The 57,671-nt window shown below is 71.1% G+C and carries 37 protein-coding genes and 1 pseudogene (1 of these 38 only partly in view); 16 read left to right on the top strand and 22 right to left on the bottom strand.

Going from position 1 to position 57,671, the window contains the following annotated elements; translation table 11 throughout:
* From ACZ6I3_RS26450 to ACZ6I3_RS26430, 5 genes are all read right to left on the bottom strand, one after another.
* Positions 1 to 962, bottom strand: partial view of an SWIM zinc finger family protein gene (locus tag ACZ6I3_RS26450; protein ID WP_469417911.1) — the 5' portion only. Its footprint begins 1,234 nt before the window's first position; the window shows 962 of its 2,196 coding nt (coding positions 1-962); its start codon is at positions 960 to 962; its stop codon lies beyond the left edge, outside the window.
* Complete coding sequence (locus ACZ6I3_RS26445; protein WP_469417909.1) at positions 959 to 3,826, bottom strand: DEAD/DEAH box helicase; 2,868 nt, start codon at positions 3,824 to 3,826, stop codon at positions 959 to 961. The genes ACZ6I3_RS26450 and ACZ6I3_RS26445 overlap by 4 nt, the downstream gene beginning before the upstream one ends.
* A gap of 98 nt (positions 3,827 to 3,924) precedes the next feature.
* Positions 3,925 to 4,506, bottom strand: coding sequence for a sugar kinase (locus ACZ6I3_RS26440; protein WP_469417907.1), 582 nt, complete (start codon positions 4,504 to 4,506; stop codon positions 3,925 to 3,927).
* Positions 4,503 to 5,651 carry an ROK family glucokinase gene (locus tag ACZ6I3_RS26435; protein WP_469417905.1) on the bottom strand — a complete coding sequence of 383 codons (1,149 nt, stop codon included), beginning with the start codon at positions 5,649 to 5,651 and terminating at the stop codon, positions 4,503 to 4,505. Before ACZ6I3_RS26435 ends, ACZ6I3_RS26440 begins: the two co-directional genes overlap by 4 nt.
* A 148-nt stretch (positions 5,652 to 5,799) precedes the next feature.
* On the bottom strand, positions 5,800 to 6,537 hold the full coding sequence (locus ACZ6I3_RS26430; protein ID WP_469418049.1) for a GntR family transcriptional regulator: 738 nt from the start codon (positions 6,535 to 6,537) through the stop codon (positions 5,800 to 5,802).
* Between the two features lie 128 nt (positions 6,538 to 6,665).
* Here ACZ6I3_RS26430 and ACZ6I3_RS26425 point away from each other — a divergent pair, with 128 nt between their 5' ends.
* Positions 6,666 to 7,688 (top strand): Gfo/Idh/MocA family protein, encoded by a 1,023-nt coding sequence (locus ACZ6I3_RS26425; protein WP_469417904.1) that lies wholly within the window; start codon positions 6,666 to 6,668, stop codon positions 7,686 to 7,688.
* Positions 7,689 to 7,724: 36 nt separating this feature from the next.
* On the opposite strand, the gene ACZ6I3_RS26420 is transcribed toward ACZ6I3_RS26425, so the two are convergent.
* The 3 genes from ACZ6I3_RS26420 to ACZ6I3_RS26410 all read right to left on the bottom strand — a co-directional run bounded on the left by ACZ6I3_RS26420 (position 7,725) and on the right by ACZ6I3_RS26410 (position 10,907).
* On the bottom strand, positions 7,725 to 8,411 hold the full coding sequence (locus ACZ6I3_RS26420; protein WP_469417903.1) for a response regulator transcription factor: 687 nt from the start codon (positions 8,409 to 8,411) through the stop codon (positions 7,725 to 7,727).
* Positions 8,412 to 8,436: 25 nt separating this feature from the next.
* Positions 8,437 to 9,519: a hypothetical protein gene (locus ACZ6I3_RS26415; protein WP_469417901.1), complete on the bottom strand. Its 1,083-nt coding sequence runs from the start codon at positions 9,517 to 9,519 to the stop codon at positions 8,437 to 8,439.
* Positions 9,520 to 9,632: 113 nt separating this feature from the next.
* Positions 9,633 to 10,907, bottom strand: coding sequence for a sensor histidine kinase (locus tag ACZ6I3_RS26410; RefSeq protein WP_469417900.1), 1,275 nt, complete (start codon positions 10,905 to 10,907; stop codon positions 9,633 to 9,635).
* Between the two features lie 179 nt (positions 10,908 to 11,086).
* On the opposite strand from ACZ6I3_RS26410, the gene ACZ6I3_RS26405 reads away from it, so the two are divergent.
* On the top strand, positions 11,087 to 11,287 hold the full coding sequence (locus ACZ6I3_RS26405; protein WP_215117650.1) for a hypothetical protein: 201 nt from the start codon (positions 11,087 to 11,089) through the stop codon (positions 11,285 to 11,287).
* A 48-nt stretch (positions 11,288 to 11,335) separates the two neighbouring features.
* Here ACZ6I3_RS26405 and ACZ6I3_RS26400 read toward each other — a convergent pair whose 3' ends face one another.
* The gene (locus tag ACZ6I3_RS26400) at positions 11,336 to 11,731 is read right to left on the bottom strand and encodes a guanyl-specific ribonuclease (RefSeq protein WP_469417898.1); all 396 of its coding nucleotides are present in this window, start codon (positions 11,729 to 11,731) and stop codon (positions 11,336 to 11,338) included.
* An 85-nt stretch (positions 11,732 to 11,816) separates the two neighbouring features.
* Positions 11,817 to 12,443, bottom strand: a complete 627-nt coding sequence (locus ACZ6I3_RS26395; RefSeq protein ID WP_469417896.1) for a dihydrofolate reductase family protein — start codon at positions 12,441 to 12,443, stop codon at positions 11,817 to 11,819.
* 167 nt (positions 12,444 to 12,610) lie between these two features.
* On the opposite strand from ACZ6I3_RS26395, the gene ACZ6I3_RS26390 reads away from it, so the two are divergent.
* A complete protein-coding gene (locus ACZ6I3_RS26390) occupies positions 12,611 to 13,390 on the top strand; it encodes an SDR family oxidoreductase (protein ID WP_469417894.1) in 780 nt (259 codons plus the stop codon).
* A gap of 58 nt (positions 13,391 to 13,448) precedes the next feature.
* On the opposite strand, the gene alc is transcribed toward ACZ6I3_RS26390, so the two are convergent.
* Positions 13,449 to 14,564: an allantoicase gene (gene alc / locus ACZ6I3_RS26385; protein WP_469417892.1), complete on the bottom strand. Its 1,116-nt coding sequence runs from the start codon at positions 14,562 to 14,564 to the stop codon at positions 13,449 to 13,451.
* A gap of 49 nt (positions 14,565 to 14,613) precedes the next feature.
* The gene (allB, locus tag ACZ6I3_RS26380; RefSeq protein WP_469417891.1) at positions 14,614 to 15,954 is read right to left on the bottom strand and encodes an allantoinase AllB; all 1,341 of its coding nucleotides are present in this window, start codon (positions 15,952 to 15,954) and stop codon (positions 14,614 to 14,616) included.
* A gap of 240 nt (positions 15,955 to 16,194) precedes the next feature.
* On the opposite strand from allB, the gene allR reads away from it, so the two are divergent.
* The gene (gene allR, locus ACZ6I3_RS26375) at positions 16,195 to 16,995 is read left to right on the top strand and encodes an allantoin degradation transcriptional regulator AllR (protein ID WP_469417889.1); all 801 of its coding nucleotides are present in this window, start codon (positions 16,195 to 16,197) and stop codon (positions 16,993 to 16,995) included.
* Between the two features lie 212 nt (positions 16,996 to 17,207).
* Here allR and ACZ6I3_RS26370 read toward each other — a convergent pair whose 3' ends face one another.
* A complete protein-coding gene (locus ACZ6I3_RS26370; RefSeq protein ID WP_454360584.1) occupies positions 17,208 to 17,501 on the bottom strand; it encodes a DUF5955 family protein in 294 nt (97 codons plus the stop codon).
* Positions 17,502 to 17,732: 231 nt separating this feature from the next.
* Here ACZ6I3_RS26370 and ACZ6I3_RS26365 point away from each other — a divergent pair, with 231 nt between their 5' ends.
* Together ACZ6I3_RS26365 and aceB are read left to right on the top strand one after the other, a co-directional pair.
* On the top strand, positions 17,733 to 18,347 hold the full coding sequence (locus tag ACZ6I3_RS26365; protein ID WP_469417887.1) for a nucleotidyltransferase family protein: 615 nt from the start codon (positions 17,733 to 17,735) through the stop codon (positions 18,345 to 18,347).
* A gap of 207 nt (positions 18,348 to 18,554) precedes the next feature.
* Positions 18,555 to 20,180, top strand: a complete 1,626-nt coding sequence (gene aceB, locus ACZ6I3_RS26360) for a malate synthase A (RefSeq protein ID WP_469417885.1) — start codon at positions 18,555 to 18,557, stop codon at positions 20,178 to 20,180.
* A gap of 16 nt (positions 20,181 to 20,196) precedes the next feature.
* Here the strand turns inward: aceB and ACZ6I3_RS26355 are convergent, their stop codons facing one another.
* From ACZ6I3_RS26355 to ACZ6I3_RS26335, 5 genes are all read right to left on the bottom strand, one after another.
* Complete coding sequence (locus tag ACZ6I3_RS26355) at positions 20,197 to 20,466, bottom strand: Rdx family protein (RefSeq protein WP_468183565.1); 270 nt, start codon at positions 20,464 to 20,466, stop codon at positions 20,197 to 20,199.
* Positions 20,463 to 21,377, bottom strand: a complete 915-nt coding sequence (locus tag ACZ6I3_RS26350; RefSeq protein ID WP_469417883.1) for a HipA family kinase — start codon at positions 21,375 to 21,377, stop codon at positions 20,463 to 20,465. Before ACZ6I3_RS26350 ends, ACZ6I3_RS26355 begins: the two co-directional genes overlap by 4 nt.
* A gap of 115 nt (positions 21,378 to 21,492) precedes the next feature.
* On the bottom strand, positions 21,493 to 22,584 hold the full coding sequence (locus tag ACZ6I3_RS26345) for a transcriptional regulator (protein WP_469417881.1): 1,092 nt from the start codon (positions 22,582 to 22,584) through the stop codon (positions 21,493 to 21,495).
* 232 nt (positions 22,585 to 22,816) lie between these two features.
* Positions 22,817 to 23,503: a response regulator gene (locus tag ACZ6I3_RS26340; protein ID WP_469417879.1), complete on the bottom strand. Its 687-nt coding sequence runs from the start codon at positions 23,501 to 23,503 to the stop codon at positions 22,817 to 22,819.
* On the bottom strand, positions 23,500 to 24,801 hold the full coding sequence (locus ACZ6I3_RS26335) for a sensor histidine kinase (protein ID WP_469417877.1): 1,302 nt from the start codon (positions 24,799 to 24,801) through the stop codon (positions 23,500 to 23,502). Before ACZ6I3_RS26335 ends, ACZ6I3_RS26340 begins: the two co-directional genes overlap by 4 nt.
* 221 nt (positions 24,802 to 25,022) lie before the next feature.
* Here ACZ6I3_RS26335 and ACZ6I3_RS26330 point away from each other — a divergent pair, with 221 nt between their 5' ends.
* Together ACZ6I3_RS26330 and ACZ6I3_RS26325 are read left to right on the top strand one after the other, a co-directional pair.
* The gene (locus ACZ6I3_RS26330; protein ID WP_469417875.1) at positions 25,023 to 25,715 is read left to right on the top strand and encodes an ABC transporter ATP-binding protein; all 693 of its coding nucleotides are present in this window, start codon (positions 25,023 to 25,025) and stop codon (positions 25,713 to 25,715) included.
* Positions 25,712 to 28,132 (top strand): ABC transporter permease, encoded by a 2,421-nt coding sequence (locus tag ACZ6I3_RS26325; RefSeq protein WP_469417874.1) that lies wholly within the window; start codon positions 25,712 to 25,714, stop codon positions 28,130 to 28,132. Before ACZ6I3_RS26330 ends, ACZ6I3_RS26325 begins: the two co-directional genes overlap by 4 nt.
* 133 nt (positions 28,133 to 28,265) lie before the next feature.
* On the opposite strand, the gene ACZ6I3_RS26320 is transcribed toward ACZ6I3_RS26325, so the two are convergent.
* The gene (locus tag ACZ6I3_RS26320; RefSeq protein ID WP_469417872.1) at positions 28,266 to 44,012 is read right to left on the bottom strand and encodes a non-ribosomal peptide synthetase; all 15,747 of its coding nucleotides are present in this window, start codon (positions 44,010 to 44,012) and stop codon (positions 28,266 to 28,268) included.
* 453 nt (positions 44,013 to 44,465) lie between these two features.
* Between ACZ6I3_RS26320 and ACZ6I3_RS26315 the strand changes: the two are divergent.
* A pseudogene (locus ACZ6I3_RS26315) lies at positions 44,466 to 44,648 on the top strand (helix-turn-helix domain-containing protein); the annotation flags it as partial.
* Between the two features lie 1,107 nt (positions 44,649 to 45,755).
* Here the strand turns inward: ACZ6I3_RS26315 and ACZ6I3_RS26310 are convergent.
* The gene (locus ACZ6I3_RS26310; RefSeq protein WP_469417870.1) at positions 45,756 to 48,458 is read right to left on the bottom strand and encodes a non-ribosomal peptide synthetase; all 2,703 of its coding nucleotides are present in this window, start codon (positions 48,456 to 48,458) and stop codon (positions 45,756 to 45,758) included.
* Between the two features lie 216 nt (positions 48,459 to 48,674).
* Here ACZ6I3_RS26310 and ACZ6I3_RS26305 point away from each other — a divergent pair, with 216 nt between their 5' ends.
* Both ACZ6I3_RS26305 and ACZ6I3_RS26300 read left to right on the top strand, forming a co-directional pair.
* Complete coding sequence (locus ACZ6I3_RS26305) at positions 48,675 to 49,442, top strand: FkbM family methyltransferase (RefSeq protein WP_469417869.1); 768 nt, start codon at positions 48,675 to 48,677, stop codon at positions 49,440 to 49,442.
* A 1-nt stretch (position 49,443) separates the two neighbouring features.
* Entirely contained in the window at positions 49,444 to 50,256 is an 813-nt protein-coding gene (locus tag ACZ6I3_RS26300) for a thioesterase II family protein (protein WP_469417867.1), read from the top strand.
* A gap of 90 nt (positions 50,257 to 50,346) precedes the next feature.
* Here the strand turns inward: ACZ6I3_RS26300 and ACZ6I3_RS26295 are convergent, their stop codons facing one another.
* The gene (locus ACZ6I3_RS26295) at positions 50,347 to 50,559 is read right to left on the bottom strand and encodes an MbtH family protein (RefSeq protein WP_469417865.1); all 213 of its coding nucleotides are present in this window, start codon (positions 50,557 to 50,559) and stop codon (positions 50,347 to 50,349) included.
* Positions 50,560 to 50,913: 354 nt separating this feature from the next.
* Here ACZ6I3_RS26295 and ACZ6I3_RS26290 point away from each other — a divergent pair, with 354 nt between their 5' ends.
* The 3 genes from ACZ6I3_RS26290 to ACZ6I3_RS26280 are packed head-to-tail and all read left to right on the top strand — an operon-like array spanning position 50,914 to position 53,375.
* Positions 50,914 to 51,888: a beta-ketoacyl-ACP synthase III gene (locus ACZ6I3_RS26290; protein ID WP_469417863.1), complete on the top strand. Its 975-nt coding sequence runs from the start codon at positions 50,914 to 50,916 to the stop codon at positions 51,886 to 51,888.
* Between the two features lie 15 nt (positions 51,889 to 51,903).
* Entirely contained in the window at positions 51,904 to 52,140 is a 237-nt protein-coding gene (locus ACZ6I3_RS26285) for an acyl carrier protein (protein WP_469417862.1), read from the top strand.
* A complete protein-coding gene (locus tag ACZ6I3_RS26280) occupies positions 52,137 to 53,375 on the top strand; it encodes a beta-ketoacyl-[acyl-carrier-protein] synthase family protein (RefSeq protein ID WP_469417861.1) in 1,239 nt (412 codons plus the stop codon). The genes ACZ6I3_RS26285 and ACZ6I3_RS26280 overlap by 4 nt, the downstream gene beginning before the upstream one ends.
* A gap of 26 nt (positions 53,376 to 53,401) precedes the next feature.
* Here the strand turns inward: ACZ6I3_RS26280 and ACZ6I3_RS26275 are convergent, their stop codons facing one another.
* Entirely contained in the window at positions 53,402 to 54,244 is an 843-nt protein-coding gene (locus tag ACZ6I3_RS26275) for a transcriptional regulator (RefSeq protein ID WP_469417859.1), read from the bottom strand.
* A gap of 636 nt (positions 54,245 to 54,880) precedes the next feature.
* Here ACZ6I3_RS26275 and ACZ6I3_RS26270 point away from each other — a divergent pair.
* A complete protein-coding gene (locus tag ACZ6I3_RS26270; RefSeq protein WP_469417857.1) occupies positions 54,881 to 55,327 on the top strand; it encodes a cold-shock protein in 447 nt (148 codons plus the stop codon).
* 230 nt (positions 55,328 to 55,557) lie between these two features.
* Positions 55,558 to 57,549: an ABC transporter ATP-binding protein gene (locus ACZ6I3_RS26265; protein ID WP_469417855.1), complete on the top strand. Its 1,992-nt coding sequence runs from the start codon at positions 55,558 to 55,560 to the stop codon at positions 57,547 to 57,549.
* The last annotated feature ends 122 nt before the right edge of the window (positions 57,550 to 57,671 follow it).

Here is a 57,671-nt window from a genome sequence, read left to right as displayed (position 1 = left end):
AGTTCGCTGTCGCGGCTGGGGGCGGCCATGGAGCGGGGCTGGTGGGGGGTGGTGTGAGGGGGTACTGCGTTTCGGGGGGTCGGGGGCAGGGCGGACCAGGGGTTGGAGGTCGCGGGGTGGCCGGGAGTCGGCGGGTCAGGGGGCGAGGTGCCAGGGGTCGGCGGGCCGGGGGTCGGCGGGCTGCGCGGCGCGTCGGCCCTGGGGTGAGGCGAGCGCCCGGGGCCCGTTTCGTCGGAGTCCTCGGGCTCCGCGTCCGGCTCGTCCGCGTCCGTGGGCATCCGGAAGAGGTCGCCCAGCAACTGCCGTACGTCACGGGCTCCCCCGCCGACGGTGTGCTCGCGCGTCCGCCGCTCAGGCTCCGGCCTCTCGTGCGCGGCGCCCTGCCGGGCAGCCCGGCGCCTGCGCCCGATCCCTTCGCGGGCGGTCTCCTCCCTGGCCCGCCGCGCGTCGTCCCGAGCCGCGCGCAGTGCCTCGCGCGCGACGTCCCCCGCTCGCGGACCGGGCTGCTCGGTGGCGCCGCCGGGAGCATCGTCAAGGGTGTCCCGGCGCGGCACGTCGGTGGGCACGCTCCTGCCCTCGCCCTCGGACGGCCCACCGGACGGAGCCGCGGTCGGGCCACTGCCGCCGTCGTCGCCCTCGGTGCTTCCGCTGTGGTCCCCGCTGCTGTCACCGTGGCCCGACGAGCCACCCGGCACCTCGGTCACCGCGTCATCGGCGTCATCGGCCCGATGCACGTCGCCCGGGGAGCCCGTCTCGCCCCCGTCGGCCCCGCGACGCTCGGACACCGCCCTGCGCAGTGCCGCGCGGGCCGCGTCTCCCGGCCGGGCGGTCTCCTGGTCGGCGGGTGACGGGGCGGGGGAAGGTGCCGGATGGGGAGACGATGCCGGGTCCGGGTCCCGGGTCGCCTTCTCCCGGGCTGCCCGCAGGGCCCGGCGGGCCTCCTCGGCCCCGCTGTGGGTCATGGCGTCCTCCGCAGGGAGACCAGGTCGGACAGCTCGCGGTCCGTCAGTTCGGTGAGGGCCGACTCGCCGGAGCCGAGGATGGCGTCGGCCAGGGCGCGCTTGGCCTGGAGCATCTCGGCGATGCGGTCCTCGACCGTGCCCTCGGTGATGAGGCGGTGGACCTGGACGGGCTGGGTCTGGCCGATGCGGTAGGCCCGGTCGGTGGCCTGTTCCTCGACGGCCGGGTTCCACCAGCGGTCGAAGTGGACGACATGGCCCGCGCGGGTGAGGTTGAGGCCGGTGCCCGCGGCCTTCAGGGACAGCACCAGGACGGGGGTCGAGCCGGCCTGGAACCGGTCCACCATGCGCTCCCGCTCCGGGACCGGTGTGCCGCCGTGGAGGAGGTCGACGGGGACCGCCCGGGTGGCCAGGTGAGTCGTGATCAGACGGGCCATTCCCACGTACTGGGTGAAGACGAGCGCGGAGCCGTCCTCGGCGAGCAGGGTGTCCAACAGCTCGTCCAGCAGGGCGAGTTTGCCGGAGCGGTTGGCGAACCGGTCGCCGCCGGGCCGGGCGTGCTCCGGCGCGTGGTCCTCCTTCAGGTACAGCGCGGGGTGGTTGCAGATCTGCTTCAGGGAGGTCAGGAGCTTCAGCACCAGGCCTCGGCGGGCCATGCCCTCGGAGGTCTCGATGGCGAGCATCGACTCGCGGACCACCGCCTCGTACAGCGCGGCCTGTTCGCGGGTGAGCGGGACCGGGTGGTCGGTCTCCGTCTTGGGCGGCAGCTCGGGGACGATGCCCGGGTCGGACTTCTTCCGGCGCAGGAGGAAGGGGCGGACCAGGCGGGCCAGGCGCTCCACGGCCTGCTCGTCCTCGCCGGTCTCCACGGCCCGTGCGTGCCGGGCGCGGAAGGACTTCAGCGGGCCGAGGAGGCCCGGGGTCGTCCAGTCGAGCAGCGCCCACAGCTCCGACAGGTTGTTCTCGACGGGCGTGCCGGTCAGGGCGACCCGCGCGGGGGACGGGATCGTGCGCAGCGCCTTGGCCGTGGCCGAGTAGGGGTTCTTGACGTGCTGCGCCTCGTCGGCGACGACCATGCCCCAGGCCCGCTCGGCCAGGGCGGGGGCCGCCGAGCGCATGGTGCCGTAGGTGGTGAGGACGAAGCCGCCGTCCAGGCCGGTCAGGCTGCGGTCCGGGCCGTGGAAGCGGCGCACGGGGACGCCGGGCGCGAACCGGGTGATCTCCCGCTGCCAGTTGCCCAGCAGCGAGGCCGGGCAGACCACCAGGGTCGCCTCGCTGCGGGCCCGCTTGAGGTGCAGGGCGATGAGGGTGACGGTCTTGCCGAGGCCCATGTCGTCGGCGAGGCAGCCGCCGAGGCCCAGGGAGGTCACCAGCTCGAGCCAGGCCAGGCCCCGGAGCTGGTAGTCGCGGAGGGTGGCGTGCAGGCCCGGCGGCGGTTCGGCCGGGTGGATCCCCCTGGTCAGGCGGTCGCGCAGGGCGGCCAGCGCGCCGACCGGGACGGCCTCGACCGTCTCGCCGTCCACGTCGGCGGTGCCGGTGAGGGCGACGGACAGCGCGTCGACCGGGTCGAGCAGGCCCAGGTCCCGTTTGCGGGCCTTGCGGACCAGGGCGGGGTCGACCAGCACCCACTGGTCGCGCAGCCGCACGACCGGGCGGTGGGCCTCGGCGAGGGCGTCCATCTCGGCGTCGGTGAGCGGGTCGCCGCCGATCGCCAGCTGCCAGCTGAACCGGAGCAGGTCCTCGCTCTCGAAGAAGCCGGTGCCGTCCTTCGCCGAGCCGGGGGCCGCGTGGACCACCGCCGTGGCGGACAGGTCCTGCGCGAGGTCCCTCGGCCAGTGCACGGCGACCCCGGCCGCGGCGAGCCGGGTGGCCGCTACCCCGAGGAGGTCGTTCAGCTCGTCCTCGGTCAGCGCCAGTACGTCGGGCACGTCCTGGTCGGAGAGCCGGTCGAGCGGGGGCCAGACCCGGGCCGCCCGGCGGACCGCGAGGGCCGCGTCCACGCGAGCGCGGGGACCGAAGGCGTCGTCGGCCCCGCCCGCCCACAGGGCCGCGGCGTCGGCCACGAGGGTGGGGTCGGCGAGGCTGTGCACCTGGACGATCGCGGCACCGGCGCTGCGCAGGCCGCCGGAGGAGTCGTCGAAGAGGTCGTACGCCGACAGGTCCAGGCGGAGCGAGATCCGCACTCCGGCGTCCATGCCGGCGGCGACCTCGGCGGCCCAGTCGTGGGCGTCGGGCAGGCGCTGGGCCTCGCGGGCGGCGAAGGGCCTGCCGGAGGTGTGGGGCGCGGCCGGGGTGCGGGGCAGGGTGTCGGCGACCGCGTCCAGGAAGGCGCGCACCAGCGCTTCCGGTTCGGGGAGGCGGACCGGGCCGGGGCCGGGCAGCGGGACGGCGTGCCCCTCGTACGGCAGGGCGGCGGCCACCGCGCGCAGGTGCGCGATGTCGTCCGGGTCGAGGGGGCCGGCACGCCACGCGTCGTGCCCCGCGGCGGTCAGGCCGGGCAGCAGCCGGCCGCGCGCGGTCAGCCGCAGGGCGTGCAGGGCGGCCGCGCCCCAGCAGGCGGTGGCGGGGTGGGCCGCTGGGTCGTGCCGGGCGCGCACCAGGAGCGGCAGGGCCGCGTCCAGCGGGAGGGACAGCGCCGGGGTGGTCCGCCGCCGGACTCCGGCGCCGTGCCGTCGTACGACGGTCAGCTCGGTGGGCGCGGCCTCCTCGGTGTCCTCCGCGTCCCCCGTGCGCAGGGGCTCACCCTCGGGGTCCCAGAAGGCGATCCGCCCGTCGCGCGGGAGGGGCGCGGGCAGGAAGACGGCCGGGAGCCGGACCGGGACCGTCGGCTCCCCCGCCCGCTCGGCCACCGCGGCCGTGTCGCCCATACGTCCTGCCACCTCCCGTCCCGCGTGTCGGATCAGTCGTCTCCGACTCTACGGGCGGGGTCTGACAATCGGCTCCGGCGACCGTACCGGCCCTCGGGTCAGGGCACGGTCCGGGAGACCACGAACACCCAGGGGTAGGCCGGGTTGGACAGGTCGACGACCACGTCGTGCGTGGGGGCCGGGTTCTTCTGCCGGTGGACGACACCCGACCACAGGCCGTCGTCGGCGAACTTCCAGCCGGTGACCTTCCGGTCGCGGGCGCCGATGGTGACGTGGCCCTTCTTCAGGTCGTCCCGGGTCAGGCCGAGGCCCGTCAGACAGGCGTCCAGACCGGCCGCGTTGGTCTCGAACTGGGCGTACAGGCGGCTGGTCTTCCAGTTGTTGGTCTCGTAGTACGCCACGTGCCAGGCCGGGTGCGGGACGGGCACCTGGTAGATCCGGCGCTGGAGCTTGGAGGGCCAGCCCTCGGTGAGGCCGGTCGCCGAGTACTTCGCCTCCTTGTCCTTGCCGCTGTCCCGGCTCTGGTTCGCGGAGATCACCAGGTAGCCGGCCGGGATGCCGATGAGCAGCACGATGATCAGCAGGGTGAGCGCCCTGCGGCGGATCATGTGGCGGCGGTCCTCGACCGGGCGTTCCGGTTCGTCGGGCCAGGGGCCCTGGTGGGGCAGCGAAGCGGTCACGGCGTCTCCTGGGTACTGCGGAGGGACTGCGCGTACCGCTCGTAGCGCTCGTACCGCTCCACGCGGCGGCGCTTGGCGCGGCGGAAGCGGCGGGCGACCAGCCGGGCCAGGTCGGCGGCGCCGACCATGCCGGCCTCGGGACCGAGCTGGGCCCGGGTGATGCGGGCCTCGGGGCGGTAGCCGCGGCCCGTCAGATGCCGGCGGAACGCGTCCCGCGCGGGGCCGATCAGCAGGTCGTCGGCGGCCGAGACACCGCCGCCGATCACGAAGCAGGAGGGGTCGAGGGCGGCCGCGAGGTTGGCGATGCCGACGCCGAGCCACTGGCCGATGTCCTGGAGCAGCTCGATGCACATGGCGTCGCCCTCGCGGGCCAGCTCGGTGATCATCGGGCCGCTGATCTCGGAGATGTTGCCCTTGACGTGCTCGATGATCCCGTACGCCACCGGCGAGTCGGCGGCGGCCAGCTCGCGCGCCTCACGGACCAGGGCGTTCCCCGAGCTGTACTGCTCCCAGCAGCCGCGGTTGCCGCACGGGCAGCGGTGGCCGCCGGGCACGACCTGCATATGGCCGAACTCTCCGGCGACGCCGTACTTGCCGCGCTTGACCTGGCCGTCCTCCAGGATCGCGCCGCCGATGCCGGTGCCCAGCGTGATCATGACGAGGTGGTCCTCGCCGCGGCCGGCGCCGAAGCGCCACTCGGCCCAGGCGGCGCTGTTGGCGTCGTTGTCGACCAGGACGGGCACGGCGAGCCGCTCGGCCAGGCGGTCGCGCAGCGGTTCGTTGCGCCAGGACAGGTGGGGGGCGAACAGCACGCGGTTGCGGTCGGCGTCGACCCAGCCGGCCGCGCCGATGCCGACGGCGTGCACGTCGTGCCGGTCGGAGAGGTCCAGGACCAGTTCGGCGATGGTGTCCTCGACGACCTTGGGGCTCTTGGACTTGTCCGGGGTCTCCGTGCGGAGCTTCTCCAGGATGTTGCCGTCGGCGTCGACGACGCCCGCCATCACCTTCGTACCGCCGATGTCGATGCCGACCGTCGGCACGCGGGGTGCGGTCAGGTGTGAGCGGCGCTCCCGGGTGCCGACGGTGCGCAGGGCCGTGGCACGGCGGGAGCCGATGGGGGCGGTGAAGTCGCGGTAGGTGCTCATCGCGCCCGATTCTGCCTCACCGTGGGGGTGTGCGCGGAGCGGGGCAGGGGCGGGGTGGTGCGGGTCATCGCCGGGTGCGGGTGGGTGGGGGCTGAGCGCGCCCACGCGGCGGAGCCGCACATCGGCACAGCCCCGCGCCCCCAGGAACCTAGGTCCGCACCAAAAGCTGGAACTCGAACGAATAGCGCGTCGGGCGGTACGTGTGTGTGCCGTATTCCACTGCTCGGCCCGTGTCGTCGAACGTGACGCGTTGCATGGTGAGCAGGGGCGCGCCGGTCTCCTCCGCCAGGCGGTCCGCCTCCTCCTTCGTCGCCGCCCGGGCGCCGATGGACTGGCGGGCGCTGTGGAGGGTGATGCCGGCCGCTCGCATCAGGCGGTAGAGGCCGGTGGCCTCCAGCTGGCCGGTGTCGAGGTCGATGAGACCGGGGGGCAGGAAGTTGCAGAGGTAGGCCATGGGCTCGCCGTGAGCGAGGCGGAGGCGTTCCACGCGGTGCACGTCGCTGTCCTCGGCGACACCGAGTGCGGCGGCGACCTCGGCGGAGGCGGGCTCGAGCGTGTTGACCAGGACCTTCGTGGCCGGGCGCTGGCCCGCCGCCTCCAGGTCGTCGTAGAGGCTGCTGAGCTCCAGCGGGCGCTTGACCTGGCTGTGCACGACCTGAGTGCCCACGCCGCGGCGGCGGACGAGGAGGCCCTTGTCGACGAGCGACTGGATGGCCTGGCGGACGGTCGGCCGGGACAGGCCGAGCCGGGCCGCGAGTTCGATCTCGTTGCCCAGCAGGCTGCCGGGGGTCAGCGTGCCGTGCTCGATCGCTGCCTCCAACTGCTGGGACAGCTGGAAGTACAACGGCACGGGCGAGCTGCGGTCCACGCTCAGCTCCAGCTGCACGGTCGGGTCCACTCCTGGTTTCGGCACGGGCCGAGCGTAGCTCCGTGCGTTGTTGACGGGAAGTTGTGTAGTCAGATTGTCCGGACAAACAGATTGACAGGGGCGGGCTGTGGACGCACTTTGTTTCCATGCGCATCGGGGTCATCGGGACGGGCCGTATCGGCACCATCCACGCGAACACGCTCAGCCGGCACCGCGACGTCGGGTCCTTGATCCTCACGGACGCGGACCCCACACGGGCCCAGGATCTGGCGCACCGGCTGGGTGAGACCGCGGCGCCGGGCGTGGAGGAGATCTTCCGCTGGGGGGTCGACGCCGTGGTGATCACGACCAACACGTCCGCCCACGCCGAACTGATCGGTCGGGCAGCACGCTCGGGCCTGCCGGTGTTCTGCGAGAAACCCATCGCGCTGGACCTGCCGGGGACCCTGAGCGCGATCGCCGAGGTCGAGACGGTCGGGACGGTCCTCCAGATGGGCTTCCAGCGCCGCTTCGACACGGGCTACACGGGCGCCCGCGAGGCCGTGCGGTCCGGCAGGCTGGGGCGGCTGCACACCGTCCGGGCGCTGACCAGTGACCAGTCGCCGCCGTCCGCCGCGTGGCTGCCGCTGTCCGGCGGGCTGTACCGGGACACCCTGATCCATGACTTCGACGTGCTGCGCTGGGTGACGGGCCGGGAGGTGGCCGATGTGTACGCGGCCGGGTCCGACGCGGGGCCGGCGATGTTCCGCGAGGCCGGCGACGTCGACACCGCCGCCGTGCTCCTCACCCTCGACGACGGCATGCTCGCCACGATCACCGGCTCGCGGATGAACGGGGCCGGGTACGACGTGCGCATGGAGCTCGCCGGGGAGCTCGACCAGATCGTGGTCGGCCTGGACGACCGCACGCCGATCGCGTCCACCGAACCGACCGGGCCGCCGGCCGCCGACAAGCCCTGGACGGGCTTCCTTGAGCGCTTCGGACCGGCCTACGAGGCGGAGCTGAACGCGTTCGTCGAGGTGGTCCGGGGCGAGCGGGCCAATCCCTGCGACGGGCGCGAGGCGCTGCAGGCCCTGCGTATCGCCGAGGCGTGCGAGCTGTCGCGCCGGGAGCGCAGGGCGGTGCGTCTGGCGGAGATCCCCGGCGGGGCCGCCCAGACGTTCGCGTGACGGCGGACCCGTACGACGACGACCGGGCGCCGGGGGTCAGTGCCCCTCGCGTTCCTCCGCCTCGCCCTCCAGAAGCCCCGCGTCGTACGCCAGCAGCGCGATCTGCACCCGGTTGTTGAGGTCGAGCTTGGCCAGGATGCGGGAGACGTGCGTCTTGACGGTGGCGACGCTCATGAAGAGGCCGGTGGCGATCTCGGCGTTGGCCAGGCCCCGGCCGACCGCCACGGCGACCTCGCGCTCGCGGTCGTTGAGGACGGCCACGCGGGCACGCGCGCGTGCGCGGCGCGTGTCGGCGGCGGTGCCGGCCGCGTGCCGCATCAGCTGACGGGTGACGCCGGGCGACAGGACCGGGTCGCCGGCCGCGACCCGGCGCACCGCCGCGACGATCTCGGTGGGCGGGGTGTCCTTGAGGACGAAACCGGCGGCGCCCACGCGCAGCGCCCGCAGCACCTGTTCGTCGGCGTGGAAGGTGGTGAGCACCACCACCTGCGGGGCGTCCTCGCGGGCGCGCAGCCGCTCCGTGGCCGTGAGACCGTCCACCGTCGGCATCCGGATGTCCATGAGCACGACGTCCGGGCGGGTGCGGTCGACGAGCGCCTCCACCTCGCCGCCGTCGGCGGCCTCCCCGACGATCTCGATGTCGTCGGCGCCGCCCATCATGAAGGACAGCCCGGCCCGCACCAGCGGATCGTCGTCGACGAGGAGAACTCTGATCGCAGTCATGGGCGTTACGTAATCACGGCCGTGGTCAGGCGCGCAGGGTCACGCCGTACAGGGCGCGCAGGCGGCGGATCTCCCACCAGACCACCGCCGTCACCGAGGCGGGGCCGCCGAGGAAGGCGAGGGTCTGGATCACCGGCGGGCCGGGCGGCAGACCGCCCGCGACGATGCTGATGACCGCGAACTCCCACACCAGGGTGCCGGTCAGCAGGGCGGGGAGCGCCGCGTGCACGGACGAGGTGTTGAAACCGGTGCGGATGGCCGGGCCGGTGGCGAAGCCGATGAAGAACAGGAGCCAGACCAGGGGCAGGGCCGCCGCGAGGATCAGCCAGGGAGCGGGTTCCGACACCCCGGCGGAGGGCGCCCGGTCGCGGCCGAGCAGGATGATCGCCCCGCCGAGCAGCGGAAGGGCCGTCACGGCGCCGACGTACCACCCGGCCGACCGCAGGGCGGCCCGCACGCCGGCGCGCATCGCCGACCGCCGCTCCGCCGACGCCCAGCGGAAGAGCAGCGCGATCACCACGGGCGCGCTCAGCAGCAGCAGCGGCGGGGTGACCGCCAGCCGCATCATGTACTGCTCCTGGGCCTCGGCGACGTCCTCCGGTTTGCCGTAGACGGCGAGCAGCATCAGGGACATGGCGGCCGCGGTCCAGGCCCGTACCTTCTGCACGCGCGTGACGTGCCGGTCGTCGACGGCTCGGTGCCCGTGCCGCGGGAAGAGCCGGTGGGCCCGGTTGCGGGCCGAGCGCGCGAACGCGTAGCCGACCACGAGCGGCAGGAACGCGAACCAGGTGCACGGGGCGAGCAGCACCAGCCACAGGCAGCCGGAGGTGTTCGAGCGCCCCTGCCGCAACAACTGGCGCAGCGAGGGCCATTCGCCACCACGCGGACCACCCGGCGCCGGACCCGGCCCAGGCCCCGGATGGGGCTGCGGTGGATACGGATAGGGGTGGGGATGGGGATGGGGATACGGCTGTGGCTGCGGGTAGCCGTACGGTGCCGGGCCCGGCTGGGGCGGTACGTAGGGGCCCGCGGCCGGAGGCGGCGGGTACGGTCCCCCGGCCGGCGGGCCCGGCGGCTGGTACGGGTTGGCGGGTCCCCCGAAACTCACGTGGTGTTCCTTCCGTTACTCGCGGTGCTGAAGGCGGCACCAACATCAGCCATCTCCGCAGTCAAGTCAACTGACTGCGGCGCGAGGGGCGGGCGTTGGACACCGCCGGCCCGTCACGCCCACGGCAGCCAGGCCCGCACCTCGAAGCCGCCCTGCGGCGTGTGCCCGTGCTCCAGGCGGCCGCCCGCCAGGGTCGCCCGTTCCGTCAGGCCGATCAAGCCCTGGCCGGAGCCGGGTACGGGAGGCACCTCGCCCTCGGGGGGCGGATTGCGCACGGAGACGGTGAGGCCGTCGCCCGGTGCGCCGGTGACGGACACCGTGACCTCCGTGCCGGGCGCGTGCTTACGGGCGTTGGTCAGGCCCTCCTGGACGATGCGGTACGCGGTGCGGCCGACGGAGGAGGGGACGGCGGCGGGGTCGCCGACGCACTGGTCCGAGGAGACCTTCATACCGGCCTGGCGGGACTCGGCGACCAGCGCGTCCAGCGCCCCGAGGGTCGGCTGCGGCCTGCCCGTGTCGTCGGGCTCGTCCGCCCGCAGCACGCCGATGATCTCCCGGAGGTCCTGGAGGGCCTCGCGCGCGCTCTCCCGGATCACGCCCGCCGCCCGCGCGGTCTGCGCCGGGGGCGCGTCGGGCCGGAACTCCAGGGCCCCCGCGTGCACACTGAGCAGTGTCAGCCGGTGGGCGAGCACGTCGTGCATCTCCCGCGCGATGGCCTCGCGGGCGAGCCGCTGCGCCTGCTCGGCCCGCAGCCGCGCCTCCGTCTCGGCCCGCCGGGCACGGTCCCTGAGGCTCAGCATCAACTGCCGCTTGGCCCGTACGAACATGCCCCAGCCGACGATCGCCACCGTGAGCAGCACGGCGAAGACCACGCTCACCGGGTAGGAGACGTCCGCGTCGGGGCGCAGCCAGTAGAACAGCGGGACCAGCGCCACGTTGACGCCGCCCACCCAGGCCACGTACCGGAAGGGGCGGTGCACGGCGAGCGTGAACAGGGCGATCACGCCCGCACCGCCCGCGGTGTCCGAGACGAAGGTGACGGGAGTCAGCGCCACGGCGAGCCCCAGCGGCCAACGGCGGCGCAGCCAGACCGCCGCGCAGGCCAGCGCGCCGATCACCTGGTCGACGACGGCCAGTCCCTCCGGGACATGGGGGTTCTCGGTGAGCGCCTCCAGAGCGACCACCCCCACCACCACGGCGAGCAGGAAGCAGCAGAAGTCGACGAGCCAGTCGCGCGCGGTGCGCCGGGGCCGCCGCCCGCCCCGTTCGGTGTCGGGGTCGAGTTCGTGCAGCAGGGCGGAGGGGATGAACCATCTGCGCCCGGTGAACAGCGAGGGCGTCTCCCCCGGCGGCACCGGGGCGGCCTGCCTCGCGTTGTCACCTCTCACGGTCGACGAATCTACGCAGTCCGGTTCCGTTCCACCGCTTCCCGGGCGGGATCGTCGACCAAAGTCGTCACACCGGAGACTTTCGACGGGGCCGTCCGGGCCCGGACGGGGACTTCGGTTCCCGGATGTCCGCCCCGCGGCCGACGCGGGTGGGGGGTCCGCGGGGCGAGGCTCGTGGCATGAAGCAGGTACTGGAGATTCTCGGCTTCCTCGCCCTGGTCCAGGGCGTGGCGGGCCTGGTGCACGAGTTCACCGACTGGGACTGGGGGCTCGTGCAACGCCTGGGGTTCCTCGACGGCTACGAGATCTACGCGAGCGTCACTCTGCTCGTGCTGGGCGTCGCCCTGTTCGCGGCGGCCGGGAGCCGGAAGTCCGTCTGAGCGTCCGGGCGGACTTCCGGCCCGCGTTCACCGAAGGGGCCGTCCGGCTCAGCAGCCGTAGTCGACCAGGTCGAACGACTCGTAGTGGTCGGCCGTGTAGTAGTCCTCCTGGTTGTCCTCACCGGTGACGATGCGCCGCGCACCGCGGTTGGAGGAGCCCGGGGTGATGACCGTGTACTCGTGGTAGTACCCGGTCGACTGCTGGGGCAGGATGCCTTCCCGGTTCTGGAAGACGGTGCCGTCCTGGTCGAACGGGTAGGGGCCGCCCTGCTCGATCAGGTCGAGCGTGTCGTGGGCCTGGGACGGCAGTTTGCTGTAGCAGATGTCACCGACGGCGGTGGGGGCCGCGTCGGCCGTGGTGGCGGAGACGGTCCCGCCGATGAGGAGAGCGGACACAAGGGCGGCTGCTGCGCCGAGCCGCGAGGCGCGTGGGGGGAAATTCATGCGCTCATGATGACGCGCGTAGACAGTGGCATGTCAATGTCAAGGGCGGAGATTTTCCCGTCAAGTCGGATGAGTTTGCGGGAAGTTAACCTTGCTCCGGAAGTTTGTACTCCCCGTACTCCGGGCGGCCCGCCAGGTCGTACGTCTGCATCGAGACGCCCGCACCGGAGACGCTCCCTCCCCTGTGCCGGAACGCGGTCGGTACGGCACCCTCCGGGAACAGCCGGAACCCGGTGCCGAGCACGACCGGGAAGGTCAGCAGATGGAGGGTGTCGACGAGGTCGAGCGACAGCAGGGAGCGGACCAGAGCGCCGCTGCCGTGCACCTGGACCTCACCGTCGGTGCGCTCCTTCAGGGCGGTGACCTCCTCGGCGAGGTCCCCCGGGAGCACGGTGGTGCCCGCCCAGTCGGGGTCGCTCAGGGTCGAGGAAGGGACGTACTTCGGCAGGGAGTTGAGCTTCGAGGCGACCGGGTCGGCCGGGTCGGTCACCTTCGGCCAGTACGAGGAGAAGATGTCGTACGTACGGCGCCCGAGCAGGAAGACCGCCGGGCGTGCGAAGACGTCGTTGACGAACCGGCCGAAGTCCTCGTCGGCGTACCAGAAGCTCCAGCCGCCGTGCGGGAAGTCCCCGCGGGTGTCCTCCTTCGGCCCGCCGGGGGCCTGATAGACGCCGTCGAGGGTGACGAAGAGGGTGGAGACGAGCTTGCCCATGGCGGGTGCCTGCCTTTCCGGAACGAAGAGGGTCCGTTGTCATGGGTTCAGACCCCGCGGGCACCCGCAACTCATCGCTGGGCCGTACGCCACGCGCGCGTGCCGCCGTGGACCTCGATGTCCGTTCGCCGCCAGCGCCGCCGTCGGGCGGCCGCTGGGATGGAGACATGACTTCACAAGGAACTTCTCAGGCGACTTCGCGAGCGGCTTCTCGGGAGACCCTGCACGGCAAGGTGGCTCTCGTGACCGGCGGGAGCCGTGGCATCGGCGCGGCGACGGCCCTGCGGCTGGCCCAGGAGGGCGCGGACGTGGCCGTCGGCTATGTGAACGGCAAGGAGGCGGCCGAGGACGTCGTACGGGCCGTGGAGGCGCTGGGGCGCCGAGGGGTGGCGCTGCGCGCGGACGCCGCGGACGCCACCGACGCGGCCGAAGTGGTGGACGCGGCGGCCGAGGCGCTGGGCAGGCTCGACGTCTTGGTCAACAACGCCGGGGTCGGGGTTCTCGGACCGCTGGAGACGCTGTCCCTCGAGGACGTCGACCGGGTCCTCGACATCAACGTACGGGGGGTCTTCCTGACGTCCCGGGCGGCCGCCGCGTGGCTGCCCGAGGGCGGGCGCATCATCACGATCGGCAGTTGCATCGCACAACGCGTGCCGGGGCCGGGCGGAACTCTCTACGCGATGAGCAAGGCGGCCCTGGCCGGTCTGACCAAGGCCCTGGCCAGGGAGCTGGGCGGGCGCGGGATCACGGCGAACCTGGTCCTCCCCGGCCCGATCGACACGGACATGAATCCGGCGGACGGTCCCCATGCGGAAGGCCAGGCGGCGATGACCGCGCTGGGGCGGTACGGGACGGCGGACGAGGTGGCGTCGATGGTCGCCTACCTCGCGGGGGCGACGTATGTGACCGGTGCGGAGTTCTCGGTGGACGGCGGGCACGCGGCGTGAGGCACATGGGGCGCACCGGTGCTGTCAGGCCGGTGCGCCCCATGGGCCGGGGTCGACCTCAGCCGCCCAGCTCCTGGTGACGCGCCGCGAGACGCCTCGCGCCGTCCTCGGTCAGGGAGCCGAACAGACGCAGCCGGGAGATGCCGCCGTCCGGGAAGATGTCCACGCGCGCGTGCGTGCCGACGGCCGGTTCCGGGAGGACGAAGCGGTGGTTGGTGTCGGGCTGGAGGCGGGTGCGGGGCAGGATCTCGCGCCACTCGCCGTCCTCGCCGTCCCGGACCGACACAGACGCCCAGCCGGCGCTGTTGCCCTTGAGGTAGGCGGTGTCGATCTCCAGGGCGCGGATCCGCGCCTGGGAGGCCAGCCGGTAGCGGATCCAGTCGTTGCCCTGGTCGCGGCGGCGCCGGGTCTCCCAGCCGTCGTCCATCTTGCGGGAGCGGCCCGGCTGGATGGTGTTGGAGGCGGGCGAGTAGAAGAGGTTGGAGGCGTCCTCCGCCTGCCCGCCATTCTCCAGGGCGACGACGTCGAAGGTGCCCAGCGTCTCCAGCCACGCGGGGTCGGGGACGACCTCGCCGTACACGCGCAGGCGTGCGATGCCGCCGTCGGGGTGCTGGTTCACCCGCAGGTGGGTGAAGCGCTGCTCGACCGCGACGGAGAAGCCGTTCGCCGCGTGGCCGCCGACCGGGGTGCGCGGGACCAGGGTCGTCCACTTCACATCGTCCCCGAGAAGTTCCTCAGGCGACGGGGAGCCCGGCACGGAGGTGCCCTCGACCGACACGGCCTGCGGGTAGTTGCCGCGGAAGTGGGCCGTGTCGACGACGATCCCGCGGATCACCCCGGGCGCGCCGAGACGCACCAGTGCCCAGTCGTGGTCCTCGGCGGTCGGCCACGGGTGCCCGGCGGAGGCACCGCGCCGCCGCCGCGTCTCCCAGCCGTCCATGATCTTGCCCTTGTGCCCGAAGTGCTCGGGGTCGAACTCGGCGGGCTCGGGCACCAGCAGGTTCTCGCGCTGGGCGAAGAACTCGTCGTTGGCGGCGATGACACCGGCTCCGAGGCGCCGGTCGGCGAGGTCGGCGTACTGGGTGAAGGGGAAGTCGGCGGTGCGGTAGTCCGCGTACGGGTCGCCGCCTCCGTAGGGGTTCGAGTCGCCGGTGAAGCTGGGAATCGACGTCACGGGATGGGTGCCTTTCGGGAGTCGGCCGGGGATGCGGGTGCGGGGAGGTCTACGGGTGCCGTGTGAGGAGTCGGCCCTTCGGCTCGGTGAACTCGCCGTCCACGACGATGCGCCGGCCGCGCAGCCAGGTGGACTTCACGACGCCGTACAGGGTCTTCCCCGAGTACGCCGTGACGTGGTTGCGGTGCTGGAGGGCCACCGGGTCGACGGTGAAGGTCTCGTCGGGCGCCAGGACGGCGAAGTCGGCGTCGCGTCCCGCCGCGATGGCGCCCTTGCGGGTGTCGAGCCCGACCAGTTCGGAGGTCCGCGCGGACATCCAGCGGACCACGTCCTCCAGGCCGTGACCGCGTTCGCGGGCCTCCGTCCACACCGCCGCCAGGCTCAGCTGGAGTCCGGAGATGCCGCCCCACGCCGTCGCGAAGTCGTCCGTCTTGAGGTCGGCGGTGGACGGGGAGTGGTCGGTGACGACGCAGTCGATGGTGCCGTCGGCGAGCGCCTGCCAGAGCAGGTCCTGGTTGGCGGACTCGCGAATGGGCGGGCAGCACTTGAACTCGCTGGCGCCGTCGGGGACTTCCTCAGCGGTGAGGGTCAGGTAGTGGGGGCAGGTCTCCACGGTGAGGCGGACACCCTCCGCCTTCGCCTCGGCGATCATCGGCAGGGCGTCGCTGGAGGACAGGTGCAGGATGTGCACGCGCGCGTGGAGGGCCTTCGCCTCGCGGATGAGCTGGGCGATGGCGGTGTCCTCGGCGTCCCGGGGGCGGGAGGCGAGGAAGTCGGCGTAGCGGGGGCCGGGCCGCTGCGGGGCGGAGGCGAGCAGGTGGGGGTCCTCGGCGTGCACGATGAGCAGTCCGTCGAGGGCGGCGATCTCGGCCATGGTGCGGGCGAGCGGGTCGCGGTCGAGGTGCGGGAACTCGTCCACGCCGGACGGCGACAGGAACGCCTTGAAGCCGAAGACGCCGGCCTCGTGCAGCGGACGCAGGTCCTTGACGTTGTCGGGCAGCGCGCCGCCCCAGAAGCCGACGTCGATGTGCGCCTTGTCGGCGGCGACCCGCTGCTTCGTACGCAGGTGCGCGACGGTCGTGGTCGGCGGGAGGGAGTTGAGGGGCATGTCCACGAGCGTCGTGATGCCGCCGGCCGCCGCGGCGCGGGTGGCGGTCCAGAAGCCCTCCCACTCGGTGCGGCCGGGGTCGTTCACGTGGACGTGGGTGTCGACCAGGCCGGGCAGCAGGACGTGGTCGCCCAGATCCTCCAGGCGGGCGCCCTCCGGCACGGGTGTGTCGTAGGGAAGGACGGCCGTGATCGTGCCGTCGGCGACCGCGACGGACGCGGCACGCGTCCCCTCGGGAGTGATGACACGCGTCGAGCGAAGCACCAGTTCAGCGTCGGACACCCGAACCCCTTACTTCCACCTACCGGAATTCAACTTTCTGTTGAAGGAGTTTCACTCCCTCTCCCATGCCAGTCAAGGGCACACTGGACTTGGGCGCCTTTCACGTGGCCACTCCTGGACGTTTCCACAAAGCGGAATTAAACTTCCAGCACGCAGAACGTAGCTACGTACGAGCGGGGAGTCAACCGACTGCCGGGTAGGCTTCTGCTCTTCCGCCGCCAGCCCCGAAAGGAACGCGCCGTGCCGACGTCCAGCGCCAGCACCACCGACTCCGCCCGGTCCTCCGCCAACGGCGGCGTACAGTCCCTGGAGCGCGCCTTCGACCTGCTCGAACGGATGGCGGACGCGGGCGGCGAGGTCGGCCTGAGCGAGTTGTCCGCGAGCAGCGGGCTGCCCCTGCCGACCATCCACCGCCTGATGCGCACCCTGGTGGCCTGCGGGTACGTACGTCAACAGCCGAACCGGCGGTACGCGCTCGGTCCGCGCCTGATCCGTCTCGGCGAGTCGGCCTCCCGGCTGCTGGGCACCTGGGCACGGCCCTACCTCGCCCGGCTGGTCGAGGAGACCGGCGAGACGGCGAACATGGCACTGCTGGACGGGGACGAGATCGTCTACGTCGCGCAGGTGCCCTCGAAGCACTCGATGCGCATGTTCACGGAGGTCGGCCGGCGCGTGCTGCCGCACTCCACGGGCGTGGGCAAGGCCCTGCTCGCGAGCTTCCCGGCGGAGGAGGTGCGCGCCCTGCTCCACCGCACGGGCATGCCCGCCGCGACGGAGAGGACGATCACGACGCCGGACGGGTTCATCGCCGCACTGGAGGACGTACGCCGGCAGGGCTACGCGATCGACGACAACGAGCAGGAGATCGGGGTCCGCTGCCTGGCGGTCTCGGTACCCGACTCCCCCACCGCCGCGGCCATCTCCATCTCCGGCCCGGCGGGCCGGGTCACGGAGGCGGCGACGGACAAGATCGTGCCGGTGCTCCAGCAGGTCGCCGCCGAACTGTCGGAGGCCCTGGTCAACCAGAGCCCCGCATCATGACGGGAGCCTGACCGGCCCCGCCGCCACACCGACCGGCTCCGCGCGGGCGGTCCGCGCCGCGCTCGGCGGCCCGGGTGCCGGGCAGGATTCAGGGGCGGCCGGAGCACCGGCGTGGAACGCCGGCTGCGGCTCGCAGGCGACGCCCGGCGACCCCGGTCCCGTACGGCGCGTCCTGGCGGCGCGCGGAACCGACGACGCGCCCGCGCGGCGCGTCAGCCCTCGCCGCGCACCGGCCCCCCGAAGAGGTCCACGGCCCGGCGGACCTCCGACAGGCCGGGGGACAGCGCGCTCACCGAGCCGATCGCGCCGGCGATCAGCAGCAGGGAGCGGCGCAGCCGCGGAATCTCGGGGATGCCGGCGACGGCCATCGCGTCCAGCGCGGCCAACTCCTCCTCGGCGATGACCCGGTCGGCGAAATCGCCGGGATGGGCGGCGAGCCGGCGGCGCAGCCCGGACACGGCGGAGCGGAGCTCCGTCACGCGCGGGTCCTCGTCGCCGCTGGTCACAGGCCCCTGCCGCTTCTGCTCCACGCTTCGCAACACAGTCCTCCCCCTCGCACCTCGTCGTGCGCGTGCCATTCCGACGCGAAGTCCCCCACACCGGGCACCGGCCGGACGCCCGGACGGTCGGTGCGGGCGAGATTAAACGACAAGGCCCACCAGGCGCCAGTCCATTGCGTCATCGACTTGCTCCGCTGCGTGACTTCTCGGCCCGAGATCGTGCGGTATGCAGGATCCATGACGACTCGTAAGACGCCGGGAGAGGCGCGAGAGGTTGCCGGGGTGCTGCTCGCCGCGGGCGGCGGGCGACGACTCGGAGGGCGACCCAAGGCACTGCTCCTCCATCGGGGACGGCCGCTCGTGGAGCACGCGGTGCGGGTGCTGCGGGAGGGGGGTTGCACACGGGTCCACGTAGTACTGGGCGCCCGGTCCGAAGAGGTGCGCGAACGGGCCGCCCTGCCGGGCTGCGTCCTCGTCGACAACCCCGACTGGGAGCAGGGCATGGGCACATCCTTGCGGGCCGGGCTCGACTCACTGGCCGGTACGGGCACCCGGGCCGCCCTGGTCTCGCTCGTCGACCAGCCCGGCATCGGCCCGGAGGCGGTGACCCGGGTCCTCCGGGCGCACCAGGGCGAGGAATCGCTGGTGTCGGCCGCGTACGACGGGGTGCGGGGTCATCCGGTCCTGTTCGGCGCCGCCCACTGGGCGGGCATCGCCGCGACTGCCACCGGGGACCGGGGGGCACGCGCCTACCTGAGGGAACACGAGCCGGCGATCACGCTGGTCGAGTGCGGGGACGTGGCCCGGCCCTTCGACATCGACACCGAGGCCGATCTGGCCCACCTTGAGTGAGCGGGGTGGCACGGAGCGCCACCTTTCCTCGATCCGAAGAGTCTCGACGTCAACACACGATTGAACTTCCACTATGAGGAAACTAGTATCCACAGTTCAGAAGCGCCCGAGGGCTCCACGGGCGCCGAACCCCGTACCCGGGAAGACTGGCACCCGGTGCCGCACCGCAGGCTCGTCTTCGTAGCTCGCTGAAGGAAGTGACCGTTCATGTCCGCACCAGCGCCGTCACCGCTGGCCATCGTCGACGCCGAGCCCCTGCCGCGGCAGGAGGAGGTCCTCACCGAAGCGGCGCTGGCCTTCGTGGCCGAGCTGCACCGGCGGTTCACGCCCCGGCGTGACGAACTCCTCGCCCGCCGCGCCGAGCGCCGCGCCGAGATCGCCCGCACCTCCACCCTCGACTTCCTCCCGGAGACCGCCGCGATCCGCGCCGACGACTCCTGGAAGGTCGCCCCGAGTCCGGACGCCCTGAACGACCGCCGGGTCGAGATCACCGGCCCCACCGACCGCAAGATGACCATCAACGCCCTCAACTCCGGCGCCAGGGTGTGGCTCGCGGACTTCGAGGACGCCTCCGCGCCCACCTGGGAGAACGTGGTCCTCGGCCAGGTCAACCTGAGCGACGCCTACACCCGGAACATCGACTTCACGGACGAGAGGTCCGGCAAGTCGTACGCCCTGAAGGCGAACGAGGAACTCGCCACGGTCGTCATGCGCCCGCGCGGCTGGCACCTGAACGAGCGTCACCTCGTCGACCCGGACGGCACCCCGGTGCCCGGCGCGCTGGTCGACTTCGGCCTGTACTTCTTCCACAACGCCGAGCGCCTGCTGGGCCTCGGCAAGGGCCCGTACTTCTACCTCCCCAAGACGGAGTCGCACCTGGAGGCCCGCCTCTGGAACGAGGTCTTCGTCTTCGCCCAGGAGTACGTCGGCATCCCGCAGGGCACCGTCCGCGCCACCGTCCTCATCGAGACGATCACGGCCGCGTACGAGATGGAGGAGATCCTCTACGAGCTGCGCGACCACGCCTCCGGGCTGAACGCGGGCCGCTGGGACTACCTCTTCTCCATCGTCAAGAACTTCCGTGACGGCGGAGCGAAGTTCGTCCTCCCGGACCGCAACGCGGTCACGATGACGGCCCCGTTCATGCGCGCCTACACCGAACTCCTCGTCCGCACCTGCCACAAGCGCGGCGCACACGCGATCGGCGGCATGGCGGCCTTCATCCCGTCCCGCCGGGACGCGGAGGTCAACAAGGTCGCCTTCGAGAAGGTCCGCGCCGACAAGGACCGCGAGGCGAACGACGGTTTCGACGGCTCCTGGGTCGCCCATCCCGATCTGGTGCCGATCGCCATGGAGTCCTTCGACAAGGTCCTCGGCGAGAAGCCCAACCAGAAGGACCGGCTGCGCGAGGACGTCGACGTCAAGGCGGCCGACCTGATCGCCGTCGACTCGCTCGACGCCAAGCCCTCGTACGCGGGTCTGGTCAACGCCGTGCAGGTCGGCATCCGTTACATCGAGGCCTGGCTGCGCGGGCTCGGCGCGGTCGCGATCTTCAACCTGATGGAGGACGCGGCCACCGCCGAGATCTCCCGTTCGCAGATCTGGCAGTGGATCAACGCGGAGGTCGTCCTCGACAACGGTGAGCAGGTCACCGCCGAGCTGGCCCGCAAGGTCGCCGCCGAGGAACTCGCGAACCTCCGCGCCGAGATCGGCGACGAGGCCTTCGCGGCCGGCAACTGGCAGCAGGCGCACGACCTGCTGTTGACGGTCTCCCTCGACGAGGACTACGCCGACTTCCTGACTCTGCCGGCGTACGAGCAGCTCAAGGGCTGACGCACGGAGAGAACCGCTAGCGCTCCGAGTGGCCCAGGGTCTTTCCCGGGGCCACTCGGTCGCGTACGGCCTTCTTCACGGCGGTCGGTTCGGGGAAGCCCTGCTCGCGCCTGTCCCAGACGACCTCCTCGCCGACGCGGACGACGAACACGCCGCCCGTGCCCGGCTTCAGCGCCAGTTCCGTCAGCTCCGCCTCGAAGGTCGTGAGCAACTCCTGCGCCAGCCACGCCGCTCGGGGCAGCCAGCGGCACTGGGTGCAGTACTCGATCTCGACACGGCCACTCATCCGAGGTGCACCGACCAATCCTGTTGGGCCGCGGGTTTGCCGTGCAGGTCGGGGACCTGCTTGAGCCACGCGGGGCGTCCTTGCCGGGTTCTCGCCGCGCGGACGGCCTCCTCGGCGGCGAGTTCCTCCCGGGTGGGGAAGCCGGTGGGCAGCCAGGCCCCGGAGGACCGCACGCGCGCGTGGAGGTACGTCACATACGCCTCGCGCGCCTCGTCCGGGCCGGCGAAACCGGGCTCCTGGGCGAGCCACGCGTCGGGGACCTCCGCGAGGATGCCGCGCAGCAGTTCCTCGGTCACCCGCGGAGCCAACTCGGCGTCGGCGGCCCGCACATCGGGCCCGTAGTGGCCGAGGGCGTGGTGCCGGAAGTCGTAGGCCCTGGCCGGGTCGGCGCCGTCCCAGCGGTGGTGGAAGACGAGAGCGGCGCCGTGGTCGATCAGCCACAGGCGCGGGGGCGCGACGCCCAGCGTGGGCCAGACCATCAGGTTGGAGCTGTGGACCGTACGGTCGACGTTCACGGTGAGGGCGTCGAGCCAGACGACCCTGCCCGCCTCCAGGGGGTCGACGGGGAAGACCGAGGCGATCTCCGGCGTGAGGTCCCGGGCGCCCGGCAGATAGTCCATGCCGAGATTGACGCCCGCGCTGGCCGCGTGCAGGTCCCGCACCTCCTGGTGCGGCTCGCTGTCGGCGATCTCCGGGTCGAAGCGCACGAGGACCAGCTCCGGGAACCGCAGCCCGAGGGCGCGGGCCAGTTCGCCCACGATCACCTCGGCGACGAGGGCCTTGTGGCCCTGCGCGGACCCGGTGAACTTCACGACATAGGTGCCGAGGTCGTCCGCCTCGACGACGCCGGGGACGGAGCCGCCGGATCGCAGGGGTTCGACATAGCGGGTCGCTGTGACCTCTCTCAGCATTTTCCCAGGTCACCCACTTCACGCACGCACATCATGAAGTGAGCATAGTAACCGAGGGCGAAAGGGCGCCTGACCTGGGCCGAGGCCCGCCAGGCGCCCCCCGTTCGCCGTCCCGTCACCCGCCCGCGGTCCGCCGACTCGACGACTGCATCTGCTCATCGAGGTTCTGGGCGAACTGCAGCCAGGTCTCCGCGTACTGGCGCGCCAGATTCATCACCAGGGCACCGCAGTGCGGCGGGACCGCCGCGGTGAGATCGGACCACTGCTGCATACCGACCGCGTTCTGGTGCAGCAGGCGCAACAGGTTCCGCCCCTCCTCCTTGTGGCGCAGGGACGGGTCGCGCAACAGCTTCTCCAGCACGTCGTGGGGATCGCTGTCGAGCATGTCGTCCGTGCGTCCGGAACGCAGTGAGCGCACCACTCCGGCGATCTGGGCCGCCTTGTCGTGGTGCGCTCTCCGTCCGTCTCCGACGACCGGGGTCTCTCCGGCCCGCAACCGTCTTCGGACATCGCTCACGGTCGCCGGAGAGAGTCCCGCCAGACGCGCGATCTCGCGCAGCGAGGCGTCCGGGCGCTCGGCGATCAGCTCCGCCGCCCGCTTGCGCCCCTCGTCACTGCTGAGCGGACGGACCTTGCCGTCCCTGCCCACTCTCGCGTGCAGTTGCAGCACACCGTCGGACTGCCGACGGATGACGGCCACGGTCTTGGCTCCGAGACCGGAGGCGCGCGCGACCGCCCGGTCCGACAGATGGGGGTGCGACTTGACGATCTTCGCCGCCGCGGCCCGCCGGTCGGCCTGCGAGAGCGGCAGGCCGTGTGTCACGTTCGCCTGCACAGCACACAGAAACGCGTCCTCGGCGCTGCCCTCGAAAAACTCCACACTGATGACCTGCTGCCCCCTGACAAAGGCAGCCATCAGGCGGTGCATTCCGTCGATGACGTGCATGGTGCGACGGTCGACGAGAATAGGCGGAAACGGTCCTTCCATTTCCGCCAGGCGTGCCACGTGCTCCGCGTCCGGCCCTCGCGACCGCAGAGAGATGCCCGGCATGATCGAGGATATGAGGACGTCCTCCACCGCTGGTGGTTTCTTCGCGCGTTTCATGGGCGTCGTCGAGCCGGTGCCCCGGGCGGCGGCTCCGGCGGCGGCCGCTCCGGCTAAGCTCGCGACCGCGGAAACGTGAGAGACGCCGATCATCTGATTCATTCTGCCACCCCGTTGATTGACAGCTCACAGAACCTGACATACGCCGTGACCGGACGCACCCCGACCGACGGAATAGAGAATTCCGCTCATCTCGCCCCGTCATGAGATGCTGCCCGCGCCTTACCGCCAATGCTCACGCGTCACTCTGGTCATTGTCGAGCCCTTAGTTGCAGGAACACGACATTCACAGGATCCATGACGATCGTTTTACTTCGGATTTCTCACCGGCCGGCTAGGCGCCCCCGCCCGGCGCGATCAGACCCGTCTCGTAGGCGAAGACGACGGCCTGGACGCGGTCGCGCAGGTCCAGCTTCGACAGGATGCGGCCGACGTGGCTCTTGACCGTGGTCGGGCTCAGGAACAGCCGGGAGGCGAGTTCGGCGTTGCTGAGACCTGTGGCGAGCAGTCGGAGCACCTCCAGTTCACGCGGGGTCAGACCCGAGAGGTCGCGGTGCGGGGCGAGGGTCTGCGGTTCGTCGGGCTGGGCGAAGCGCTCGATCAGCCGGCGAGTGATCGTGGGCGCGAGAAGAGCGTCGCCGGACTGCACCATGCGCAGGGCGGACACCAGGCGTTCCGGGGTGACGTCCTTGAGCAGGAAGCCGCTGGCGCCTGCCATGAGCGCGGCGTAGACGTAGTGGTCGAGGTCGTAGGTGGTGAGGATGATGACCCGGGTCTCCTGCGGGCCGTCATCGCCGAGGATGCGCCGGGTGGCCTCGATGCCGTCCATCTCCGGCATCCGGATGTCCATGAGGACGACGTCGGGCCGCGTGCGGCGGACCGCTGCCACGGCCTCGGCCCCGTCAGCCGCCTCGGCCGTCACCTCGATGCCGTCCGCAGCCAGGATCATCTTGAAACCGGTGCGTACGAGAGCCTGGTCGTCGGCGATGACGGCGCGCAGCGGCGGCCGGTCCCCGGTCATGCCGCACTCCTCGGGATACGGGCAGTGACCTGATAGCCGCCGTTCGGCGTCGGACCGGCCGTCAGTTCGCCCTGGTAGACGGCCAGCCGCTCCCGCAGCCCCATGTGGCCGCGGCCGTTGCTCTCCACCGGCGGGGAGTCCTTCGCGCCCCCGGTGTCCGTGACCTCGATCTCCAGGCAGTCGTCGGTGTAGCCGACGGCGACGGACGCCTCCGCGCCGCGTGCGTGCTTGATCGTGTTGGTCAGCGCCTCCTGCACGACGCGGTACGCCGCGAGGTCCACTCCCTGCGGCAGCGGGTCCGGCGGCAGTGACACCCCGACGCTGACCGGCGTCCCGGCCGCGCGTACCCGTGCGACCAGCGCGTCGAGCTGCGCTAGCCCGGGCTGCGGCTCCAGACCGTCGGGTCTCTCGTGGTCCGGAGCCGCCAACAGGCCCATCACATGGCGCAGTTCGGCCATGGCGGCCCGACCGCCCGCCTCGACGGCCAGTAACGCCTCCTTGGACTGTTCGGGCACCACGTCCATCACTTTGCGGGCCGCGCCCGCCTGGATCACCATCACACTCACATTGTGGGTCACGACGTCGTGCAGTTCGGCGGCAATGCGGGCACGCTCCTCCGCGACGGCCCGGCGCATGGCCTCCTCCTGAGCCTCCTGCAGCTCGGTGACCCGGTCCCGGCTGGACGCCAGCCGCAGTTGCAGGAAGCGGACGAGGCTGGCCAGCATCCCGGCCACGAGCAGCACGAAGCCCGGGCTGGACCAGCCCGGGAGCAGAGGGTCGGCGTGGCGGAAGGCGAAACCCGAGAGCGCGGCGGCCATCACCAGCACGGCGATCGCCAGTATCCGGTAACGGCTGTACACGATGGCGCTGTAGGCACTGACGACACAGGCCAGGACGGTGATCCAGGAGGCGGAGCCGCTGATGGCCAGGGCCGCGCCCAGCACCGTCACGAACATGGCCAGCGGGTATCGGCGCCGGAGTGCGAGCGGCAGCGTCGACAGGACGACCAGGGCCCAGGGCACGGGGGGAGTCTCCTCCTCCACGGGTGGTGCCTGATCGGGGCCGGGTGGCGGGGGCGGAGCCGGGACCCCGGTCCCGACGTCGACCTTGGGAGGGGTCAGGTCCGCCGGACCGTTGCCCGGATACCGCACCGCGACGAACAGGGCGACGGCGGTCAGTACGACCGCCAGCACCACATCGACGCGCACCGCCCGCCTGGACTGCGGGGCGGTCTTCGCCTCGGGGCGCAGCGCTTCGATGAGCTGTTGGTGCCGGCTGCGCCGGCCTTCCGTCTCCATCCGCCCATTGTGATGCGCTCCGCGTCCGGTCCGCGTCCGCCTGTCTGATCAGGGCATTGTCCCCTGGGCCTACTCCTCAGGTAGGACTCCGCGGCAGGATCATCCGCTGGGAGGGCCCGATGTTGGTTCCGCGGCCGACGCGCCCTTCGGGCGGCAGCCTCTAGGTTCACAGAGTCGGCAACGGCATGTGCCTCTCGCGACTGTAAGGACGGACAACCCGCATGAATCAAGTGATCGAGTTGGAAGGTGTGGCGAAGCGCTACGACACCGCCGGCGCGCCGGCGCTCGGACCGCTCACGCTCAGCGTCGCCAGGGGTGAGGCCCTTGCCGTGACGGGCCCTTCCGGCAGCGGCAAGTCCACATTGCTGAACCTCGTCGCCGGTCTGGACAAGCCGACCGACGGCGCCGTGACCGTCGCCGGGCGACGGATCGATCAGCTGAGTGAGCACGCCCTCGCCAAGTTCCGTCGCGAGCACATCGGCATCGCCTTCCAGTTCTTCAATCTCCTCGACGACCTCACCGTCACCGACAACATCCAGCTCCCGGCCCAGCTGACCGGGACCGGCCGGCGCGCGGCCGCGGCCCGCGCGGGTGAACTCATGGAGATGCTGGGCATCCAGAAGCACGCCCGCGCCTACCCGGGGCGCCTGTCCGGCGGTGAACGCCAACGGGTCGGTGTCGCCCGGGCGTTGATCAACCGGCCCGAACTGCTGCTCGCCGACGAGCCCACCGGTGCGCTCGACTCCGCCTCGGGTCACGACGTCCGCAATCTTCTGCTGGATCTGCACCGCGGTGGCCAGACCATCGTGCTGGTGACGCATGACCTGGCGCTGGCGGAGGCGTGTGCGAGCCGCACGATCCACCTGGTCGACGGTCACCTCGCCCTCGACACGCACGCGCAGGCCGTCCGATGAGCCTTTTCGGTAACGGCGCGATGGGCCGGGTCGTGCGCTCGGGGGTGGGCCGGCGGCGGGTGCAGACGCTGGTGATCGCCGTGGCCACGATGATGGCCGTGGCCTCGGCCGTGGTCGCCGGAGCGCTGATGGTCGCCGCGGCCGCTCCCTTCGACGACGCCTTCAAGAAGCAGCGGGGCGCGCACATCACCGCGCAGTTCGATCCGGCCGAGGCGAGTGCGGCGCAGCTGGCGCAGACCACGAAGCTGGCCGGTGTCACGGCGAGCGCGGGACCGTACCCGTCCACGGCCTTCCGCCCGGTGGACCGGTCGGGTTTCCGGATGCCGACGCTGACCCTGGTCGGTCGGTCCGGCCCGGACGCCGACGTCGACCGCGTGGAACTGAAGTCCGGCCGGTGGGCGCAGAAGCAGGGCGAGATCGTGGTCGACGCCTCCTTCCAGGGCCCCTCCATCGAGATCGGCTCCACCCTCAAGGCATCGGACACCGCGAACGCCCCGGAACTTTCGGTCGTCGGCTTCGCCGTGTCGGTCGGCAAGTCCGCCGATGCCTGGGCGACCTCGGCGCAGGTCGACGCGCTGGCGGCGCTGGGCAACCCCGTCACGCGTCAGATGCTCTACCGCTTCGACTCCGCGGACACGAGGGAACAGATCCTCGCCGACCGGAAGAAGCTCGCCGCCTCCGTGGAGTCCGGGGCACTGCTGGGTACCCAGTCGTGGCTGGACACCAAGCGCGCCGCGGATCAGGGAGCGGCGGCGACCGTCCCGTTCGTGATGGCTTTCGGCGTGCTCGGCATCGTGATGTCGGTGATCATCGTCAGCAGTGTGATCAGCGGTGCGGTCGGCACCAGTCTGCGCAGGATCGGCATCCTCAAGGCCATCGGCTTCACTCCGCGCGAGGTCGTCCGTGCCTACGTGGCCCAGGCGCTGATCCCGGCCGGGGTCGGCATCGCCCTGGGCGTCGTGCTGGGCAACCTCCTGGCGGTGCCGCTGCTGGCGGACACGGAGTCGGTCTACGGCAACGTCTCGCTCTCGGTGGCCTGGTGGGTGGATGTCGCGGTGCCGGCCGCCGCGTTGCTCGTCGTGTGGCTCGCGGCGCTGATTCCCGCACGGCGCGCCGGACGGCTGAACACGGTCGAGGCCATCGCGGTCGGCCGGGCGCCCCGCCCCGGGCGCGGGCAGTGGGCACACCGGGCGATGGGACGGCTGCCGCTGCCGCGGCCGGTGACCTACGGGCTCGCCACTCCCTTCACGCATCCGGTGCGTGCCCTCGCGATGCTGCTCGCGGTGGCGTTCGGCACGGTCGCGGCGACCTTCGCGGTGGGACTGACCTCCTCCCTGAACGAGGTCGGCAAGTCGCAGGACCCCGAGAGCCGAGCCGCGGTCACGGTCTCGACAGTGAAGCTGAGCAACATCGCTCCCCCGCCACCGCCTCCTCCTGTGGGGGGCGGCGTGGCAAGCCCGTCTCCCGTCACCAGCAGCCCGGCCGGCACGTCCAAGCCCAAGGTGGCCGACCCGGCGAAGGTGCGGGCCGCCGTCAAGTCCGAGGCGGGACTGGAGTCGTACTACGGCAAGCTCCAGACCGAGGTCGCCGTGGCCGGGGTCTCCGGCTCGGTGGAGGCCAGCCTCTACGAAGGCGACTCGCGCTCCGGCAGCTACGAGATGCTGTCGGGGCACTGGATCACCGGCAAGGGCCAGGTCGTGGTACCCAGCCGATTCCTGGAACGGACCAGCACCAAGGTCGGTGACACGGTGCGGATGACCTTCGAGAAGGAGACCGCCGACCTGCGGATCGTGGGTGAGTCCTTCGACACCTCGGGCAATGAGCTGGAGATCCACGCGGACATGGCCAACTTCCCGTCGGCCGAGCCCGATACGTTCCTCGTCGAGGTGAAGTCCGGCGTCGCGGCCGACGAGTTCGCCCGGAAGCTCGCGGCGGTGGTGCAGCCGCTGGGCGGTGACGCCACGACCGTCGCGGCATCGGAACAGAGCGGCGTCATCCTCATCATGGACGCGATGGCGGTGCTGCTCACCCTCATGCTCATCGCCGTGGCAGGCCTCGGCGTGCTCAACTCCGTCGTCCTGGACACCCGCGAACGCGTCCACGACCTGGGCGTCTGCAAGGCGATCGGCATGTCGCCGCGGCAGACCGTGAGCCTGGTGCTCGCCTCGGTGACCGCGATCGGCGTGATCGGCGGGCTCCTGGGCGTTCCGGCGGGGTACCTGCTGCACGGCGTCGTCATGCCGGTGATGGGGCGCGCCGTGGGCACCGGCATGCCGTCGCCGGTCCTCGATGTGTACGGGCCGGTCGAGCTGGTCCTGCTGGGGCTGGGCGGCGTCGTGCTGGCGATGCTGGGCGCGATGATCCCGGCCGGCTGGGCTGCCAGGGCCCGTACGGCCACGGCCCTGCGCACCGAGTAGCGCCAGGCGGAACGCACGCCGCCTGTACGGACAGCCCGGCCCTCATCGGGCCGGGCTGTCCTTGCCGCTGGGCGGATCGGGCCTCTACTCATCGGCAGCGGCCCGCGGCATCAATCAGCGGCCGTACGACGGCTCACTCGCCCTCCTGCCTGCGCATACGTCGCAGCGCAGGCCTCGCCTTCGGCCGCTGGTCGCCCTGGTCGGCGAGCCAGCCCGCGAGTTCGGCCGGCGTGGGCGAGGTGAAGACCGTACGGATCGGCAGCTCCTCGCCCAGCACCGTACGCACTCGGCTGACCAGGCGCGTGGCCAGCAGCGAATGACCGCCGAGCGCGAAGAAGTCGTCGTCCACGCCCACCAGAGGCAAGCCCAGCACCCGTGCGAAGGCCTCGCAGAGAATCCGCTCCCGCTCCGTGGCCGGTTCCCGGCCGGCTCCCGCCGGCGCGGCGGCATCCGGTTCCGGCAGCGCCGCGCGGTCCAGCTTGCCGTTGACCGTCAGCGGCAGCGCGTCGAGGACCACGACGGCGGACGGCACCATGTACTGCGGCAGAGCCCGCGCGACGTGGTCCCGCACCGTCCGTCTCAGCGCGCTGTCATCGGCATCCGTCCGGTCGCCCGCGGGCACGACGTAGGCCACCAGTCGCGTCTCGCCCGCGGCGTCGACGCGTACGGTCACCGCGGCACGTGCCAGCGCGGGGTGTCCGGTCAGTACGGACGCGATCTCCTCCGGCTCCACCCGGAATCCGCGGATCTTCACCTGCGCGTCCGCCCGGCCGGCGAACACCAGCCGGCCGTCGGCCGTCCATCGCACCCGGTCACCGGTCCGGTACATCCGCTCACCGGCCCGCGCGTACGGGGACGCCACGAATCGCTCGGCCGTCAGATCGGGCCGTCCCACATAGCCCCGGGCCAGGCCGGCGCCCGCGACGTACAGTTCGCCCGCCACCCCGACCGGCACGGGGGCGAGCCGCTCGTCCAGGACGAACGCCCGCACGCCCCGGATCGGACCGCCGATGTCCGGGTCGTCGCCCTCCCCCAGTGCCTGGGACATCGTCGCGCACACCGTCGTCTCCGTCGGCCCGTACGCGTTGACCAGCCGCCGCCCCGGCGCCCAGCGCCCCACCAGCTCCCGGCCCAGCGCCTCACCCGCCGAGACCAGGGTCGTCACCGGCGCCAGGTCCTCGGGCGTCATCTCGGCCAGCACCGCCGGCGGCAGGGTCACGTGCGTCACCGCGTGCCGGGACAGGACCTGCGCCAGCCCGGGGCCGGGCAGCAGTTCCTCCGCTCCCGCCACGACGAGGCAGGCGCCGGACGACAGCGCCACCACCACGTCCGACACCGCCGCGTCGAAACTCATCGACGCGAACTGCAGCAAGCGGCTCGACCCGTTCACGGCGAACCGCTCCACCTGAGCGGCGGCCAGGTTCGCCAGCCCGGCATGCGACACGGCCACACCCTTGGGCCGCCCTGTCGACCCGGACGTATAGATCACGTAGGCCATCTGGTCGGGCACTCCGGCCACCCGGGGAGCGGTCACCGGAGCCGTCTCCAGAGCGACCGCCACCTCGGGCTCGTCCAGGTTCAGCACTCGCGGCCCCGGCGCGGAGAAGCGCAGCGTCTGGTCGCTCCGTCCGACGACGACATCGGCTCCGCTGTCCGAGAGCATGAACTCCAGCCGCTCCGCCGGGTACTCCGGGTCCAGGGGCAGATACGCCGCACCTGCCTTCCACACGGCCAGGATCGCGGCAACCGCCTCGACGCCCCGCGGCAGGCACAGCCCCACGACGGACTCCAGGCCGACCCCGTACTCTCGCAGGCGGTGCGCCAGGCGGTTGGCCCGCGCGTCGAGTTCCGCGTACGACACCTCGGTCGTACCGGCCACGACCGCCACCGCGTCCGGAGTCCTGGCCGCCTGCGCCTCGAACAGCTCCGACGCCGTCTCCGCGGCCACCGGCCCGTCCGTACCGTTCGAATCCGTCAGCACGCGCAGCAGTTCGTCCGCCGGCAGTGTCTCGATGGCCACGAACCGCGTCTCGGGTGCCTCTTCCAACGCGGTCACCAGATTGCCGACGGTGGTGTGCAGCATGGAGCACAGGGCGTCGGCGTCCACGGAGGCCACCGCGTCGACGGTGAGGGAGAACCCGGAGCCGAGATCGTCCACGGCCACGGCGACCGGGTAGTTGGTGCGTTCCCGAGTGAGCAGCAGGCTCACTCCGTCGAGCACGGTGCCGCTGCCCCGCTCCGGTGCGCGGCCGGCGGCCTGATGGTGCCGGTAGTTGAAGATCGAGGTGAAGAGCGGGCTGCCGCCGGGTACCGCGCCGGCCCGCTGCGCCAGCGCCAGCGGGGCGTGCTCGTGCACCAGCAGCTCCGCCAGCTGGTCACGCAGTCCGAGCAGTACGTCGCTCACCCCCGACGATCCCACGCGTACGCGCACGGGGAGGGTGTTGATGAAGGGGCCCTGGACGCGATCGGCTCCGGCCCCGGCGTTCATCCGCCCGAACAGCACCGTGCCGAAGACGACATCGTCCCGGCCGCTGACCGTGGCCAGCACCCTTGCCCAGGCCAGGTGGAACACGGTGGCCGGGCTGACACCGAGCGACCGCGCCGTCTCGCGTACCCGACCGGCCAGTTCCTCATCGACGGACCACCGCGCGCGGTCCGCGTCGGTGCCGTCGCCGTGGACATCGAGCAGCCCGTACGGGGCCGTGGTCTCCTCGACGTCCCCCAGCAGCTCGGCGAAGTACCGCTCGTGCTCCTCTCTCGGCACACCGAGCCGGGCCTGTGCCACGAAGTCCCGGAACGGGAGTGCCTCGGGGAGCGCGTCGCCCTGACCGGACAGGAAGGCGCCCAGCTCGCGCAACAGGGCTTCCTGACTCGTGTGGTCCCGAACGGTCTGGTGGATCCGGATCAGGCACACCCATCGGTCGCCGCCCGGCTCGGCGGCGATGTGCGCACGGATCAGCGGAGCGCTGCGCAGGTCCATCCAGCCTCCGGCGTGCGCCAGCAACTGCCGTACGATGTCGCCGCCTTCGGCATCGGCCACGAACTCCTCGACGGGCAGCTCCACTTCACGCAGCACCACCTGGACCGGCTCGCGCAAGTCCTTCCACAGGATCGCGGTGCGGTAGATGTCGTGCCGGTCCACCACCCGCTGGAGAGCGCCGAGGAATGCGTCCAGACGCTCCCGCGACTCCAGCTCGAGCACGATCGGCAACACATAGACGTCACTGCTCTCCCGATCAGCGACGAGGTGGTGGAAGAGGATGCCTTCCTGCAGCGGGGCGAGAGGGTAGATGTCGGCGATGTTGGCCGCGCCGCCCGGTATCCGCGCGACGATGTGCGCCAGCTCGGACTCGTCCAGATCGATCAGCGGCAGCATGTCCGCAGTGATGCGCTCAGCACCCTGCGGGATGCGGTTCTCCGGAACCACCACCGCGTCCGGCCCGGCGGCCGCCGCCAGGCCCGCCGGTGTCGGCGTCTGGAACAGGGCCCGCACGGACACGGACACACCCCGGCCGCGGAGCTGCTCGACCAGTGAGACGGCCAGCAGGGAGTGGCCGCCCAGCGTGAAGAAGTCGTCGTCCACGCCGACCGTGGGCAGGCCCAGGACCTGGGCGTAGGCCTGGCAGAGGATCTCTTCCTGCACCGTCGCGGGCGCACGCCCCGTACCGGCCGTCGCCGCCGCACCGTAGTCCGGGGCCGGCAACGCCTTGCGGTCCAGCTTCCCGTTGCCGGTCAGCGGAAGCGCGTCGAGGACCAGAACAGCTGCGGGAATCATGTGGTCCGGCAGTCGTGCCGCCGCGAATTGCCGCACTGTGTCGGACAGTTCGACACCATCGGTGTCCTCGGTGACGACGTAGGCGACCAGACGGACATCACCCGGGGCGTCCTCACGGGCGACCACCGCGGCCTGGAGGACCAGCGGGTGCGCGGCCACGACCGCCTGGACCTCGCCGGGCTCTACCCGGAACCCACGGATCTTCACCTGCTCATCCGCACGCCCCACGAACACCAGCCGCCCATCGGCCGACCAGCGAACCCGGTCCCCCGTGCGATACATCCGCTCACCGGCCGGACCGAACGGGCAGGCCACGAACCGCTCCGCCGTCAGCCCGGGACGGCCGACGTACCCGCGCGCTACCTGCGCACCGGCCACATACAGCTCGCCCACCACGCCCACCGGCACCGGCTTCAGACCCGCGTCCAACACATAGGCCTGCGTGTTGGCCACCGGGGAGCCCACCGGGACCACCCCGGACGCCGCCTGCTCCACCGTCAACTGGGTGGTCGTGACACCGACTGTGGCCTCGGTCGGTCCGTAGTGGTTGAACAGCGTGCGCTCTGCGCCGGCGGTTTCCAGGAGCTCGCTCACCAGATCGGCGGAGGCCGCCTCACCGCCCAGGACCAGAGACCGTACCGAGGCCACCGACGCCGCACCCAACGCCGCCACATGCGAGGGCACCGCCTTCAGGAAATCAATCCGCCGCTCGACCAGATAGGCCGCGACTGCGACCGGGTCGGTGACCAACTCCTCGTCGATGAAGTGCAGTTCACCCCCGCCGGTCAGGCTCGCGAAGACCGTCGTGTTCGCCAGGTCGGTGGCCTGGCCCTGAAGCACCGCATACCGGCCCGCACCACCGAAACCGACCCGCTCGGGCACCGAGGCAACGTAGTTCGCCAGGCCCCCGTGGGTGACCGCCACACCCTTCGCACGCCCCGTCGAACCCGACGTATAGACGACATACGCCACCTGATCCGGCAGGACCTCCATCCCAGGCGGAGTGGACGGGACCCCTGCCATCTGCATCGCCGTCAACGTGTCGTCGATGGCGACCATGCGATGCCGTCCCACGGGGAGGTCTTCGAGGATCTCCTCCGTGGTCAGCGTCAGGACCGCGCCACTGTCCCGCAGTACGAACGCCACCCGCTCTGCAGGCTGCCCCGTATCCACCGGGACATAGGCCGCCCCTGCCTTCCACACCCCCAGCATCCCAACGAGAGTCTCCACACCCCGCGGCAGACACAGGCCCACCACCGACTCCGTGCCCACGCCCTGAGCCCGCAGATAGTGCGCCAGCCGATTCGCTCGCACCTCCAACTCCGCGAACGACACCGACTCATCCCCCTGCACCACCGCCACTGCGCCCGGAGTACGACCCGCCTGAGCCTCGAACAACCCCAGCACCGAGGACCCCGCCATCGCCAGACCGGTGTCGTTCCACTCCACCAGCACACGATGGCGCTCAGCCTCGTCCACGACCTCCACCGATGACAGCCGCAGCTCGGGCTCGGCCAGCAACCGGTCCAGCACCCTGACCCAGCGTTCGGCAACCGCCTCGGCGGTCCCGGGATCGAACAGGTCGGTCGCGACCGTCACCGCACCGTGCACGCCCATCGGGCCACCGTCGGAGTCATACGACTCACCGACCATCACGTCCAGGTCGAACTTCGCCGCCGGACGTGCGGTCGGGAGGAGTTCGACGTCGATGCCGGGCAGCGACACGGTCGCTTCCCCGGTGTTGTGCATCGTGAGAACGACCTGGAAGAGGGGGTGCCGGGCCAGCGACCGGGTCGGCGCCAGCTCCTCCACCAACCGCTCGAACGGCACATCCTGATGCCCGAACGCGGCCAGACTCGTCTCCCTCACTCGCTGAAGCACCCGCGCGAACGTCGGATCACCCGACAGATCCGTCCGCAGGACCAGCGTGTTCACAAAACAGCCCACCAGGTCGTCCAGCGCCTCATCCGTACGACCCGCGACCGCCGAACCGATCGGGATGTCCGTACCCGCACCCAACCGCGACAACGTCACCGCCAACGCCGCCTGCAACACCATGAACACCGTCACACCCTCGGCACGCGCCACCTCGACCATCCGCGCATGCAACACCGCCGGCATCTCGAACACCGCCGTATGCCCCCGATGCGAGGCAGCCACCGGGCGAGGCCGGTCAAACGGAAGCCCCAACTCCTCCGGAGCCCCCGCCAACGCCGCACGCCAATAGGCCACCTGACGCGACATCAAACTTGACGCATCACCCTCGGATCCCAACAACTCCCGCTGCCACAACGCGTAATCCGCATACTGCACCGGCAACGCGCCCCACCCAGGCTCCCGCCCCGCACACCGCGCGCCATACGCCACCGACACATCCCGTGCCAACGGCCCCATCGACCACCCATCACCCGCGATGTGATGCAGCACCAGGGCGAGCACGTGCTCCTCGGGACCGATCTCGAACAGCCACGCCTTCAATGGAGCCTCAGCCGCGAGGTCGAAGGCGTACGAAGAGATCCGAGCAAGCGCGTCCGGCAGCTCAGAGGAGGCGAGCCGGACGGCCGGCAGCTCCCACTCGATCTCGTCCACTCCTAGGACATGCTGGTACGGCTCGCCGGCCATCATTCGGAAGACCGTACGCAGGGACTCATGGCGCGTGATCACGTCGCGCAACGCGTCGGCCAGCGCCTGCCGGTTCAGCTGGCCGGTGAGCCGCAGGGCCACTGGGCTGTTGTAGGTCTGGCTCGGGCCCTCCAACTGGCCGATGAACCACAGCCGTCGCTGTCCGTACGACAGGGGCACCTGGTCCGGCCGCTCCATCGGCACCAAGGCCGCGCGCGCCTCGTCCGCCTCCGCCAGCCGTGCGGCCAGCCCTGCCACCGTGGGCGCCTCGAAGAGTTCACGGACCCCCACTTCCACGCCGAGCAGGGTGCGCATGCGGCTCACCAGCCGGGTCGCCAGCAGGGAGTGGCCGCCCAGTGCGAAGAAGTCGTCGTCCACGCCGACCGTGGGCAGGCCGAGGACCTGGGCGTAGGCCTGGCAGAGGATCTCTTCCTGCACCGTCGCGGGCGCACGCCCCGTGCCCGTCGTCGCCGCCGCACCGTAGTCGGGGGCCGGCAGCGCCTTGCGGTCCAGCTTGCCGTTGCCGGTCAGCGGAAGTGCATCGAGGGTCAGAACAGCTGCGGGAACCATGTACTCCGGCAACCGCGTAGCAACAAACTCCCTTACGACATCGGACAGTTCGACACCGTCCGTGTCCTCGGTGACGACGTAGGCGACCAGACGGACATCCCCCGGGCGGTCCTCACGGGCGACCACCACGGCCTGGACGACCAGCGGGTGCGCGGCCACAACCGCCTGAACCTCGCCCGGCTCCACCCGGAACCCACGGATCTTCACCTGCTCATCCGCACGCCCCACGAACACCAGCCGCCCATCAGCCGACCAGCGAACCCGGTCCCCCGTGCGATACATCCGCTCACCAGCCGGACCGAACGGACAGGCAACGAACCGCTCCGCCGTGAGCCCCGGACGGCCGACGTACCCGCGCGCCACCTGCGCACCGGCCACATACAACTCCCCCACCACACCCACCGGCACCGGCTTCAGACCCGCATCCAGCACATACGTCTGCGTATTGGCCACCGGGGAACCCACCGGGACCACCCCGCAAACCGCCTGCTCCACCGTCAACTGAGTCGTCGCGACACCGACCGTCGTCTCTGTCGGCCCGTAATGGTTGAACACCACGCGCTCAGCCCCCGCGGTCTCCAGCAGCTCGCCCACCAGATCCGCGGAGGCCGCCTCACCACCCAGAACCAGCGACCGCACCGACGCCACCGACGCCGCACCCAACGCCGCCACATGCGAGGGCACCGCCTTCAAGCAATCGATCCCCCGCTCCACCAGATAAGCCGCGACCGCAACCGCATCGGTCACCAACTCCTCATCGATGAAGTGCAGTTCACCCCCGCCGGTCAGACTCGCGAAGACCGTCGTGTTCGCCAGGTCGGTGGCCTGGCCCTGAAGCACCGCATACCGGCCCGCACCACCGAAACCGACCCGCCCGGGCACCGAAGCGACGTAGTTCGCCAGGCCCCCGTGCGTGACCGCCACACCCTTCGCACTCCCCGTCGAACCCGACGTAAACACCACATACGCCACCTGCCCCGGCAGGACCTCCGCCCCAGGCGGAGTGGACGGAACCGATGCCAACTGCATCGCCGTCAACGTGTCATCGATGGCGACCAGGCGATGCCGTCCCACCGGGAGATCCTCCAGGATCTCCTCCGTCGTCAGCGTCAGGACCGCGCCACTGTCCCGCAGCACGAACGCCACCCGCTCCGCAGGCTGACCCACATCCACCGGAACGTACGCCGCCCCCGCCTTCCACACCCCCAGCATCCCCACGAGCGTCTCCACACCCCGCGGCAGACACAGCCCCACCACCGACTCCGCACCCACACCCTGCAACCGCAGATACTGCGCCAGCCGATTCGCCCGAACCTCCAACTCCCCGAACGACACCGACTCACCGTCCTGGACCACCGCCACTGCGCCCGGAGTACGACCCGCCTGAGCCTCGAACACCCCCAGCACCGACACCCCAGGCAGACTCACCGCCGTGTCGTTCCACTCCACCACCACACGATGGCGCTCAGCCGGCAGGAGAACATCGGCCGCACTCACCCGGACCGCCGAGTCCCCCGTCAACTCGGACAGGACACGGATGAACCGCTCCGCCAGCCGCCCGGCCGTGGCCGCGTCGAACAGGTCCGCGGCGACGGTCACGGCGCCGCGGACCCCGGCAGGATCGCCTTGTGCGTCGAACTCCTCCTCGACCATCACGTCCAGGTCGAACTTCGCGGAGGGCTTGCCCAGGAAGAGCGGCGTGGACCGGATTCCGGGCAAGGTCAGTGTCGTGCCCTCCGCCTCCCACCCGGACGAGGCGTTCAGCTTGGTGAGAACGACCTGGAAGAGGGGGTGCCGGGCCAGCGAGCGGGTCGGCGCCAGCTCCTCCACCAACCGCTCGAACGGCACATCCTGATGCCCGAACGCGGCCAGACTCGTCTCCCTCACCCGCTGAAGCACCCGCGCGAACGTCGGATCACCCGACAGATCCGTCCGCAGGACCAGCGTGTTCACAAAACAGCCCACCAACTCGTCCAGCGCCTCATCCGTACGACCCGCGACCGCCGAACCGATCGGGATGTCCGTACCCGCACCCAACCGCGACAACGTCACCGCCAACGCCGCCTGCAACACCATGAACACCGTCACACCCTCGGCACGCGCCACCTCGACCATCCGCGCATGCAACACCGCCGGCATCTCGAACACCGCCGTATGCCCCCGATGCGACGCAGCCACCGGACGAGGCCGATCGAACGGAAGCCCCAACTCCTCCGGAGCCCCCGCCAACGCCCCACGCCAATAAGCCACCTGACGCGACATCAAACTCGACGCATCACCCTCAGACCCCAACAGCTCCCGCTGCCACAACGCGTAATCCGCATACTGCACCGGCAACGCGCCCCACCCAGGCTCCCGCCCCGCACACCGCGCCCCATACGCCACCGACACATCCCGCGCCAACGGCCCCATCGACCACCCATCACCCGCGATGTGATGCACGACCAGCACCAGGACATGCTCGTCACGTCCCACCGCGAACAGCCATGCCCGCACGGGCGTCTCGGCCGACAGATCGAACGCGTAGCCGGCGGCTCGGGCCATCGCCGCCGCCAGGTCGCCCTGGGCGATCTCACCGGACGGAAGGCCGGGGGACGGCTCGATCGTCGGCAGGTCGATCACCGACTCGGTCCAGGACAGATCACTGAGGTCGAGCAAGCGGCCGTCCTCTTGCGGCTGCTCCCCCTGACGCACCTCGACCACGTCGAGGTCCCAGTCGAGTTCGTCGACGGGGACGACGTGCTGGTAGGGCTCTCCATCGGCCACGGGGAACACCGTCCGCAGCACCTCGTGCCGCCCGATGACGTCCGTCAGCGCCTGCGCGAGGGCCTGCCGGTCCAGATCCCCCGTGAGGCGTACGACGACCGGGCTGTTGTAGGTCTGGCTCGGGCCCTCCAACTGGCCGATGAACCACAGCCGACGTTGCCCGTACGACAGCGGCACCTGATCCGGGCGCCGCCTCTCCGCCAGCGCCGCACGTGCCGATTCCGCTCCGATCAGCCCGGCGGCCACACCGGCCGGTGTCGGCGCGTCGAAGAGCGTCCTGATCTCCATCTCCACGCCGAGTACCGTGCGGATCCTGCTCACCAGCCGTGTGGCCAGCAGCGAATGCCCGCCCAGTTCGAAGAAGTCGTCGTCGACTCCGACGCTCCGCAGACCCAGGACCTCGGCGAACGCACCGCACAGGATCTCCTCCCGGAGATCGGCCGGGCCCCGGCGTGATCGAGCGGCCACCGCGGCGTAGTCGGGGGCCGGCAGAGCCGCGCGGTCGAGCTTGCCGTTGCCGGTCAGCGGCAGCGTCTCCAGGACCACCACCGCCGACGGCACCATGTGCTCCGGGACCCGTTCACCGGCGTACGCGCGCAGCGAGGCTGCGAGAGCCGTGTGATCGGCGTCTTCGTCATCGGTGACGACATACGCGACCAGGCGCGCTTCGCCGGGGATGTCCTCCCGGGCGACCACCGCAGCTTGGGCTACCTGTGGATGGGCGCCCAGCACCGCCTGGACCTCGCCGGGTTCTACACGGAAACCGCGGATCTTGATCTGTTCGTCGACACGGCCGACGAACACCAACTGTCCGCCGGGGGTCCACCGGGCACGGTCCCCGGTGCGGTACATCCGCTCGCCGTTCGCGAACGGGCACGCCACGAAGCGTTCGGCGGTCAGCCCCGGCCGGCCTGTGTAGCCCCGCGCCAGCTGCGCCCCCGCGACATACAACTCCCCCGCCACGCCCGGCGCGACCGGTTCCAGCGTGGCGTCCAGCACGTACAGCCGGGTGTTCGCCGTCGGAGTACCCACCGGTATCACGCCGGAGGCCACCTGCTGCGGGGTCAGACGCGTGGTGGCGACCCCGATCGTCGTCTCCGTCGGCCCGTAGTGGTTGAACAGCGCCCGGTCGCCGGCCGTCGCCAGGAGCTCGCCCACCAGAGCGGGCGAGGCCGCCTCACCGCCGAGGACCAGGGCCCTGGCGGGCAGGGCACCGTCGGGACCGAGCGCGGCCACGTGCGACGGGACCGCCTTCAGGAAGTCGATCCGGTGCTCCGCCAGGTACACCGCGACGGCGATCGGGTCGGTGACCGTCTCCTCGTCCAGCACATGGAGTTCGCCTCCCGTGGTCAGGGACGCGAACACGACCGTGTTCCCCAGGTCCGTGGCCTGCGCCTGCAACACCGCGTACCGGCCGCCCGGCGCGCCGAACCCCACCCGGGCCGGCACCGAGGTCACATAGTTGGCCAGCGAACCGTGGGTGACCGCGACACCCTTGGGACGCCCCGTCGACCCCGATGTGTACATCACGTACGCCAACTGCTGGGTCCACAGGTCGATGTCCGGTGCCGTCAGAGGAGCGGACGTGAGCTGCGCCGCCACCATCGGGTCGTCCACCGCCACCAGACGCTGCCGCCCCGCCGGTAGTTCCTCCAGGATCTCTTCCGTGGTCAACGTCAGCACGGCACGGCTGTCGCTGAGCATGAACGCGATGCGTTCCGCCGGGTGGCCCGGATCGATCGGCAGGTAGGCCGCTCCCGCCTTCCACACCGCCAGCATCCCGGTGATGGTCTCCACGCCCCGCGGCAGGCACAGGCCCACCACCGAGTCCGTCCCCACCCCCTGTCGCCGCAGGTAGTGCGCCAGCCGGTTCGCCCGCCCGTCCAGTTCCCCGAACGACACCGACCCACTGGGCGACACCACGGCCACGGCATCCGCCGTCCGCGCCGCCTGTGCCTCGAACAGCCCGGGCACCAGCAGGCCCGCCGACTCGACCGCCGTGTCGTTCCACCCGGTCAGGGTCTGTGCGCGCTCGGCCGGGGACACCACCCCGACCTGACTCAGCCGCGTCGCGGGAGCCGCCACCAGTTCCTCGAGCGCCCGGACGAACCGGTCCGCGATCCGCCGGGCAGCCCCTTCGTCGAACAGGTCCACCGCCGCGGTCAGCGAACCCCGGACACCCGCCGGTGCGCCGTCGGCGCCGAACACCTCACCCGCCATCACATCCAGATCGAACTTCGCCGCGGGCCGCGCGGTCGAGATCATCTCCGCGCGGAGTCCGGGGAGTTCGATGAGTCCGTCGGCGATGTCGTTCATGGTGAGGACGACTTGGAAGAGGGGGTGGCGGGCGCGGGATCGCTGCGGAGCCAGCTCCTCCACCAGGCGCTCGAACGGCACGTCCTGATGCTCGAAGGCGCCCAGGCCGGCCTCCCGCACGCGACCCAGCACCTCGGTGAAGGTCGGATCGCCGGACAGGTCGGTGCGTATCACCAGGGTGTTGACGAAGCAGCCGACCAGGTCGTCGAGCGCCTCGTCCGTGCGCCCCGCCACCGCCGACCCGACGGGGATGTCCACACCGGCGCCCAGGCGGGACAGCAACACCGCCAACGCGCCCTGCAGCACCATGAACGGCGTCACGCCCTCAGCGCGTGCCAGGTCCAGCAGCCGCGCGTGCACCTCACCCGACACACCGAAGGAGGCCGTACGTCCGCGATGACTCGCCACCGCCGGGCGCGGCCGGTCCACCGGCAGGTACAGCTCCTCCGGCGCGCCCGCGAGCGCGTCCCGCCAGTACGCCACCTGCCGCGACAGCACGCTCCCCGGGTCGTCGTCCGACCCGAGCAGCTCCCGTTGCCAGAGGGCGTAGTCCGCGTACTGCACCGGCAGCGGGTCCCACCCCGGCGCCCGGTCCTCACATCGTGCCGTGTACGCGGTCGAGATGTCCCGCGCCAGCGGTCCCATGGACCAGCCGTCACCGGCGATGTGGTGCACCAGCACCACCAGCACGTGCTCGTCCAGGCGGCCGGTGCGGAACAGCCAGGCCTTCACCGGAACCTCGGCCGACAGCTCGAACACATGGCCCGCGGCGCCGACGACGGCGCCCGCCAGGTCCGAGAACGTCCCCTCGGCGGACGCGGCCGGTTCGGGCAGGTCGGTCATCTCCGAGAGCTGCTCGTACGCCCGGCCGGAGTCCCGGACGGTGATCTCCGTCAGCTCCCAGTCGAGTTCCTCCATGCCGAGGACCGCCTGGTACGGCTCGCCGTCCTCGGACGGCAGAATCGTGCGCAGCGCCTCGTGGCGGCCGAGCACGTCACGCATCGCGGCCTTCAGAGCCGTGGAGTCCAGCCGGCCGGACAGCTTCAGCACGATCGGGGTGTTGTAGGTGGCGCTGGGGCCCTCCAGCCGGCTCAGGAACCACAGTCGGCGCTGCGCGAACGACAGCGGCACCCGCTCGGGACGCTCCCGTCCCGCCAGCACCACACGTGCCTCGTCCGCACCCGCCAGTCGTCTGGTGAGGGCCGCGACCGTCGGCGTCTCGAACACGGCCCGCATCGGCAGTTCGACGTTCAGCGTGCTGCGGATACGGCTCACCAGCTGGGTCGCCAGCAGCGAATGCCCGCCCAGGTCGAAGAAGTCGTCGTCGGCGGCCACGCTCTCCAGGTTCAGGACCTCGGCGAACAGCGCGCACAGGGCCTCCTCACGGGCATCGGCCGGGCCTCGTCCCGCGTCCGTGCTCGAGAGCTGCTCCTCGTCGTCCGCGCGTCCCGGGAACTCCAGTTCACCGCTTCTGGTCCAGCGCACCCGCAGCCCGGCCCGGTACATCCGGGACCCGCCCCCCGCGAACGGATCAGCGACGAACCGCTGCGCCGTCGCCCCGGTCCGGCCCAGGAACCCGCGCGCCACTCCGGCACCGGCCAGGTACAGCTCGCCCGGTACGCCCGGCGCGACCGGGCGGAGGCCGGCGTCCAGCACGTACACCCGGTTGTTCGCCACCGGACGCCCGAGCGGGACCGGGCTGTCCTGCGCGTCGCCCGACCTCGTCCCGTGGACACAGCAGGCCACCACCGGTTCGGCGCCGTGGCCGTCGCTCGTCCACGGGGCCTGGGTGTCGGCGCCGCCCCGCACTGACGGCGGCAGCAGCGCGCCGAGCACGGTCCGGTCGACCGGTGGCGACGCCTGCGGTGGTATACCGGCCCCGTACTCCGTCGCGTACGCGTGCGCCGCCCACGCGACATAGTTGGCCAGTCCGCCGTGTGTGATGCCCACGCACATCGGCTGCCCTGTGGCGTCCGAGGCGCGGATCACCTGTGCGAGGGTCTGACGCGGGGCGCGCACGGCCGGCGGACCGGTGTCCGGCCCGGCCAGCAGCTCCGCCACCGACGGATCGTCCAGGGCGACCGCTCGTACCCGGCCCGACGGCAGAGCCGGGAGCAGTTTCTCCACGTCACCGAGGCCGGCGACGACGAGTTCTGTCCCGGTGTCGGTGAGCAGCCGGGAGATCTGTTCGGCCGGCAGCGCGGGGTCGACCGGCAGACCGGCGCCGCCGGCCTTCCACACCGCCAGCGTCACCAGGGTCATGTCCGCGCCGGGTGACGGGCACAGCCCGACCACGGAGTCCGGGCCCACTCCTTGCTCCGCCAAGTACCGCGCCAGCCGGTTGGCCCGCCCCTCCAGCTCGGCGAACGACATTCCGACGCCGTCGGTGCCGCCGACGACCGCGTCCGGCGTCCGCGCCGCCTGCGCCTCCCACAGCTCCGTCAGTGACAGCTCCCCCACCGCCTCGGCGGTCGTGTCGTTCCACTCGACGAGTACGCGCGCCCGCTCCTGCTCCGACAGGACGTCGATCCGGCCGACGAGGTCGGTGTGCCCGGCACCGGCGAGGCTCTGCAGGATCCCCCGGAACCGGGGGCAGATCTCCTCCTCCGGCTCCAGTTCACGTGCGCCGCGGCGCACGTCGACATCCATCTGGAGTCCGGTGCCGTCCAGCCGGTCGTAGACGTCGAAGCTCAGCGTGTCGATCGGTCCGTTGGCGAGGTTGCGGGTGGTCGCCGTGCAGTCGCCGAAGCCGAGTCGGTAGTCGAACGCCATGACGTTGACGATCAGGTCGCACAGTGGAGCCGCACCGAGGAGTCTCAGGTCGCGGAGCATGTCCTCGTAGCGATACCGCTGGTGCCGGGTCGCCGAACGCACCGCTGTCGTGATCTCCCGCAGGAGCTCCCCCACCGTGGTCGTCTCGCCGATGGAGACACGTATCGGCAGGATGTTCGACGTCATTCCGGGAACCGCGAGCGCCCGGGGCCCGGCACGCCCCAGCACGGGGACGCCGACGATGATGTCCCGCGCGCCCGTCGTCCGGTGGTGGTAGAGGGCGGCGCCGGCGATCGTGAGGCCGGCGAGGGTGGTCCTCAGCCGCCGCGCGCCCCGCTTGAGGCCGCCGGTCTCTTCGGGATCGATCTCGCCCCGGTGCCGGACCGGCACCGGGGGCAGCTGCCGAGGCCTGTGCCCGTCGGACCGTGTCGCGTGCGGGATGTCCGACAACGCGCCCGTCCAGTACGCCCGGTCCTCCGGCAGGGTGGGGGAGGACCGGTAGGCGCGGTCCTCGTCCAGGAGCGCCGCGATCGACTCCAGGACCTGGTCATGCCGCGGGTCACGGCCTTCCCAGAGGGCCGTGTAGACGTGTGCCAGCCGGCTGGCGAACAGCCGGCCGCTGTGTCCGTCCATGACGAGATGGTGAGCGCAGTGCAGCCAGTAGTGGCGATCCGGGCCGACCTTGATCACGGCATAGTTCGTCATGGGCGCGTCGAGGAGATCCATCGGCCGGCGCACCCGGCCCAGCATCCACGTCTCGGCGGCCGCGTGAGGGTCGGGTTCGGCGGTGAGGTCCAGGACCTCGACGCGATGATCGTCCGCGTCACCGAGGTACTGCCGCGGAACGCCGTCCACCAGCCGGAAGCGCAGCCGCGCGGTCTCGGCCTCGTCCATGGTGCGGCGCAGGGCTTGAGTGAACAGGTCCAGGTCGAGGTGGCCGCGTATCTCCACGTACTCGGCGACGTTGTAGACCGGGTTCTCGGGGTCGAGTTGCTGTGCGTACCAGACAGCGAGCTGACCGGCCATGAGTTCCCGGTATTCACCTGCAGTTGCAGCCATCCCTGCACACCCCAACCGATCCGAATCATCGACTGGAGCAGCGGAGAGCAGCCGCCGTCGAGGCATGCTGAATTACTGTCCAGTCCTCAATGACAAAGCTGCGAGGAGATGCTGTTCGGACATCCCCGGTACTGCGATCGGAATTCCTCACGATGAGGTCAGGACTTCCGGAGAGAGCGACGTGCATTCATCGGCGCGGCCACCCGCTCCGGTGACCGGTAGCCGGCTGCCTGGCCACCGCGCGCCCCATGGTGGCAGCACCTCGCGAAGACGGTCCAGATTGCCGCATCGCGTGTTCAACCGAGTCGGCGCCGCACTTGAACAGCTGCCCGGATCTCATGGGGGCGTGATCGCGCTGACACCGCAAGTCGGGCCTGCGTACGGTAGGGCGGTATGAGCCGTGCCCAATAGGACAGAGAGCGGGGGGCATTGACCGCCGATCGCATATCGAAGATGCAGTTCGGTGCCATGCTGCGAAGTGCGCGAAAGCGCGCGGGTATGACACAGGGGCAGCTCGCCGAGATCTCGACGGTGAGCATCCGGGCCATTCGCGACCTCGAACTCGACCGCACCTGCAGCCCGCGCACGCAGACTGTTCGGCTGCTTGCCGATGCGCTGCGGTTGAACGGAGCACGGCGCGCGGAGCTGGAAGCGGCCGTCGGGCCGACGGTGATCCGGTCACTCCACGGCGACCTGCCGGCACCGCCCGCTCCGCTCTCCCCGCCCTTTGCCCGGGAAGAGGAGGCGTCCTCGCTCATCGGGCTGTTGTGGTCCACCGGTCATCGGCTGGTCAGGGTGACGGGTGCGCCGGGGATGGGCAAGACAACGCTGATCCAGAGCGTCGCGAGCGAGCTGCACCGCACCCGGCTCGTTCCGGTGATCTTCCTTGACCGTGTGGGGGCGACGCCCGGCGGCGGCCCGCACGATTCCCCGGGCCGGCTGATGAGTCGAGTCGCGGAAGTGATCGGCTGCGGTGCCACGTCGGACGATGTGGCAGGGCATCTCGCCGCGGATGACGCCCTCCTCGTCGTCGACAGCCGTGACCTCGACGACCGGGATCTCCGGGACCTGCGAGGGCTCCTGCGGCTCTGCCGAAACCTGCGGGTGCTGATGGAGTCCTGCGAAGTCGCGACGAGACGGGCCGGGGAAATCACCTTCACGCTCTTCCCCCTCGATGTTCCGGAATGGGACGGCCGGCATTCCGGTGCGGACTTCGCCGTCGACTCACCCGTGATGCGGTACATGCTCTCGCGCTGCGCCCTGCTCTATCCGGCGGAGGCGTCGTCCCCGGAGACGGTGGCCGCGATCGCCGGCATCTGCTGGCATCTCGACGGGATCCCGTCGGCGCTCGAATCAGCCGTCTCCTGGCTGCTCATCTACGAACCCACGGAACTCCTGGCCATGGCGCAGGCATCACCGGCACGACTGGTGATGTCTCCGTCCCGGAACGATGTCTCGCTCATCGTCTGGATGCGCGACGCCCTCGCATCGCTTCCGCCGTTCCACCTCGACGTCCTGCGCAGGCTGGTCGACTCGCGGCCCTGGACGGTGAGCGATGCCGTCGCGCTTCTCACCGGCTCCGTCACGGACGCGGAGAGCGCCCTTCACGAGCTGCGCGCACGCGGACTGGTGCGCCGCGTCAGATCCTCGCGAGGGAGCGCGCAACGGTTCGTGGTCCTCAACCTGATACGCCACCTCGTGCACTCCGAGTTCGGCCCCCAGTCGCCCCCTTCCTACGTGTGCTCATCCGTCCGCCGCCTTGATGGCCGCCACCACCTGGCGGATGGTGGGGTGGCGGTAGAACTCGCGCAGGCGGAGGGTGGGCAGCCCCTCGGCCCGCATCGCCGCGGAGCTCTTCACCGCGACCATCGAGTTCCCGCCGGCCTCGAAGAAGTCGTCGTCCAGCCCGACCGGGAATCCCAGCAGCCGTGACCACAGCTCCTGCAGCCAGACGGCCAAGGAGTCGTCGGCCGTCGGCGCGGCGTCCTCGGCGGCCCCTGTGGTGATCTCGGGGGGAGGCAGGCGCGCCACGTCCACTTTGCCGCTCGTGGTCAAGGGGAGAGCGACCACCTCCGTCACCGTGGCCGGAACCATGTAGTCGGGCAGGACGGCGGCGGCGTGCTCGCGGACCGCCCGCACATCACCGCCGTTCAGCACCACGTAGGCGTCGAGGCGCATGCCGGACGAGCCACCGCCGTCCGTGGAGCCCACGACGACCGCCGCGGCCCGGACGTCTCCGTCCTCCAGCAGCACCGTGCGGATCTCGTCCAGTTCGATGCGGAACCCCCGTATCTTCACCTGGTTGTCCAGGCGTCCCAGATGTTCCAGCGCCCCGTCCGGCCGCAGCCGCCCCCGGTCGCCGCTGCGGTACATCCGGCCACCGTTGTACGGGTCCGGTAGGAACCGTGCGGCGGTCAGGTCCGGTTGGCCGACGTAGCCCTGGGCGACGCCGGCGCCGCCGACGCAGATCTCGCCCGCGACACCGGGCGGCAGCAGCCGTCCCGAGGGGTCCAGGACGCAGACGTGCCATCCGGGCAGCGGTGCGCCCACCGAGCGGGTCGCACCGAGCGCCAGATCACGTGTCACGGTCTGAGCGGTGACATGCACGGTGGTCTCGGTGATGCCGAACATGTTCACCACCCGGCACCGGTCGTCGGGGTACGCGTCGAACCAGGGCAGCAGCATCCTGGCGTCCAGCGGTTCACCGCCCAGGACCACCAGCCGCACCGGAAGGCCCGCGCAGTCGACGGACAGGAGATTGGCGAGGGCCGAGGGCGTCTGGTTCAGCACGGTGACCCCGTGCGCGACCATGAGTTCGCGGAACTGCTCCGGTTCGCGCGAGGTGAGGTGGGGCACGACCACGAGGCGCCCGCCGGTCAGCAGGCAGCCCCAGATCTCCCACACCGAGAAGTCGAAGGCGCTCGAGTGGAAGAAGGTCCACACGTCCGCCGCCCCCAGCCCGAAGTCGGCGCGGGTCGCCTGCACGAGACTCAGCACGTTGCCGTGGGGCACGGCGACGCCCTTGGGCCGCCCGGTGGAACCGGACGTGTAGATCACGTAGGCCGTGTCATCGCCTCGCGTGCTCCGCCGGCCGCCCGGCGCGTCGGGCACGTCGGCTTCGAGCAGCTGATCGGGCGTCGCCCGGCGGTACTCGCCCTGTTTCGGGAGTTCGGGGCGCCGGGTCACCAGCAGGCGTACCGCGGCGCTCTCCATCATGTGGGCGACTCGTTCAGCCGGGTACGCGGGGTCGACCGGGACATAGGCCGCGCCGGCCTTGAGCACCCCCAGAAGCGTGGCGACCAGCTCAGCCGACCGGTCGAGGCAGACGCCGACCCGGTCGCCGGGCCGGATCCCCCGCGCTCGCAGACCGGCCGCGAACACATCCGCCAGACCGTCGAGTTGCTCGTAGGTGAGCTGCACGTTGTCGTCGGTCACCGCGACGGAATCAGGAGAGGAGGCCACGACCCGGGCAAACGCCCCGTGCACGGAATCCGCCGGGGCGGGCGACGCGGGCGCGGAACTGCCCAGGCGCACAATGCGGTTGCGTTCGTCGTCGTCGAAGAGCTCGACGTCGACGACAGGAGTCTCCGGCGCCTTCGACAACTGCCCGTACACGTGGGCGACATGCCTGGTCAGCTGCTCGCCGGTCGAAGGGCCGGCATGGCTCAGCAGATGATCACAGCGCAGCCAGAGCCGGCGATCCGCCCGGCGGACGAGGGAGAACGTCAGAGGGAACACCGGCACCAGGGAGGGCAGGTACGCCTCGCCCTCGCGCAACGGTTCACCGTCGCCGCCCGGCAGCGTGCCGGCCACCACTGGGGCGTCCACGAAGGAGGGCCGGCTCCGGTACACCTCGTCGAGGGTGCCGCTCACCCGTACGGCCACGGCCCCCTCGTCGGACCCCAGGACGATCTCCCCGGGGTCGCCGTCCTCGTAGCGCCGGAGTGTCACGGCCAGAGCCGTGCGCAGGCTCCTGTCGTCGGCCGGCCCATCGGACGGCAGGACCGCCCAGGCCGTGGCGGACCGGTCGCCGTCGCCGTCGCCCATCCCCCAGCCGGGAGGGGCGCCGGTCCGAGCCGTGGGCGCGCCCGGGGGTCTGCCGGCGAGGCGCTCGAACTCCCGGCTCACCGCCTCCTGGTCCCCGTCGGCCAGCCGGGAGACCAGGCGCCGCAGTCCCGTCGTGTCCAGCAGGACGCGTGGGGCCACGACCACGAGGTCGGCCGGTCCGTCCTGGTGGCGGAGCAGCATCGCGTGCGCGCCGTCGCCCGCTCTCGCCGCTTCCCCGCGCCACGCGTCCCGGGCGCCGGGGTCGCCCCGCTCCGACGGCACGTCCACGACGCGGAGCCGGGGCACGTCACCGGCGCCCGAGAAGCGCTCCCTCAGGAGTTCCGCCTGCGCGGGATCGCTCAGGCAGAGCCGGACAGCATGATTCTGTGCCCTCGCCATAGGTGCGCTCCTCCACGTCGCCGAATCACCCGAGTACGGTACGAGGCCCCGCACACGGTGAACGGCAGTTTCGGCGGCGACTCGACGGCGGCGAAACTGCCTCGGGATCGCCTCCCGTACTGCCGGTGCCGGAGTCGGCGGCACCCTAGTCTCGGTGCGATGACAGCAGGTGGAGGAACTCCCACGGCTCCGGCCAGGAGAAGGCTCCCGAACGGGATGCACGTCTTCAGTCTCAACGGGAACGAGACGGATTACCTGTACGGCGAGATCTTCGGCGACGAGTCCTACGTCCCACCGCGGGGCTGGCGCGTTCCCGAGCAGCCGGTGATTCTGGATGTCGGCGCCAACATAGGGTTGTTCACCCTCTTCGCGACGCAGAAGTGGCCCGACGCGCAGGTGTTCTCCTTCGAACCGGCTCCTGACGTCTTCGACGCCCTCCAGCGGAACACCGGTCACCTTTCCGGCGTTCGCGTCCACAACCTGGCCCTGGGCGACGAGGATCAGTCGCGCGAGCTGACCTACTACCCGAACTACACCATGATGTCGGGCTTCGACGCCGACCCGGCGGTCGACAGGGTGCTCGCCTCGGCGTTCATCACCAGTGCCGCTGAGTCGCTCGACGAGGAACTCCGGGACGAGTTCATCCACGAGGCGGGGGGCCTGGTGGACGACTGCCTCGACGAACGGCGACTGGTGCGCTGTGACGTGCGGCGCGTCGAGACGTTCGCCGCGCGGGCCGGCATCGACCGCGTCGACTTGCTCAAGGTCGACGTGGAGGGCTTCGAGCTCCGGGTCCTGCGAGGCATCGGCGACCGCTTGTGGCCGGGGGTCGCCAACGCCGTCGTCGAGGTCGCCGATCGCGACGGGGCACTCGACGCGGTGGTCTCCCTTCTGGAGAGCCACGGCATGACCACCCTCGTCCGGCAGGCCGCGGAGTACCGGACCACCGATCTCCACACCGTTTTCGCATGGCAGGTGGCGTGACATGGCAGGCGTTTCTCCGGCACGGGACCCGCGGACCCTCCTGTCCGCCAAGCGTTGGGTCGTACGTCCCCGCCGGATCGAGAATCCGGACATCAGGGTCTTCTGCTTCCCCCACGCGGGCGCCGGGGCGTCCGCGTTCACCCCGTGGGCCAGACGTCTGCTCCCGGAAGCCGAACTGTGCGCCATCCGCTACCCGGGGCGGGAGAACCGGATCGACGAGCGGCCTTTCGATGACCTCCGCCTGCTGGTGGACGCGCTCGAACCCGTGGTCGCACCGCTGACCGACCGCCCCTTCGTCTTCGTCGGGCACTGTTCGGGCAGCGTGGTCGCGCTGGAACTGGCCCGCCGCATCCGTGACGGACAGGGGAGGCTTCCCACGGCGCTGTTCGTCTCCTCCATCGCGGGGCCCGCCCGGCATTCCTCGGAGTCGATCCATCTGCTGCCGCGGGAGGCGTTCTTCGAACGCGTCGCGCTCTACGGCGGGATCGACGAGTCCGTGCTCGACGACCCCGAGGTCATGGATGTCTTCGAGCCGACCCTCCGTGCCGACTTCCGCATCGCGGAGGAGGGTGCGCCTCGGCACGCGGCGCCCCTGGACGTACCGATCACAGCGGTGGGCGGCCGGCACGATCCCTTCGTGAGCTTCGAGGACCTGGTGGCCTGGCGCGAGGAGACGAGCACCGAGTTCTCGATCCATCACGCCGAAGCCGGTCACTTCGTTCTGGACCAGACGATGCTGCGGATGGCGGACGCCTTGCCCGGCCACCTGTGGCCGGCCGGCGCGGGCGCACCCTCACCTCGCCCCACGGGCTGAGGAACCGGCACCGGGGCCACGTCACCGGGCCGCAACAGCCTGTGCCCGGCCCGACGCTGATGTCGGACCGGGCACAGGCTGTTTGTATGCCTACTTCTTCTCCATGGCCTCGATCAGGCTCTTGGGGCGCATGTCGGTCCAGGACTTCTCGATGTAGTCGAGGCATTCCGTGCGGCCCGCCTCACCGAACACCGTCTTCCAGCCGTCCGGCGCATCCACGAAGACCGGCCAAAGGGAGTGCTGCCCCTCCTCATTGACCAAGACATAGTAGTTGGCATCGGGGTCGTCGAATGGATTCGTCACCACGCCGTCCCTTCCGAGGTAGTCAAATCAGGCGGCCGGTCAGGGCCATCCCCCGATCAGCAACGATTGGAGGCTAATCAATCATCCGCAGCACCACACCCTTCGTTCAACTGCTTCGCCGCACCAGTTGAACAACTCTCCCCCTCCCCATTTCCGTTCCGGTGGCACATGGAGGTCATTTCCAGCCACAGTTGTGCCCGGATACGGAAATGGGTACCGTCGCCGGACGATTCACATCACCTCATGCCACGGGTCTGCCGTGCCGATCGCGCACGCACTTCGGGAGGCGGCTGTATGAGCGCATCATGCCTCGACATCAGTGCCCCGAGGGATTCCGGCCCCCGGTCCTCGGCCGTGATTTCCGGACTGGGAACCTGCCTTCCGTCGAGGGCGGTCGGCAACGCCTCACTGACGGAAGGCCTGGACACCAGTGACGAATGGATTCGCACCCGTACGGGAATCGAGTCCCGCCGGCGGGTCGCCCCGGAGTTCTCGGTGCTCGACCTGGCCTGCGAGGCCGCCCAGAACGCATTGCGTTCGGCGGGGGTCGGCACAGTCGACGGCCTCGTCTTCGCCACGACGACACCGGAGCGCCCCTGCCCCTCCGCAGCCCCCGAGATCGCGTCCCGCACGGGACTGGGAAACGTTCTCGCGTTCGACATATCAGCCGTCTGCAGTGGATTCCTGTACGCACTGACCACGGCCGGCGCTCTGATAGCGGCCGGGACCGTGGAGAGCGTCCTGGTCGTCGCGGCGGAGACCTACTCGCGCATCGTCGACCCGGCGGACCGGTCCACGGCCGTCCTCTTCGGTGACGGAGCCGGAGCGGTGGTGCTGCGCTCCGGTCCGGCCGACGAGCCCGGCGCGCTCCTCGCCCACGACCTGGGCAGCGACGGCACGGGCGCGGACCTGATCCGCATTCCCGGTGCCCGCGAACAGGCCACCGGGCAGCGCTGGTTCACCATGTCCGGGCGGAAGGTGTATCTGCAGGCCATCGATCGCATGGCGCAGTCGGCTCGACGGGTCATGAAGGACTGCGACTGGAGCCCCGAGACGCTCGACCTGCTCGTACCGCACCAAGCCAACGCACGCATCATCGAGGCCCTGGCCAAACGGCTCGGTCTCCCGCCGGAACGAGTGGTCTGCGAACTCGCGCGCATCGGCAACACGGCGGCTGCTTCCATCCCGCTGGCCCTGGCCGACGCGGTGGCGGCACGCCGACTGGAACCCGGGGCCCGCACCGTGCTGACCGCCTTCGGCGGCGGACTCAGCTGGGCGTCGACGGGACTGATCTGGCCGCAGCTGACCGCCGTCACCTCAGAGGTCTGACAGAAGGAGCCACCTGTGTTCATCGAGTACCTCACCACCCTCCTGGGCAGCGTCTACAAGGTTCCCGGAGTCATCGACCCCGACAAGTCGTTCACGGAACTGGAAGTCGACTCGCTGTCCCTTGCGGAGCTCGGCGCGCATCTGGAGGAGGAACTCGGCGTCGCGGTCGAGGAGGAGGACCTGACCGGCTCCACCACCGTGACCGAGCTGGCCGGGCTGCTGAGATCCCGTGGGGCGGACGTACCGGCATGAACACAAGCGGGCAGCGGCACCCGGATGTGGTGATCACGGGCCTCGGGATGGTCTCACCGGCCGGAACGGACACGGTCACGGCGTGGAAGACGGTCTGTGCCGGGCTGCCCACGGCGGCTCCCGACGCCCGGCTCGACGGCATGGCCGTGGACTTCAGCTGTGCCGCGTCGGCGTTCGACGCGAACCGGGTGCTGGGTACCGACGCACGCCGGATGGATCCCTTCACGCGATACGCCGTCGCCGCGGCCCGCGAGGCCGTGGCGGACGCGGCGGCGGACGGCGGGCACTGGGACCCGGCCAGGGTCGGGGTGCTGATCGGTACCGCCGTCAGCGGCCTGGAAACCTGGCTGGAGCAGTCGGCGCGGCTGAGGGACACCGGGGCGCGCGCCGTCAATCCCCTGACCGTCCCGAAGGCCATCGGGAACATGGCCGCGGCCACGGTGGCACTGGACCTCGGCCTGAACGGTCCCGCGCTCGCCGTGTCCACCGCGTGCGCGTCCGGCACCACGGCGCTGGGCTTCGCCCTCGACCTGTTGCGCGCCGGCCGCTGCGACGTCGTGCTGGCCGGTGGCGCCGACGCCGCGATCACCCCTCTTCTGTCCGGCGCCTTCGACCGGCTCAAGGCGCTGTCCCGGCGCCGTGACGAACCGTCGTCGGCTTCCCGGCCGTTCGACCGGCACCGTGACGGCTTCGTACTGGCGGAGGGAGCCGCGGTGCTCGTGCTGGAGCGCGCGGCGGACGCGCGGGCCCGTGGACGCCGCCCCTACGCGACGCTCCTGGGATACGGCGAGTCCACGGATGCCCATCACCTCACCTCGCCCGATCCGGACGGGAACGGCGCGCGGCTCGCCCTGCGGAGCGCGTTGGCGGACGCCGGGGTGTCCGCCTCGGATGTGGCGCTGGTCAACGCGCATGCGACGGGGACCCCGCAGGGCGACGCCATCGAGGGACGCCTCATCCATGGGGTCTTCGGCCCCCACACGGCGGTCACCTCCGCAAAGGGGGTGACGGGGCACATGCTGGGAGCCGCCGGCGCCGCCGAGGCGGTGTTCACGGCCTTGTCCGTCGAGCAGGGTGTCATCCCGCCCACCGCGAACTTCGATGAGCCGGGGGCCGACATCGCCGAGATCGACATCGTCCACGGGGGGCCGAGGTCCGCCCCGGTCCCCGTGGCGGTGAGCAGTTCCTTCGGCTTCGGCGGTCACAACGCCGTCGTCGTCCTCGGACGCGCCTGAAGTCCCGTGTCAGTTCCGCGCGGCCCTCACTCGGTGCCTTCGTCGAGTTCCTGCGCGACTTCCAGCCACGTCTCGGCGTACCGGCGGGCGAGGTCGACGACGAGGTCTCCGCAGTGTGACGGCACCGCGGCGGCCAGCTTGGACCAGCCCCGCTCCTCGATGGCGTTGCGCTGAAGCACCCGGAACAGGCGCCGTTCCTCTTCCATGTGCCGCAGCGACGGATCGCTCAGCAATCTGTCGAGCAGGGTGGCGGGATCGGGGCCCGGGAGCCGGCTGCCCCGCGCGGACGCCCGCGGTTCCCCTGGCTTCGCGTGCTCCGGCGGGACCGGTTCCACGGCGTCGGGCTCTGCGCACCCGCTGCCGGACACGGCCGGCTGAGGCGTCTGCTCCGGTACCGGCGGCTCACCGGACAGGAGCCGTCTGCGGACATCGCTCACCGTCGCGGGCGAGACCCCGGCGAGCCTCGCCACCTCGCGCAGCGACGCCTGCGGACGCTCGGCGATCAGTCTGGCGGCCCGCTCCCGGCCCTCCGCGCTGTTGAGGGGGCGCACCTTGCCGTCCCTGCCGATGCGTGCGCTCAACTGGGACGCCCCGCCCGCCGAGCCGCGCCGGATGGCGGCGACCGTCTTGGCCCCCAGGCCCGCGACCCGGGCGATCGCCCGGTCCGACATCTCCGGGTGCGACGCGATGATGCGCTCGGTCGCGGCCCGCCGGTCCTCCTTCGACAGCGGAAGGCCATGAGCCACGTTCGCTTCCACGGCCCTCAGGAACGCTTCCTCGGCGGTGCCGTCGAAGAACTCGACAAGGATGGTCGCCTCGCCCTTGCGGAAGGCCGCCGCCAGCCGGTGCATCCCGTCGATCACGCGCATGCTGCGCCGGTCCACGAGAATGGGTGGAAGCGGGGTCTCGACCGCCGTCAACCGGGCTACATGCTCCGCGGCCTGACCCTCCAGGCGCGGAGAGTCCGCCGGAAGGAGCGAGGCGACCGGAACGGACATGACGCCTCGCACGGCCGGCGCGGGGCCCGCGGCGCGCCAGGCCGATTCGTCCCCCGCTTCGGAGGCCTCTGGATGCCCTGAGTCGACAGCGCTACGCTTCATTTTCCGCTCCCCCACTGACGAAACGTCTTGATTCCTTTACGACGACTTTCGGCAGAAAAACCTGCGACCGCCGGGCAGTGAGGGAAATGCGGAATCAATGGTGTCGAACTCGCGACCAGCACACCGGTAGCGGTTTCATCAACTCACCGCCACTCCTTCAGAACGCCCGAAACTGCATTCGAACTTACATCCAGCGTGCTGTTCGGGCAACTGGCCAAGACATTTGTGCCGGTGCCATGAGAAGGCGTTCAAGTGCGGCGCGGCGGCGGTTGAACACCGTGGCCGTCCGCGTGTCCGGGATCCGGCCCACAGGGCCGCGCGCTCGCCTCGACGGGCGCCCCTGTCCTATCTTCTGCATCATGACGCTGATCCGGGCAAGGGGCCCGGTGGCAAGGGGTTGGTGGCATGGTTACCGGTCGTGTGGTGCGGTTCGACAGTGTGCGGGGTTTCGGGTTCATCGCTCCCGATCACGGAGGGGAGGATGTCTTCCTGCATGTGAACGATCTCCTGATCCCCGAGCACTATCTTCGCTCGGGCCTCGCGGTCCAGTTCGAGGTGGAGGAGGGGGACCGCGGGCTCAAGGCCTCGGCGGTCCGGCTGACGGAGGGGGCCGAAGCCAAGCCGCCGGCCTTCCAGACACCCGTCAGCGCCGCCGCCGTCCTGGCGCCGGAGCCGGCCAGGCAGGGGGAAGGTGACGACTCCATGTGCGACGTGCTCGCCGCGAACGAGTACCTGCACGAGGTGACCGAGGTGCTTCTGTCGGCCGCGCCCTCACTGACAGGGGAACAGATCGTGCAGATCCGAGCCGGGTTGCTCCAGTCCGCCAAGAACCACGGCTGGACCGAGGGCTGATCGGCCTGGAGGGGGAGCCGCGGCTCCCCCTCCCCCAGCTGTCCGCGCGATATTGATCGGGGCGATCGCGCGATGCATCGTGGATGCCACGATTTCCTCACCCGGGAATCTTTCGACGGCACGTCACGGAATTGCATTTTCCTGCAGACTTCCTGGTGCCGGTCACCGGATGTTGACCCGATTTCTTCTCACCATCCGATGCGAGAAGAACAGAGAGCGAGGCATTTTCCGTGACCGTGCTTAACCGCCCGTCCATGGGCCCGATACGACTGCGGCCGGGCGACGAGTCGATCCAGCATCAGCAGGTCAGACCGGGAACGGTGCGACGGATCCTCCCGTACGCCCGGCCATACCGCTGGCAGGTCGTGCTGCTGCTGACGGTGACCGCCATGGACGCCTGTATCGCGGCCGCCAGTCCGCTGATCCTGAAGTACATCATCGATCACGGCATCCTGCCCGGGCACCTCGACGTCGTCGTGTGGCTCAGCCTGGCGCTGGCGGGACTGGCCCTGGTGAACGCCGGGGTCGTCTACGTCCAGAGCTGGTGTTCAGGCCGGGTCGGTGAAGGAGTCGTCTACCAGCTACGCACGCAGGTGTTCACGCATGTGCAGCAGCAGCCACTGGCGTTCTTCACCCGCACACAGACCGGCAAGCTGATCAGCCGGCTCAACACGGACGTCTCCGGCGCCCGGCAGGCCGTCACCACGCTGCTCACGCAGGCCGTCTCCACGATTCTGACCCTGGTCCTGGTCCTGGGCGCGATGTTCTACCTCTCCTGGCAGATCACCGTGGCGGCTCTGGTGATGATTCCGCTGTTCCTGATCCCCGCGCGTCTGCTGACGCGTCGTATGCAGCGCATCACCAGATCGCTCATGGAGCAGGACGCCGAGATGAGCTCGATGATGACCGAGCGCTTCAACGTCTCGGGCGCCATGCTGGCCAAGCTCTACGGGCGTCCGCGGGACGAGGACGCGATGTTCGCCGACAAGGCCGCCCAAGTCCGCGACCTCGCCATCAGGTTGGTGGTCTGGGGCAGGCTCCTGCCCATCGTCGTCACCATTCTCACGACCTTCACCACGGCCCTGGTCTACGGCCTGGGCGGCGCCCTCACCATCGACGGAGCCATCGAGTTCGGCACGCTGGTGGCGATGGTGGCCCTGCTGATGCGGCTGTACGGCCCCGTCAACGAACTGTCGACCATGCAGGCGACCGCCACGGTCGCCCTGGTCAGCTTCGACCGGGTCTTCGAGGTTCTCGATCTCAAGCCGCTGATCACCGAGCGCCCCGGCGCCAAGGCGCTGCTGCCCGAAGCCGATGCCGAGGGCCGCGGGGATTCGGCCGCGGACGCCCCGGACATCGAGTTCGCGGGGGTTTCCTTCCGGTACCCCAGCGCTGACGAGGTGTCGATGGAGTCGCTGGAGGCCGCCTCGAGCCGCAAGCACGAGCGGTCGGACGCGACCGAGCAGGAAGTCCTCCACGAACTGAGCTTCCGCGCTCCGGCCGGCAAACTCACCGCACTCGTCGGCCCGTCGGGTGCAGGCAAGACCACCATCACCCAGCTGGTGCCCCGTATGTACGATCCGAACTCGGGCACCGTGCGCATCGGCGGTCACGACATCCGTGAGCTGACCCTCGCCTCACTGCGCGAGAACGTCGGTGTCGTCACTCAGGAGTCCCACCTCTTCCACGACACCCTCCGCGCCAACCTGTCCTACGCCCGTCCCGATGCCGACGAGCAGGAGCTGATCGAGGCGTGCAGGGCGGCATTGATGTGGGACACCATCAGCGCGCTTCCCGAGGGCCTCGACACCATTGTGGGTGACCGCGGCTACCGGCTCTCCGGCGGCGAGAAGCAGCGGATAGCCCTGGCCCGGTTGCTGCTCAAGGCCCCGCCGATCGTCGTACTCGACGAGGCGACCGCCCATCTGGACTCGGAGTCGGAGGCGGCGATCCAGCAGGCGCTCAGGACCGCCCTCGTCGGCCGCACCTCGCTGGTGATCGCCCATCGGCTGTCCACCATCCGCGAGGCCGACCAGATCCTGGTCGTCGAGGACGGCCGGATCTGCGAGAGCGGAACCCACGAGGAACTGCTGGCGGCGGCGGGACTCTACGCCGATCTCTACCACACGCAGTTCTCCCACCAGGCGACCGACCGCAAGCACATCGGCCACCAGCGGTCGCCGTCCGCGGTGATCGCGGGAACTGCGCAACCAGGGTCCTGACCGACTCCGTCCCCTCGAACGTCGAGGGGGGGGGGGGGGGGGGGGGGGGGGGGGGGGGGGGGGGGGGGGTGCGGGGGGGGGGGGGGGGGGGGGGGGGGGGGGGGGGGGGGGGGGGGGGGGGG

This window comes from Streptomyces sp. NPDC041940, from assembly GCF_055589465.1.
Note: the sequence above shows the minus strand (reverse complement) of the source record. Positions and strands in the feature narration are given on the sequence as shown.

Bases quoted from the DNA above. Each gene is read 5' to 3' on its own strand.
- ACZ6I3_RS26445 (WP_469417909.1), bottom strand. From the start codon at position 3,826: ATGGGCGACACGGCCGCGGTGGCCGAGCGGGCGGGGGAGCCGACGGTC.
- ACZ6I3_RS26435 (WP_469417905.1), bottom strand. From the start codon at position 5,651: ATGAGCACCTACCGCGACTTCACCGCCCCCATCGGCTCCCGCCGTGCC.
- ACZ6I3_RS26425 (WP_469417904.1), top strand. From the start codon at position 6,666: ATGCGCATCGGGGTCATCGGGACGGGCCGTATCGGCACCATCCACGCG.
- ACZ6I3_RS26420 (WP_469417903.1), bottom strand. From the start codon at position 8,411: ATGACTGCGATCAGAGTTCTCCTCGTCGACGACGATCCGCTGGTGCGG.
- ACZ6I3_RS26405 (WP_215117650.1), top strand. From the start codon at position 11,087: ATGAAGCAGGTACTGGAGATTCTCGGCTTCCTCGCCCTGGTCCAGGGC.
- ACZ6I3_RS26400 (WP_469417898.1), bottom strand. From the start codon at position 11,731: ATGAATTTCCCCCCACGCGCCTCGCGGCTCGGCGCAGCAGCCGCCCTT.
- ACZ6I3_RS26395 (WP_469417896.1), bottom strand. From the start codon at position 12,443: ATGGGCAAGCTCGTCTCCACCCTCTTCGTCACCCTCGACGGCGTCTAT.
- ACZ6I3_RS26390 (WP_469417894.1), top strand. From the start codon at position 12,611: ATGACTTCACAAGGAACTTCTCAGGCGACTTCGCGAGCGGCTTCTCGG.
- ACZ6I3_RS26365 (WP_469417887.1), top strand. From the start codon at position 17,733: ATGACGACTCGTAAGACGCCGGGAGAGGCGCGAGAGGTTGCCGGGGTG.
- aceB (WP_469417885.1), top strand. From the start codon at position 18,555: ATGTCCGCACCAGCGCCGTCACCGCTGGCCATCGTCGACGCCGAGCCC.
- ACZ6I3_RS26355 (WP_468183565.1), bottom strand. From the start codon at position 20,466: ATGAGTGGCCGTGTCGAGATCGAGTACTGCACCCAGTGCCGCTGGCTG.
- ACZ6I3_RS26350 (WP_469417883.1), bottom strand. From the start codon at position 21,377: ATGCTGAGAGAGGTCACAGCGACCCGCTATGTCGAACCCCTGCGATCC.
- ACZ6I3_RS26345 (WP_469417881.1), bottom strand. From the start codon at position 22,584: ATGAATCAGATGATCGGCGTCTCTCACGTTTCCGCGGTCGCGAGCTTA.
- ACZ6I3_RS26340 (WP_469417879.1), bottom strand. From the start codon at position 23,503: ATGACCGGGGACCGGCCGCCGCTGCGCGCCGTCATCGCCGACGACCAG.
- ACZ6I3_RS26335 (WP_469417877.1), bottom strand. From the start codon at position 24,801: ATGGAGACGGAAGGCCGGCGCAGCCGGCACCAACAGCTCATCGAAGCG.
- ACZ6I3_RS26330 (WP_469417875.1), top strand. From the start codon at position 25,023: ATGAATCAAGTGATCGAGTTGGAAGGTGTGGCGAAGCGCTACGACACC.
- ACZ6I3_RS26325 (WP_469417874.1), top strand. From the start codon at position 25,712: ATGAGCCTTTTCGGTAACGGCGCGATGGGCCGGGTCGTGCGCTCGGGG.
- ACZ6I3_RS26320 (WP_469417872.1), bottom strand. From the start codon at position 44,012: ATGGCTGCAACTGCAGGTGAATACCGGGAACTCATGGCCGGTCAGCTC.
- ACZ6I3_RS26310 (WP_469417870.1), bottom strand. From the start codon at position 48,458: ATGGCGAGGGCACAGAATCATGCTGTCCGGCTCTGCCTGAGCGATCCC.
- ACZ6I3_RS26305 (WP_469417869.1), top strand. From the start codon at position 48,675: ATGCACGTCTTCAGTCTCAACGGGAACGAGACGGATTACCTGTACGGC.
- ACZ6I3_RS26300 (WP_469417867.1), top strand. From the start codon at position 49,444: ATGGCAGGCGTTTCTCCGGCACGGGACCCGCGGACCCTCCTGTCCGCC.
- ACZ6I3_RS26280 (WP_469417861.1), top strand. From the start codon at position 52,137: ATGAACACAAGCGGGCAGCGGCACCCGGATGTGGTGATCACGGGCCTC.
- ACZ6I3_RS26275 (WP_469417859.1), bottom strand. From the start codon at position 54,244: ATGCGCGTGATCGACGGGATGCACCGGCTGGCGGCGGCCTTCCGCAAG.
- ACZ6I3_RS26270 (WP_469417857.1), top strand. From the start codon at position 54,881: ATGGTTACCGGTCGTGTGGTGCGGTTCGACAGTGTGCGGGGTTTCGGG.